The following is a 56483-nucleotide window of genomic DNA, read 5'->3' on the forward strand; positions in this document are numbered from 1 at the left end:
CTCTCGCAATTGCGCGGGATGGCGCCGCGCCCGTCGAGCGATTCCACATAGATGTCCATGGCGGCGATCCCTTCAGGCGGAGACGAGGCCGAGGCCCTGCATGGCCTCGGTGGAAACGAGGGCGGCGAGCTTTTCCTCGGGCCAGCCCTCGGTGCCGGCGGGCCGCTCAGGGATCACGAAGTAGCGCACCTGCGCGCTCGAATCCCAGATGTCGATCCTTTTGTCCTCGGGCAGGCTCACGCCGAAATCGGCGAGCACGCCGCGCGGCTCGCGCACGATGCGGGCGCGGAAGACCGGGTCCTTGAACCAGTAGGGCGGCAGGCCGAGCAGCGGCCAGGGCCAGCAGGAGCACAGGGTGCAGCAGACCACGTTGTGCGCGGCCGAGGTGTTCTCCACCACGCGCAGGTTCTCGCCCTCGATACCGTCCTTGAGGCCGAGTTCGGCGATGGCCTTGTTGGCGTCGGCGAGCAGGCGCGCCTTGAAGGCCGGATCGGTCCAGGCCTTGGCCACCACTTTGGCGCCGTTGAACGGCCCCATCTCGTGCTCGAAGAAGCGGATGACGCGATCGACCGTGTCGATGCCGATCATGCCCTTCTCGCGGAACAGGGATTCGAGGGCCTTGGTGCGGGCGGCGTAGTAGCTCTCGCTCTCCCGCAGGTGGTGATGATGTTCGTGATCGTGATCGTCGCTCATGATTTTCCGCTCTGGCTATTGGGCGCGAGGCCGGTTGTTGTGATGAAGAATGAGATCAGGCGGCTTCGAGATAGACTTCGAAGCAGTCGTTGTAGAGAACGTCGCCCTTGTCCGGGATGTCGGACCACAGGTCCCGCGTCTTGAACTTGACGAGATAGACCGGCTGGGTTGTGGAGATGCCGTCGGTGGGCACGTTGTCGGCGTAGAGATAGGCGCCCTTGTAGACGGTATCGATCACGCCGACCTTGTTGCGCAGATAGCCAGGCAACCGGGTGTGGACCGCGGGCGGCATGTCCTTCACGCGCACCTTGTCGCCGACCTTGAACAAGGGATCGACCGCCACGTCCCGATAGGGGTTGGCACCGGTGTAGAAATACTCGATCACCCGCTCGGTGACGGCATTGTCCCCGGAATTGGGGAGCGGCGCGTCGGGGTGTTCCAGAAAGTGCTTGGTGCGTTCCTCAAGCTCTTTTTCGGAAATATAGTTTTTCGCCACAAGGAAATGGCACATGCCGCCGAGCCATTTGATGTAGTAGCGATACTTGAAGTAATCGAGCGGGCTCATGCCTTCGGCGAGCACCCGAAGATCCGGCCAGGCCCAGATGCCGGTGCCCATCATGGTGGTGTGGACCGCGAAGAGCTGGGCCTCCCACGGCTCCACGAACACGCGCTTCTCGACGGCCACGGGGCCGAGATTCTCGATGCCCCCGAGGAAATGCTGAACTTTCATGCCGACGCCTCTCTTTGCCATGCCTGCGATCCCAGGCGGATCGCCAGCCTCGGTTGATCCGCCCCTGCCGCCGCGACGGGCGGCCCGCGGAGCGGCGGAACACGAGGAGCCAGGCTTTCAAGGCCGACGAAGATGATCGCCAACGCAAAAAAGCCCGTCAGCACCTCGCTGCGGGCGGCTTTGCCACTGATCCATAAATCATGCTGGCGGCGTCTTGATGAGCGTCCTTGCTCGACGACCGTGAAAACAGTGCGACGCAACAAAAGAACTGTCAAGCGCGAATTTTCAGGTGCCGGCTTTAGCGCGGAAGCCACGATTTCAATCGGAGATACAGGCACTGACGCACCGCGCCCCGCTGCTCCCGCCATTTATTCCCCGCTTGAATGCGGGCCAGCCACATTTGCGCTTGACACATCGCCGGCGCACAGTCAGGCTAATTCGTAGGCGATAGGCAAGGATGCCTATTAAGTCGCCATTTGCGAACAGACATTCGGGACAGACCCCGTGGCGATGCAGCCCTCAGGCCGAACGGCCCGAGGGCGTTTTTGTTTGCGGCAAGGCCAGTTCAAACAAGGCCACTTGCGGCGGGCGGGCATCGACCGGGGCAACCGGCAACGGACACCTGCGGTGAGGGAAATGGCGAGACCCAGCTATCGGATCGGCCTGATGTTCTCCACCACGGGGCCCTACAGCACGGTTGCCAGCGCCATGCTCAACGGCGCGCTGCTCGCCGTGTCGGAGATCGGTGAGGCGGGACCGGTCGAGCTGGTGCCCATCGTCGTCGATCCGGGCGGCGACCTCGCGCGCTATACGGCGCTGAGCGGCCAGCTTCTCGCCGAAGGGGTGCGCCATGTGGTGGGCTGCTACACCTCGTCGAGCCGCAAGGAGGTTATCCCCTGCTTTGAAAAACATGACGGGATGCTCTGGTATCCGTCCCACTACGAGGGCTTCGAGAGCGCCGACAATGTCGTCTACACCGGCGCGGCGCCGAACCAGCACATCCTGCCGCTGATCGACTACCTCATGTCCACCTTCGGCGACCGCGCCTTCTGCGTCGGCTCGAACTATATCTGGGCGTGGGAGAACAGCCGCATCCTGCGCGAGACGGTGACGGCGCGCGGCGGCACGGTGGTGGCGGAGCGCTATCTCCCGGTGGGCGAGACGGACCTGCGCAAGCTCGTGGATGCGGTGATCGAGGCGCGGCCCAGCTTCGTCTTTTCGTCGCTCATCGGGGTCAGCGGCCTCGCCTTCCTCAGCGCGCTCCGCCACGCCTGCCTTGCGCGCGGCATCGACCAGCCGGGGACGATGCCGGTGGCGAGCTGCAACCTGTCCGAGCCCGATCTGGACGAGCTGGAGCCGGAGGCCCGCGACGGCCACATCTCCTCCAGCGTCTATTTCTCGGCCCTGCGCAACCCGGTGAACGATGCCTTCGTCTCCCGCCACGCCGCAGCCTATCCCTCCGCGCCTTTGACCTCGGCGGATGCGGAAGCTTCTTACATCGCGGTGAAGCTGCTGGCCGGCGCGCTGGCCGAAGCCGGCACCGATGAAATCCTCGCGGTGAAGGCGGCGGTGGCGCGCCAGCGTCTCGCCGCGCCCCAGGGCGATGTGTGGGTGGATGCGGAGACTATGCATCTCCATCTCACGCCGCGCATCGGCCGCTCGCGCGGGACGGAATTCGATATCATCCGCGAGGAACCGGCGCCCATCCGGCCGGATCCCTATCTGGTGCGGTCCTCGCCCACCGACAGCTGGTTCGCATCCGCGCCGCGGCTGCGGGTCGCCAAGTAAGGAGCGGGCGAGCCATGTCCCGCAACCTCCTCCAGAACTTCCGCGGCGCCCGCGCGCTCATCATCGCCTCCGGCGAAGGCGGCATCGACACGCTGGAGAGCGTGCTCGGCAAGCTCGGCCTCTTGGTCGCCCGCTCGGAGGCGCCGGAGGCGGGCCGCCATCTCGACCTCGCCTCGGTGGAGGAGCGCGCGGACCTGCTCTTCATCGACGGCGACCTCGACAGCGTGCTGCCCTGCGACCTCGGCGCGGCCCGCACCCCGCCGGTGCCGGTGATCGGGCTGGTCGGCATCGAGGCGCCGGGCCGGCTGAAGGCGTTGATGAACCAGGGGGCCACGGCCTTCCTGCGCAAGCCGGTCTATGCCGGCGCCGTCTACACCACGCTGTTCCTCGGCGTGAATCAGTATCTGCTGCGCAAGGAGATGGCGAGCGAGCTGAACGCCCAGCAGGATCGCCGCCGCCGCCGCAAGGCGGTCATCAAGACCATCCTGCTGCTGATGGAAGAGCACCAGGTGGATGACGACGAGGCCTATGTCATGCTCCGCCGCGACAGCATGCGCCGGCGCCAGAGCCTTGAGGATTATTGCGAGGACTACATCTCCGGCCGGTCGAAGCTGACCGCGTCCTCGCCCGAAGCCGAGCCGCGCACCGCGGCCCGGCGCTGACCTTACAGACCCACATCACGACGGAGCCGCACGGCTCCGCGCACGTGGCAGCTGCCAGCGACGCCAGCCCGCCCGCAAGGAGAAGGCCCATGTCCCGGCATCCCATGTCCCGGCAGCACGCATCACGGCCCCTGACGCCGCCCCCCTATTCCCCTCCCGATCCGGCCTGGCTCGAAGGCTCCATCATGGCCGCACGCGGCGAAGCCAAAGGGCGCGCCGGCGAACGCTACGAGATCACCGAGGCGAGCCAGGGCAAGTATCACTACGTCTACGGCCCGTATGCCACGCCCGTGCTGCGCGTGGATCCGGGCGCGGTGGTGAGCGCCGAGACCCACGACGCCATGGAAGGGCAGATCAAAAGCGAGAGCGACAAGCCGTCGGAAATCCTCAACTTTCCCTTCCTCAACCCGCAGAATGGGCCGATCTTCGTCAACGGCGCGGAGAAGGGCGACTGCCTCGCCGTCTATATCCACGACATCGTGCCGCGCGGGCCGCAGCCCATCGGCACCACCTGCATCATGCCGGAGTTCGGCGGCCTCGTCGGCACAGGCGACACCGCGATCCTCAACGCGCCTTTGCCGGAGATCGTGAAGAAGCTGCACGTGGATCCGGCGACTGGCGTGCGCTGGAACGAGCGAATCAGCCTGCCCTACCAGCCCTTCATCGGCACCATCGGCACCGCGCCGGAGATCGAGGCCATTTCCTCCCTCGTCCCCGACTATTACGGCGGCAACATGGACCTGCCGGACGTGGCTCCCGGCGCCGTCATCTACCTGCCGGTGCATGCGCCCGGCGCCCTGCTCTATCTCGGCGATTGCCACGCCGCGCAGGGCGATGGGGAGCTGTGTGGATTCGCCATCGAGCATCCCACCGTGACCACGGTGCAGATCGACCTCATCAAGGGGTGGAACTTCCGCTGGCCGCGGCTGGAGACCCACGACCGCATCATGACCATCGGCTCCGGCCGCCCCATGGAGGACGCCGCCCGCATCGCCTATCGAGAACTGGTGCGCTGGATGGCCGCCGACTACGGGTATGACGAGCTGGAAGCCTACATGCTGCTGACGCAGGCCGGGCACCTCAGGGTCGGCAACATGGTGGACCCGAAGTACACGCTCGGCGCCTCCGTCGACAAGACGCTTCTCGGCGCGGCCTGAGCTACGCACGCCTGGCAATGGCTCCGGCGATCGCACGATCGCCGGCAGCCTCCGGTCGAGCCACCTACGCCCGCAGATCCTGCCACTCGGGATGGCGGCGGAACTGCGTGGCAACGTATGAACACAGCGGGGTGATCTTGAAGCCCTCCGCGCGGGCATCGGCGATGAGGGCATCCACCAGACGCGCAGCGATGCCGCGCCCTTCGAAGGCCGGCGGCACGCCCGTATGGGTGACGACGAACGGGCCGTCGCCGCGGCGCTGGTAGCTCAGTTCCGCTTCCGCACCCCCGCCGAGGCGAATGACATAACGGCCTCCGCCCGGCCCCTCCTCGCGCTGAATCTCTTGGCGAGCATCTTGGCTGGCGTCGTTCATCATGCCTCCGTCGGTGGTGGTGCCCCCACCATAACGGCGATGCTATCCCATCAGTTCATTTCGCGCGCCTCAAGCCCGCGAGCGTGCGGAAGGCATCTGCGAGCCCCTCCTTGGACAGCGGCTGCACGAAGTTGCGAATATAGGGCGCTGTCTCCCAGGACACGGAAACGATGCCGTCCACCACGGCCTCGGTCTCGACGCCGAAATCCTCCAGCGCGCGCGGCAGGCCGAGGCGGGCGTAGAAGGCCAGCATGTCCGCCATGAAATCGGCGTCCCGGCCTTCCGCCAGCAATTGCACCAGAAGCCCGAGGGCCACCTGTTCGCCATGCAGCGCCCGCGCCACCTCCGGCACCGTGGAGAAGCCGCGCGTGAGAGAATGGGCGATGGACAGGCCCCCGCTTTCGAAGGCGAGGCCGGAGAGGAGGATGGTCGCCTCCACCACGCGCTCCACCGCCTCGTCCGCCGTCTTGCGGGCGACGGCGGCCACCGCCGCCTCGCCATCCGCGCGGATGGCACGGTAGCAGGCATCGGCGATAGTGACGGCGAGCGTGGTGGGGCGACCCTTGAAGAAATTCAGCCCGCCGGCGGCGGCGCACTGCTCTACTTCAAACTTCTTGGACAGCGCATCGCCGATGCCCGCCACGAAGAAGCGCGCCGGCGCCTGGACGATGACGGATGTATCCACCAGCACCGCATCGGGGTTGGCATCCATCAGCCGCACTTCGCTCAGCACGTGCTCGGCGGTGTAGACCACCACGAGGCGGGAGGTGGGGCTGTCGTTGGAGGCGATGGTCGGCACGATCACGAGCGGCGTGCGCAGCGCGATGCGCACGCCCTTGGCGGTGTCGATGGCCTTGCCGCCGCCGACACCGATCACCACGTCAGCGCCCGCCGCCCGCGCCGCCGCGGCCAGCTTGTCCATCTCCGCCGCCGTGCATTCCCCGCCGAAGGTGGCGAAGGTGACCGCCTCGGCCTCCGCCAGCTCAGCCTTCAGGCGCGCCCCGAGCAGATCCATCACGATGGCGTCGGCCACCACGAAGGGCCGGCGGCCGTGCAGGCGCACGAGCGCGCCCAGCTCACCAAGTGCCTCGGGGCCCTGGATGTAGCGGGCCGGAGACCCGAACGCGCGCACGCTCATGCGTCACCCCAGTGGAAATCGCGCTTGCCGCCATCCATGCAGATCAAGGCGCCGTTGATGAAAGCCGCCTGCGTGGAGCAGAGGAAGGCGACGAGCGCCCCCACCTCCTCCGGCTGGCAGAAGCGGCCGACGGGATTCTGTCCGGTGATCACCGCCCGCTTCTCCGGCGAGAAGGTGGCGATGAAATCGGTGGCCACATAGCCGGGCGCGATGGCGTTCACGGTGATGCCGTCCGCCCCCACCTCCTTCGCCACCGTGCGGGTGAAGCCGAGCACGCCGGCCTTGGCCGCCGAATAATTCGCGACGCCTGGCCGGCCGCCGCCGGTGACGTTCATGGACGAGGTGTTGACGATGCGGCCGAAGCCATTTGCGCGCATCAGTGGAATGGCGTGCTTGCTGCACAGGAAGGTGCTGCGCAGGTGGGTGGAGACGATGATGTCGAAGTCGTCGATCTCCATCTCCGCCACACGCCGCCCGAGATGGCGCCCACCCGCCCCGGCATTGTTCACGAGAATGTCGAGGCGCCCGAAGGCGTCCGCAGCAGCACTCACGACGCCAGCCGCGCCCGCCTCGTCGGCCACGTCGCCCGGCGCTGCCGCCGCCTCGTACCCAGCCTGCCGCAGCTCCTTGGCGCAGTGGGCGGCGCCCTCCGCGTCGATGTCGTTGATGACGATGCGCGCGCCCTCGGCGGCGAGCCCCAACGCCTCCGCCCGGCCGATGCCGCGCGCCGCGCCGGTGACAAGGGCGACCCGCCCTTTCAATCCCAGATCCATCTTGGTCTCCGATCAGCCCTTCACCGCGCCCGCGCCGAGCCCCTGAATGAAGTATTGGCTCAGCAAGGCGAAGGCGCCGAACAGCGGCAAAGCGATGAGGGTGGAGCCGGCCATGATCTCCCCCCAGCGCAGATCGAACGAACCGACCATGGAGGCCAGCCCCACCGGCACGGTCTTGTTGGCATCGGAGCCGATCATGATCAGCGCATAGGTGTAGTCCGTCCACGACAGGAGGAAGGAGAAGATGGCCACCGTGATGAGCCCCGGCAGCGACAGCGGCAGCACCACGCGCAGGAAGGCGCCGAGCCGCGTGCAGCCATCCACCATGGCGGCCTCCTCCAGCTCGAACGGCATGCTCTTGAAGAAGCCCCACAGGAACCACACGCCGAGCGGCAGCGTGAGGGTGAGGTGGGAGACGATGACGCTCGCCAGCGTGTCGCCCAACCCCAGCTTGGCGAAGATGGAGAACATGGGAATGGCGATGAGCAGCGGCGGGAACATGTAGGCGTAGAGCATCGCCCCCACGATGAGCCCCTTGCCGCGGATGCGGTGACGCGTGACCGCATAGGCGATCATGATCGAGAACACCATGGTCACCGCCACCGTCACCGCCGCGACGATCAGCGAGTTCAGGAACTGGGTGGGATAATCCGTCAGCTCCAGAAGGTTGGTATAGTATTCCCAGGTGAACGGACCCGGCAGCAGCGACGTGGAATTGATCAGCGCCTGCGGCGCGCGGGTGGAGGACACCACCATCCAGTAGATGGGGAAGGCCGAATAGACCGCGATGAGCGTCGCGGCGACATAGAGCGCCACGCGGCCGGCGAGCGAGCGGGGGGAGGAGCGAGACATTCCGGCATCACTCCGTGTCGAGCGGGAACAGGCGGAAATAGATGAACACCACCAGCGACAGGATGGCGAAGGAGATGGTCGCCACCGCCGCGCCGCCGCCGATGTCGAACTGCCCGAAGGCCTGGCGATAGGAGAGGATGGCGAGGTGCTCCGTAGCGCCCACAGGGCCGCCCTGTGTGAGCAGCCAGATGACGTCGAACTTGTTGAACATCCACACCGCGCGCAGCAGCACGATCACGGTCAGGATCGGCTTCAGCATGGGCAGGGTGATGTGGAAGAAGCGCTGCACGGCGTTCGTGCCGTCCACCTTCGCCGCCTCGTAGAGCGAGGACGGCACCGTCTGCAGCGCGGCAAGGAAGGTGGTGGTGACGAAGGGCGTCCACATCCACACGCTCACCAGGATCACCGACGCCATGGCCGCGCCCGGGCTCTCGAACCACTGCACCTGCGGCAGGCCGACGGCGGACATCATGGTGGTGAGGACGCCGATGGAGCCGTCCACCATCCATTTGAAGGTCAGCACCACCACCACGGTCGGCAGCAGATAGGGCAGGATGGAGAGGCCGCGCACGATATTGCGGCCGGGGAAGACCTGGTTGAGCACCAGCGCGAAGCCGATGCCCAGCACCACCTGGAAGATGATGGTGCCGAACGAATAGATGAATCCGTTGATGAGCGCGCGCCAGAACACCCACTGCGACAGCATGCGCGTGTAATTGTCGAGCCCGGCCCATTTGGGCGCGCCGACGAAGGAATCCATCTGGTAGAAGCTCAGCGACACCGCATAGACCACCGGCGCCACGATGAGCAGCGCGGTCACGGCGAGGCCCAGGATGAGGAAGGAATAAATCGTCGCTTTGGAGCTCACCTGCGGCGCCTCGCTGGAGCGGCTTGTGACCCGTCAGGGCCAGCACGGAAACGCCCGGCCTGAGGGCCGGAACGGTGTGGAAGGAATGGCCGGCAGGCCACGATCAGGGCAGAGCCTGCCGGCCTTGCGTCTTCGGACGAAACCCTCAGGACGCAATCATGTGGCGATGACCGCTCACGAAGCGATGACCTGCCGCATGCGGTCGGCCGCGGTCTTCACGCACTCGGCGGAGGACATGCCCTTCAGCACCTTGTTCTGGAGCATCTCCGGGAACACGAAGGCCTCGAAGATCTTGCCGGGCTTCAGGCTCGGCGACGGGCCCTGCGTGTCGATGGAGGTGAGGATCATGTTCTTGTCGGTGAGGAACGACTTCATCATCTCCACCGCCGCATTGTGCTTCTCGATGAGCGGATGGGCCCGCCAGCGCGCATCGTCATAGACGTCGAGGCGCGGCGGCTGGAAGTGCAGCGGGGCGGTGTGCAGGAAGTTGATGTACTGGTTCTCCGTGAACCACTTCATGAACTTCATGGCCTCGTCGGACTGGGGCGTCTTCAGCACCACCCAGCCGTCATAGCCGTGGTTCACCGCCTGGTGCTTCCCGGCGGAATCCATGTAGGGCATGATGCCGTACTTGTCAGCGAGGGCGGGATTGTTGCGCTCCAGCACCTCGATGATGCGGCCCGCATAGGCGGTGTGCGCCACCTTGCCCGAAGTGAAGTTCGACAAGACCTCGCCGAAGCTCGCCTGGCTGGTGCCGGACGGCATGGTCTTGTAGAGATCGCCGAAGAAATCGAGATAGCGGCTCGCGCGCGGCGCCATGTCCGCATTGTCGAAGATGATGTTCCACTTGTCGTCGAACAGCTGGACACCCTCGGCCCACATGAAGCCGGGGGAGAGCCAGTTGGTGGCGCCGTTCGAGCCGATGGGGAACAGGGAGCCGGATGTGCCGTCGCCGTTGAGCGCCTGGCTGTTTTTCAGGAAGCCGTCCCACGTCTTCGGCACGTCGAGCTTGTTCTTCTCGTAGAGATCCTTGCGATAATAGATCCAGGCAAGGTTGTAGTCGTAGGGATACCAGTAGACCTTCCCGTCCACCGGGAACAGGATGTTCGGCCCCCACTTGTACTTGTCCGTCAGCTCGTTGAGCGGCATCAGCTGCCCCTCGGAGGCGAGGATCAGCACATGGCCGACGAAGGCGAAGGTGGCGATGTCATAGGGCGTGCCGCCGCGCAGCGATGTGGTCACCTTGGTGAAGATGCCGTCCAGCGGCACGGAATCCACCACCACCTTGGTGCCGAACTGCTTCTCGTATTCGGCCGCAGCCACCTTCAGCGCGCGGATGCTGTCGATGGAGGTCTCGGCATTGAGGAAGCGGATGGTCTTGGTGCCCTGCGCGCGCACCACGGCGGGGGCCGCGAGCCCACCCGCGGCGATGCCGGCACCGAGGGCTCCAACGCTCAAGGCTCCGGCACCCTTCAAAAGGGTCCGGCGCGACAGCCCGTCCTTCTTGATCTCGTCCATGGCGTTCTCCCGATCGTCTTGTTCTGCGTTCTTGTTTTCACTCGGCAAATTCAGGCGGCGGGGCGCCGCCCCACGTCCGCATCGGCGCGGTTGATCCGCGCTCCGGTTTCCTTGGAGAAGACATGCAGCCGGCCGGGCCGGAACTGGATGGGCAGGGTCGTGCCGTTGCGCACGGCGTCGGTGCGGTCCATGAGCACGCGCAGGCGCACGCCCGCGACTTCGCCGATGCACAGCGTCTGCGCGCCGAGCTGCTCGATCACCGCCACCTGGAAGGCATGCGCGCCCGGCGCCTCGCCGACCCCGATGTGCTCGGGACGCACGCCCAGAACCAGCGGCGTCCCCTCTGCGGCGGCGATGCCCGGCGGCAGCTCGATGGAGAGGCCGCCGGCCTTGAGCGCGCCGCGCTCCAGATGCCCCTCGATGAGGTTCATTTCGGGCGAGCCAATGAACCCCGCGACGAACAAATTGGCTGGCCGGTCATAGACTTCCAGCGGCGCCCCCACCTGCTGCACGTGGCCATCGCGCATGATGAGGATGCGGTTGGCGAGCGTCATCGCCTCCACCTGGTCGTGGGTGACGTAGACCATGGAGGTGCCCACCTCCTGATGCAGGCGGGCGATCTCCTCCCGCATCCGCACGCGCAGTTTCGCATCGAGATTGGAGAGCGGCTCGTCGAGCAGGAACACGTCGGGGTCCCGCACCAGCGCCCGGCCCAGCGCCACGCGCTGCATCTGCCCGCCGGACAGCTGCTTGGGCTTGCGCTCCAGATAGGGATCGAGCCCCAGCATGGCGGAGGCGGACTTCACCCGCCGGTCGATCTCCGCCTTGTCCATCTTGCGCATGCGCAGGCCGAAGGCGAGGTTCTCGTAGATGGTCTTGTGCGGGTAGAGCGCATAGTTCTGGAACACCATGGCGATGTTCCGGTCCTTGGGCTCAAGGCGGGTCACGTCGCGCCCGCCGATCTCGATGGTGCCGGTGGTGATCTCCTCCAGCCCCGCGATCATCCGCAGCGTCGTGGACTTGCCGCAGCCGGAAGGGCCGAGGAACACCACGAACTCGCCGTCGCGGATGTGGAGGTCCACCCCATGCACGGCCACCTGGCCACCATAGGCCTTGCGGACGGTGTTGAGCCTGACTTCAGCCATGGGTGACCTCATCCCGGCGGGCCGTGGCATTGGCCCGCTCGTCCTCGACGAAGGCGTGAATGCGATGGTTGATCGGGGCGAGCGCCGCCTGGATCTCGCAATAGAGCCCGTGTCCCCGCGCATAGAGCGCCGCGCGCTCGGGATCGGGCGTGGCAGTGGAGACGATGGCGACGCGACGCGCCGCATCCGCTTCGTCGGCATACGCCCCGACGCCCACGCCAGCCAGCAAGGCCGCGCCGAAGGAGGCTTCCGCCACCGCGGGCAGCTCCACCTTCACATCAAGCACGTCGGCCACGATCTGCCGCCACAAGGCGCTCTTCGCCCCGCCGCCGGTGAGGCGCGCGGTGGAGAAGTCGAGCCCCTTCGCGCGCAGGGCGACGAGGCAATCCTTCAGCGAATAGGCGATACCTTCATACAGCGCCCGCACGAAGTGGCCCGGCCCGTGGTTGAAGCCAATGCCCACGAAATCCGCGCGCAGCAGCGGATCCCAATGGGGGCTGCGCTCGCCGTTGAGATAGGGATGGAAGAACAGGCCCTCCGCCCCCGGCCGCACAGCGGCGGCAAGGCGGTCCATTTCGGTGAACACCGTGCCCCCATCCTCGCCCGCCCGCTTGAAGAAGGTGTCGCGCAGCCATTTGTGGGCCGAGGCGCAGGAATTGGTCGCCGCGATCACATACCAGTGGTCCGGCATGATGTGGGGGTAGTTGATGACGGTGAAGTCCGGCCGGGGATGGCGCGAGAGCACGCTGACCGTCGCGGCGGTGGCGAGCTTCACCACGCCGAGCCCCTCGCCGGTCATGCCCGCGCCATAGGTCTCGGCCGCGGTGTCGGAGGTGCCGCACACCACGGGCGTACCCTCGGCAAGGCCGGTCTGGCGCGCGGCCTCCGCCGTCACGGTGCCCACCACCGTCTTCGGCGCCACGATGGGCGGCAGCGTCTCCAAGGGCCAGCCGATCATGGCGCACAATTCGGGCGACCAGCCGCCGGTTGTGGCATCGGCCATCAGCGTGCCGACGGCGTCGATGGTGTCCGTCTCCCAGGTGCCGGTGAGGCGGGAGCGCAGCCAGTCCTTGGCCACGTAGAGCCGGCGCACGCGGCCGAAGGCGGCCGGCTCATGCCGGCGCAGCCACAGCATCTGCGGCAGGGTCCAGGTGGGATTGGCGCGGTTGGCGCCGATCTCCAGGATGCGCGCATCCCATTGCCGGCGCAGGTCCGCCGTCTCGGGGCCGGAACGCTGGTCGTTCCACAGGATGGCGGGGCGGATCACCGCGCCGTCCGTATCTTCCAGCACCTGGGTATGGGCGCCGGCGGAGAAGGAGATGCCGAGCACATCCTGCGGCCGCGCACCGGCGGCAGCGAGTGCGCGCGGCACGGTCTCGCACACCGCGCGCCACCAGTCATGCGGGTCCTGCTCGCTCCAGCCGGGATAGGGCGCGGAGGTGGCGATGGGCGCGGACGCCTCGCCCGCCAGCGTGCCGTCGATGCGGATCACGCTGGTCTTCAGCGCCCCCGCGCCGAGATCGATACCGATGAGGAGATCAGCCGCCACGGCGCACGTCCACCGCTCCGGCGGCCGGGCGCAGGCCCAGCTTGCCGGGGTTCATGAGGTTGCCCGGATCCAGCGTGTCCTTGATGGCCTGCAGGATGTCGAGGCCGACGCCCAGCTCCCGCGCCAGCCACGGGTTGCGGAACACGCCGACGCCGTGATGGTGGGCGATGGAGCCGCCATGGTCCAGCGTCAGGGACTGGATGGTCTCCCACAGGCGCGCATGGAGCGGCAGCGCTTCGGCTTCCGGCATGGGCGGCAGGCGGATGGTCATGTACTGGCAGGCGCCCTCGGGATAGATGTGCGACCAGTGCGCGCCGAAATGGATGTTCGGGTAGATGGCCCGCACCGCCGCTTCCATGGCGGCATACATGCCGGGAAGCGCGGACCAGTTGCCCGTCACCTCGATGGTGTCATTGTAATAGCCCGCCGCTTGCCATTTCTGCGAATAGGCGACGTAGCGGTTTTCTTTCCAGTGGTGGTACGGCCCCTCCGACGCGATCACCGCGCCCTGCCCCATGGCGATGGCGAGGCTCATCTCCTGTTCCGCGCTCACCATCGGCTCGGTACCGGAGAAGGCGAAGATGCCGAGGATGGGCCGCGTGGCGAATGCCTCCAGCCCCTGCGTGCGCTCCGCGCTCTCCGCCGCGTCGTAGAGGCGGGCGATGGTCGGGCGCAGTTCGGCCTGCATGATCTGTCGGGCGGTTTCCCATGCCGCTTCCAGCGAGGGGAAGGCCAGCACCACGCCGCGCTCTATCTCGGGCTTCTTCCAGATGCGCAGCGTGACCTCGGTGATGATGCCGAACGCACCCTCCCCGCCCACCATCAGGTCGCGGATGGACGGCCCCACCGAACGGCGGGCGAGCGGGCGCACCTCCAGCAGGCGGCCGTCCGGCAGCACGGCCTTGAGGCCGAGCACGATGTCCTCGATCTTGCCATAGCGGCTGGAGGCCTGACCGCCGCCCCGGCAGGCGACCCAGCCGCCCACCGTCGAAATCTCGATGGACTGGGGAAGATGGCCGCAGGTGAAGCCCTCGGCATTCAGCGCCGCCTCGAACTCCGCGCCGTTCATGCCGGCCTCGACGGTGACCATGGCGTTCTGCGGATCGACCGAGATGATCTTGTCCAGCCGGCGCAGGTCCACCATCACCTCGCGGGCGAGCGGGATGGCACCGCCCAGCACGCCGGAGCCGTTCCCGAACGGGATGAGCTGGATGCCGTTCTGCCGGGCGTGGCGCACGATGGCGGCCACCTCGTGCGCCGAGCCCGGCCGCACCGCGAGCCTCGGCATGACGCCGGCGAGCTTGCCGGTGCGGGCGCGGAAATTGGCGAAGGGCAGGCGGTCATGGGCATAGGCGCGCCGGTCTTCGTCGCCGGTCAGCACGTTGTCGCGGCCGACCAGCGCGGCGAAGGCGTCCACCAGCGCCGCATCGGCGGACGCTTCGGATCGCGCGGCTTCGTTGATGTTGGTTTGGACTGCGGCCGGACCGGTCATAGGCACCTCTTTGCGCGAGAGGCACGGCGATGCGATCCCTTGCGGGCTCCCATGCTGACGTCCTCCCATCGTCGTTTTCGATCTTGAACAATCGTTTGTTCAAAGCTGTCAGAGAAAGCCGGAGGCGTCAAGCGGGGATATTCAGATGGGGGCGGGACCGGTGGAGCCGCGGACCACGAGGGTGCCGGGCGGCAGCGGCGCGACCGGGGTCGGGTCTTCCCCGCCGAGCGCCCGGATGAGCAAGTCGGCGGCGACGCGGCCCATCTCCTCGGTGGGCATGGCCACGCTGGTGAGGGCGGGATAGAGCATGCGCGCCACCGGCGCGTCGTGCAGGCCGATGACGGAGATATCCTCGGGAATGCGCAGGCCCGCTTCGTGCAGCGTCGCCATGGCGCCGGCGGCGGAAACAAGCGTCGCCGCCAGTACCGCTGTGGGGTGTTGCGGCAGCAGCGCCCGCATGGCCTGCGTGCCGCCTTCGGCCGTGTAGCCCGCCACGCCTACGAGCGCTTCATCGAAGGCGATGCCGGCTGCCGCGAGCCCGTCGCGATAGCCCTGCAGGCGCTCGCGGGCATTGAAGCCGCCCTCGCGACCGGCGAGGTGGGCGATGCGGCGGTGCCCCAGCGCGGTGAGATGCTCCACGCCCTTGCGCGCGGCGGCGCGGCTGTCCAGCACCACGGAGAGCGGCGCGCCGGGCAGGATGCGGTTCATGAGCACGAAGGGCACCCGCGCGGCGGCGAGATCCGTGCGCAGCACCTCGTCATCGTCGAGGCTCGCGACCAGAAGGCCGTCCACGCGGTTGGTGCGGGAAATCTTGGCGATCGTGGTGGCCGTCTCCCCCGGCTCGCGATGGGAGATGAGCAGCGAATAGCCGCGCTCGGCCGCCTCCAGCTCGGCCCCGCGGATGGCCGAGGCGAAGACCGGGTTGTCGAGCTGGGGCACCACGATGCCGAGCGTATCCGTGCGCTGGGTCCTGAGCCCACGCGCCAGCGGATTGGCGAGGTACTGCATCTCCTCGGCGATCTTCAGGATGCGGACGCGCGTCTCTTCGCGCACCCGCTGGCTCGCCTCCCCCCTGAGGACGCGTGAGGCCGTCGACATGTCGACGCCCGCCGCCCGCGCCACATCCGCCAATGTCACCCGCGCCATTCCGCCGGAGCCCCCTGCCAGCTCTCCCGCGCCCACCATCCTCCAGGCACGGGCGTCTTTGCAAGGCGGACGAAAAGCCCCGCCGACCGGGCCGGCGGGGCGGAGCGGCTCAGTGGCCGAGAGACCAGCGCCGCTCGATGGGAGCGGGCTGCTTCTTGCGGGTGGCGCAGAGCGAGCAGCCGCAGCCGGCCAGATGCTCGCGCTTGACCACCTTGGGCTCGGCGGAGGTCTTCTCAGAGCGGTCGATGGCCCGGCGCAGCTTGCCGTTCATGGTGCTGAGGCGGGGCATCGCCATCTCGCGCGGCGCCTCGCCGCTGCAATTGGGGCAGCAGGCGGGCTGTTCGGCCGCGCTCATGGAGCCCCAGTCGTCGAAGGGGCCGCAGGCCTCGCAGGAGTAGGTATAGAGGGGCATCGTCTGTCTCCCGGGGGAAAACGGGCGGCCCACCGGCCGCCCGGATGGAGTGTCAGGGGTTGAGCCAGCCCTGCAGCAGCGAGAGGCCGGGCACCCAGCCGGTGAGAATGCCGATGAGTACGGTGAAGGCGCCGGTGAACTTCAGGATCGGCTGCTTCATGGTCAGCAGCAGGAAGTAGCAGAACCAGAGCAGGCCCCAGCCCACCCAGTTCCACCCCATCCAGAGCCCGATGGGGCTGTCCGCCCCACGCAGCGACTGGATCGCCACCGGCGCCACGGTGATGGCCACGAACAGGCTGAACCAGCCGAGCCCCCGCCCGTCCACCTTGGTCACGCGGTTGTAGGCCACCCAGAAATAGGTGGCGGTGAACAAGAGCGTCAGCGCGGCGCCCTTGATGGAGGCCGCATCCGCTGCCGGGTTGAAGGCCCAGAACAGCGAGATGGCGAGCGTCACCACGCCCGACACCACGTTCACCACGATGATCTCGCGGTCCTCGATCTTGCCCAGCAGCCAGAGGCCGTTGAGCACGAGCACGGCGCCCACATAGAGCAGGCCAAGTCCAAGCAGCATGATGGATCTCCTCAGCCCCGGCCGATGGCTCGGCCGGAGCGACAGGGGTTGTTCCGAAGGTGCCTGGACTTCAGCTCGCGCGGGCGACGTCGACGCCCGAGACCTGCCGGGTGGGCCCGGTGGAGTTCGGGTTGATGTCGAAGTCGAAGATCTTGGTGGGGATCGCCACCGTCGCGCACACGTTCGGGATGTCCACGATGCCGGCGATGCGCCCCTCCACCGGCGCGGTGCCGAGGATGGTGTAGGCCTGCTCGCCGGAATAGCCGAACTTCTTCAGGTATTCGATGGCGTTGAGGCAGGCCCGGCGATAAGCGACATGGGCATCGAGATAGTATTGCTCGCCGGTGTGCTCATCCACCGAGATGCCTTCGAAGATGAGGTAGTCGTCGAAGTGCGGGTCGATGGGGCTCGGCTTGAAGATGGGGTTGATGACCCCGTATTTGGCCATGCCGCCCTTGATGAGGCCCACGCCGATGTCGATCCACCCGGCCATCTCGATGGCGCCGCAGAAGGTGATCTCGCCGTCGCCCTGGGAGAAGTGGATGTCGCCCATGGAGAGGCCGCCGCCCTTCACATAGACCGGGAAGTAGCAACGCGAGCCACGCGACAGGTTCTTGATGTCGCAATTGCCACCGTGCTCGCGCGGCGGCACGGTGCGCCAGCCTTCCGCCGCCGCCTTGTCGCGCATCGCTCCGGTCATCTGGCCCATCAGGGCGGTGTCGGCATAGGGCAGCGCCGCAAGCGGCGGCACCCGCTGCGGATCGGTGGCGACGAGGGCGGCCTCGCGGCGGTTCGCCTCGGCCATCAGCTTGTGGTCGGGCAGGCAGCCGATCAGGCCGGGATGGATGAGGCCGGGATAGCGCACCCGCGGCACGTGGCGGGAGGTGGTGTAGATGCCGTGGAAGTCCCAGCAGGACTTCACCGCCTCGGGATAGTGCTCGGTGAGGAAGCCGCCACCGTTCTGCTTGTCGAACAGGCCGTTGAAGCCCCATTCGGAGCCTTCGATGGGGCCGATGTCGAGGATGTCCACCACCATCAGGTCGCCCGGCTCGGCGCCTTCCACGCCGAACGGACCGCTCAGATAGTGCACCTTGGTGAGGTCCACGTCGCGCACGTCGTTGGCGCTGTCGTTGTTGCCGATCTGCCCGCCGGTCCAGTCGTAGCATTCGACCCGGAACTCGTCGCCCGGCTTGAACATCTCGACCATGGGCAGGTCCGGATGCCAGCGATTGTGCGTCTTGATGGTCTGCTGCTCGGGCTTCTTGTTGAGGTCGATCTTGAAGACGGTCTTTGCCATGGGGCTTCCTCCTTGGAGGGTGCCGCGGCTTTCGCGCCGCTCTACGGGCAGCCTTGAAGCCGCCACGCCCGCACCCTGCCCAGGAAAGCTAGGAAGCCCATGTAAGCGGCTTAGGCGCTTCGCGGGCCGCGCATGTAAAATTTTGTAAGCGGCCGTGGCTCGGGCGCGCATCGCCTGCCGGTCGCGCTATGATCGCGAGGCGAAGCAATCTTGGGACGAAGCAGAAGCTCAGCGCGAGGGTGCACGGCGGGATGATGAACGAGGCTGCGCGCAGTCCGAAAATCCTGATGGTGGACGACGACCGCCGGATGTGCGGATTCGTCACCAAATTCCTGGCGCGGGAAGGTTTCTGCGCCGATTTCGCGCTGGACGGCAGCGCCATGCGCGACGCGCTGGCGGCGACGCGCTTCGACCTCATCATCCTCGACCTCACCTTTCCCCGCGGCGAAGACGGGCTCTCCCTCGCCCGCGCGGTGCGCGCCGGCTGGGACATGCCGCTGCTCGTTCTCTCGGCCAAGTGCGAGACCGTGGACAAGATCGTGTGCCTGGAACTCGGCGCGGACGATTACGTGACCAAGCCGTTCGAGCCGCGCGAGCTGCTTGCACGTGTGCGGGCGCTGTTGCGACGCGCCAATGGCGCCATCCGCACCACGCCCCTCTCCCCTGCCCCGGCCGTGTCCGCCGGCCATCATCTGGCGTTCGGCGTCTTTCGGCTCGACCTCGACCGCCGCGAGCTGACCCGGCAGGACGGCACCCGCGTGGCGCTGACCAGCCACGAATTCCGCCTGCTCGCCGCCCTCGCCGAGCGGCCGGGCCGGGTGCTCACCCGCGACCAGATGCTGGACCTCGTGGCCAACCGGCAATGGGCGCCATTCGACCGTAGCATCGACGTGCTGGTCGGCAAGCTCCGGCGCAAACTGGAGGATGGTGGCGGCGGGGAGATCATCAAGACCGTGCGCGGGGAAGGCTATGTCTTCACCCCGCCGGCGCCCCACTGAGGCGTCGTCTCAATCATCGCGCGGGGCGGCCGGCAGCAGCAGCGTGACGCGGGTGCCCGCGCCCGGCTCGCTCTCGATGATCAGGTTGCCGCCGGACTGCCGCGCGAAGCCGTAGACCGTCGCGAGGCCGAGGCCGCTGCCGCTCTCCGCCGGCTTGGTGGAGAAGAAGGGATGGAACGCCCGCTCCACCACGTCCGGCGCCATGCCGCAGCCGGCATCCTCCACCACCAGCGCCACGTAGGCGCCGGGCGGCATGTCATCCAGAAGCACGGGCGCGCCGGGGGCAAGGTCACGCAGTTCGGCGCCGAGGCGGATGGTGCCGCGCCCGTCGAGGGCATCGCGCGCGTTGAGCATCAGGTTGAGCAGGCTCGCCTCCAGCTGGCGCGCGTCAACAATGGCGGCACACGGCTCACGCGCAACCAGCCGATCCAGTGCGATGCCGGCACCCAGCGCGGCGTTCGCCTGGTGGATCACCTGGTCGAGCACATGGTCGAGGTCCGTGAGGCGCGGCAGCAGCGGCTGCGCCCGGCCCACGGCGAGCAACTGGCGGCTGGCGGCGATGCCTTCCTCCACCGCGCTGAGCGCATCCGCCACCAGCTCGCGCATCACCGCGCGATCGCCCGGCGGATCGCGCAGCACCTCCTCCTGCAACAGCTTGAGATTACCGCCGACCACCGCGAGGAGGTTGTTGAAATCGTGGGCGATGCCCGCCGAGAGCCGGCCGATGGCCTCCAGCCGCCGGCTGCGGCGCAGCAGTTCCTCCGCCTGCGCCCGCTCGTGGGCCAGCGCGTGGCGATCGAAGCAGCGGCCGAGGGTGGCGAGAAGATCGTCGGGATCAAACGGCTTGCAGACATAGTCATAGGCGCCGGCCTGCAACGCCCGGATGGCAGTGGGCACGGAGGCATAGGCCGTCACCATCACCACCAGAAGGTCCGGCCGGATGCGGCCGAGTTCCGTGGCGAGGGCCACGCCGTCCTCCCGTCCGAGGCGAATGTCCACCAGCGCGACGCCCGGCGCCTCCGCCGCCATGGCTTCCACCCGCGCTCTGGCACCGGCGCCGTCATGGGCGACTGCTATCACATAGCCTTCCATCTCCAGCAGCGCGGCAAGGCTGCCGGCGAAGTCCTGGTCGTCGTCCACGATCAGGACGCGTCGTTCCGCCCTACGCGGCATCGGCATGCTCCCCGGCAGCCGGCAGCGTGATGTCGACGCGCGTGCCCCGGCCCGGCTCGGAGCTGATGGAGACGCTGCCGCCGTGGCGCTCGGTGATGCGCTTGACCAGCGCGAGCCCGAGGCCAAGCCCGAACGGCTTGGTGCTGAACAGCGGCTCGAACAGGCGCCGGCGCACCTCATCATCCATGCCCACGCCATTGTCGGTGACGGTGATGCGCACCCGCTCGCCCTCCGCCGCGGTGACGATGGCGACCCGGCCCGGCGGCGACCCGGCGGGCCGCTCCAGCACCGCCTGCATGGCGTTCTGCACCAGATTGACGAGCACCTGCCGCAGCCGCTCGCCGTCCGCCTCGATGATCCGGTCGCAGTCGAGGTCCAGCGCCAGCTCGACACTGGACAGGGCACGCAGATCCGAAGCCTGCTCGGTGATCCAGGCATCAAGCGCCAGCGGCACCATGCTGACGTCTGGCCGGCGGGAAAACTCCAGCAGATCCTCGATGATGCGCACGCAGCGCCGCACGTTTCGCTGGATGCGGTCCAGTTCCCCCCGCTCGCGCTCGCCGGCGAGGGTGCCCGCCCGCTGCAGCACCGCCACTGAGGTCGTGAGCGTTCCCAGCGGGTTGCGCAGCTCGTGGCTCACCGTCGCGGTCAACTGGCCGATGGCGGCGAGACGCTCGCTGCGCGTCAGCTCCTCCCGCGTCTCGTTCAGCTTCTCCAGCGAGCCGACGAGGTTGCGCTCGGCGAGTTCCCGGCTCTCGTTGGCGAGCACGATCCACCACGCGCTGATGGCGAGCAGCGGCAGCATGGCGAGGAACACGCGCAGCAGCAGCCCGCCATTGTCCAGATGGGGCGTCTCCGCCCCCGGATCGATCAGCCGGTAGGTGAGCAGGAACAGCGCCGCGGTGACCACCGTGAGGGCGACGAGCACGCCGCCGACCTTGAGGAGGCGCTGCGGCATGTGCGGCGCGATGCGCCGCCGGAACCCCTCGCCGAAATAGCGCGAGCGCGAGCTTTCGAGATCCTGATGCGACTTCTTGCAGGCATCGTGGCAGTGCGCGTCGAGGCTGCAGCAGAGCGAGCAGATGGGGCGCTCGTAGAAGCTGCAATAGGCCATGTCGTCCCGCTCATAGCCGTGATCGCAAATCTCGCAGCGCAGGACGGGTCCGGTGCCCTGCGCCAGCGAGGCGTCGACGGGTGGCCGGGCGAGGTAGTAGCGCCCGCGCGTGGCGAAGCCGATCGCGATGGCGGTGAGGAAGGCGACGAGGAAGGAGAGCGGCGCCGCATAGGCCTCGACGGCCGGACCGAAGACCCCGGTGAAGGCGAGGAGGGAGACGAGAGAGCCCGCCGCCATGCCGCCGCAACCCACCGGGTTGAAATGGTGCAGGTGGGCGCGCTTGAACTCGATGAAGCCGGGGCTGACCTTCAGCGGCTTGAGCACCAGAAGATCGGCGATGATGGCGCCGACCCAGGCCATGGCGATGTTGGAATAGACCGCCAGCACCACGTCCAGCGTCTCGAAGATGCCGAGCAGCATCAGCAGCAGCGAGATGAGGATGTTGAACACCAGCCACACCACCCGCCCGGGATGGTAGTGGGTGACGCGGGAGAAGAAGTTCGACCACGCCAGCGAGCCGGCATAGGCGTTGGTCACGTTGATCTTCACCTGCGACACCAGCACGAACAGCGTGGCGCAGAACAGGGCCAGCGCCGGGTTGTCGAAGACGTGCTGGTAGGCGACGAGGTACATGTAGATGGGCTCGAGCGCCGTCTGGTGCGGCAGGCCGGCGCCGAGGACGAGCACCGCGAGCAGGCCGCCGGCGAGGATCTTCAGCCCGCCAATGACGATCCAGCCCGGCCCCGCCATCACCACTGCGCCCCACCAGGCGAGCCGGTTCGACGCCTTCTTCTCGGGCAGGAAGCGCAGATAGTCCGCCTGCTCGCCGATCTGCACCACCAGCGAGCACATGACGCTCACCGCCGCGCCGAAGGCCAGCGCATCGAACCCGGATGATCCGGTGTCGCGGCCGACGAAGCGGGTCCACGCCGCGACCTCGTCCGGTGCCTTCAGCCAGATCATCACGAAGGGCAGCACCATCATCGCGAGCCAGAGCGGCTGCGTCACCATCTGCAGCCGCGAGATCATGGTGATGCCCATGAGCGTGACGGGGATGATGACGACGGACGACAGGATATAGCCGAGCACCAGCGGCAGGTCGAAGTAGAGCTTCAAGGCCTGCGCCATGATGGCGCCTTCCAGGGCGAAGAAGATGAAGGTGAAGCTCGCATAGATCAGCGACGTGACCGTCGAGCCGATATAGCCGAACCCCGCCCCGCGAGTGAGCAGATCGAGGTCGATGCCGTATTTGCTGGAGTAATAGGCGATGGGCAGGCTGGTGACGAAGATGAACACGGACACCGCGAGGATGGCGAGGCTCGCATTGGTGAAGCCGTAGTTCAGCGTGATCGAGCCGCCGATGGTCTCCAGCGCCAGAAAGGAGATGCCGCCGAGCGCGGTGTTGGCGATGACGAAGGGCGACCAGCGACGGAAGGACCGCGCCGTGTAGCGCAGCGAATAGTCCTCCAGTGTCTCGTTGGCGATCCAGGAGTGATAGGACCGCAAAGCGGGCAGTTCGGGCGTTTCCAACGCGTTCTCACCTTGTTATTGCCTCCAAGGCTAGAGGTTCGCGCACGCAGAGGCCAGCCCCGCCGTCCGCGTGTCGCGCCGGTGCCCTCAGCCGCCGCCGGCGACGGCGGTCCAGACGGCCTCGGCGCGGACGGCGGTCACGCCGCCCCGCCGCAGATGACACCCGCTTTTTTCAGATCCTGATACTCTCCGGGGCTCATCCCGATCTCATCAAGCAGCTCGCGATTGTGCTGTCCCAGCTGGGGCGCCGCCAGCCGGATCGACCCGGGCGTCTGGTCGAGCCGCGGCACCACATGGTGCATTGGCAGGAGGCCCATCTCGGCGTCGGGATAGTCGGTAAGCAGTTCGCGTTCGGTGACGTGGGGATCAGCCATGATCTGCGGCGTGTCGTAGATCGGCCCGATGGTGACCTCGGCCTGCTCGAAGAAGGCGACGTTTTCCGCCTGCGTGCGGGCCCCGATGAAGGCCCCGATGATGCGGTCCAGCTCATCGGCATGCTGCAGCCTGTCTGCATTGGTGCGAAAGCGGGGATCGCCGACGAGTTCAGGACGCCCGATGGCCCGGAACAGCCGCTCGGTCATCTTCTGGGTGGAGCCGGACAGGCTGACATAGCCCCCGTCGCTGCACCGATAGGCGTTGCGGGGCGCGGAATTCGTCGATCGGCTGCCGGTGCGCGGCTTCACCTTGCCCGTCAGGCGGTAGTTTGCCGCCTGCGGGCCGAGGATGGCGAACAAAGGGTCCAACAGCGGCAGGTCGATCACCTGGCCCCGGCCGGCCTTCATCTCCACCTCACGCAGGGCGATCATTGCGGCGGAGGCGCCATAGATCCCGGCAACGCCGTCGGCGAGATACATGGGCGGCAGGACCGGCTCGCGATCGGCAAAGCCGTTGATGGCGGCAAAGCCGGACAGGCCTTCGATAACGGTGCCGAAGCCCGGCCGCTGCGCGTAGGGTCCGTCCTGTCCCCATCCCGAGATGCGGATGATGACCAGCGCGGGATTGATCGCGTGCAGCTCAAGCGGCGACAGTCCCATCTGCTCCAGCACGCCGGGGCGAAAGCTCTCCACGAAGATCTGCGCCGACGGCACCAGCTTGCGGATGATCTCGATGGCGCGCGGGTCGCGCAGGCAAAGCGCCAGGCTCTTCTTGTTGCGCCCGTAGATCTTCCAGTGCGTCTCGATCCCTTCCGCCTTCCAGGCCCGCAACGTGTCGCCTTCGGGCGGCTCGATCTTGATGACCTCGGCGCCGAAGTCGCCCAGAATCTGCGTCAGCACGTTTCCCGCAAACAGGCGCGACATGTCGAGGACACGAATGCCGTCCAGCGTTCCGCGTGCCTCTGGCTGATAGTCGAGGGTCCGAAGCGTGCTCATAGGGTCCTTTCGAGCGGATCACTGTCCGCCATGCGCATGACCGCGCGGGCGCGCTCGACGAAGGGCTTGTCGATCATGTGACCGTCGACCAGATAGGCGCCGATGCCGCGCGCCTCGGCATCGGAGGCGGCGGCAACCACCTTTCGCGCCCAGGCGATCTCGTCGGCGTCCGGCGCGAAGATTTCGTTGGCCGTGGCGATCTGGCTGGGATGGATGCAGCTCTTGCCGGAAAAGCCGTGATGCCTGGCGGCGATGCATTCGGTACGGTAGCCGTCGCGGTCGCTGACGGCGGCGAAGGCGCCATCATAGGCGGCGATGCCGGCTTCCGCCGCGGCAAGCCGGACCGCGAGCCGCACATGCGCGAGCGCAGCCCCGTCACGACGTGGGATGCCGCAGGGTTCGAGCAGATCCGCGTAGCCGACCTGCAAGCCTATCACCCACGGATGCGCCGCGGCGAGTTCGGCCGCCTTGCGCAGCCCCCTGGGCGTCTCGATGTTGAGCAGGATCTTCAGGCTGCGGTCCGGCGCGGCGCGTGACCGGCAACCTGCGATCCGGGCGATGGCCTCACCCACGGCGCCCGCCTCCTCCGCCATGGGCAGGTTGACCACGTCGACGTGGAGACCGCCCAGAACCGCCATGTCCGCGTCGAACGCCTCGGTGCCAAAGGCATTGACCCGCATCACGATGGTCTTGGCCGTGGCCGGCCGGCGTTGAAGGAAAGCGGCGAGATTGGCGCGGGCCTGCGGTTTCTGGTCCTGGGCCACCGCATCCTCGATGTCGAACGCCACGGCGTCGGCCTCTGACGCGAATGCCTTCTCGAACAGTTCGGGGCGGGAGGCGGGGACAAACAGCTTGCTTCGCATCAACACGGCCCTCGTCCTCCCCGTGCCGCTGGGCGTTCCGGATGCGGCCGATCTTGCGGGTCGGTCGATGCCGCGTAAAATGCATTAATCGCAATTTTTCATGAGTTTTTTGCATGAAAATCCCCATCGACGGCGTTCAGGCTTTCGTGCATGTCGCCGAGCTCGGGAGCTTCCATCGCGCCGCAGAGCATCTCTTCATCACCCAGACCGCGCTCACCCGCCGTATCCAGCGCCTCGAGGCTTTTGTCGGATTGCGGCTGCTGGACCGGACGACGCGCTCGACCACCTTGAGTCCCATGGGAAAGGAGTTCCTGCCCATGGCGCGCCGCATCATCGATGATCTCGTCGATGGTCTTGACCGGCTGCGCACCTCGTCCCGGCTCGGGGTGGGGGATGTCACCGTGGCGACCCTGCAGTCCGTTGCCTTTCGACACCTGCCGTCGGCGCTGCGCACCTATGCCCGCGCGCACCCGGACAATCGCGTCCAGGTGCTGGAGCGTTCGGGGGCTCTCGTCACCGAGGCGGTGCTGCAGGGGCATGCGGATTTCGGCATTCACATTCAGCAGGATCCTCACCCGGACCTGACCGAAGACATGCTGATGCGCGACCCGTTCGTGCTCGTGTGCAGCCGGTCACATCCCGTGGCCAAGGCAAAGGGCATGGCCTGGTCGGATCTGAAGGGCATCGACCTCATCACGCTCGGCGGCGCGAGCGGCAATCGTCGCAGCGTCGAAGCCCAGTTGGCCAAGGCCGGTCTGAACACCCGTGGCCGGTTCGTGGTGGAGAGCACGCCCAGCGCCATCGCGCTGGCCCGGGAGAATGTCGGCGCGGCGATCCTTCCGGCCGCCATGACCAAGACGCTGGCGGCCGGCCTCGTGGAGGTGCCGCTGGTCGAGCCGGTCGTGTTCCGTCTGATCGCCTTGGTGAAACGGAAGAACGAGACGCTTTCCCCTGCCGCCAGCGCGCTCTACGCGGTGATCAGGAACGAACTCTCGCACGCCCGCACAAAGACGCCGGCAGGACGCGCATAGCGACCCGACGCCGCGTCACAGCGCCCGGGCGACCTCCCGCACGGCATTGAAGAACAGCTCCACCTCCGGCGTGGGTCCATGCCCGGCCCGGGTCGTGAGGCCGACCGGACCGCCGGAAATGGAGGTGGACAGAGGCAGCCGCACGAGGGTGCCGTCTTCCAGATCGCTCGCCACCACGCCTTGGGAGATGACCCAGACAGCATCGCTGGCCAGAACGTGGGCGCGTGAAAAGCTCGGGTCGGTGGTCTCGATCCGTTCGGCCGGGGTCCTGATGCCTTCCAGCAGAAACAGGCGATCGATCTCCGGGCGGATGATGGAACCCGTCCCCGGCAGGATGAGGGGGTGGCGGATGATCTCGGCGAGAGCCACCGGATGGCCGGTTTGCGCCGGGTGGTGCGGCCGGGCGACGAAGACGATGGGCTCCGAATAGAGGTGCTCGAACGCCAGCCCCATCATCACCGTAGGGCCGGCAAGGCGGCCGACCACCAGGTCCAGCCGCCCCTGCTTGAGTTCCTCCAGCAGCCATCCGTTGGGGCCGGCTTCGATGGCGATGGCACCGGCAAGGCCCGCCGCCCTCGCCCGTTGCACCGCGCGGGGCATGATGCGCGCCGCCACCGTGGGCAGGGCGCCGACGCTGAGGGTGGCCACCATGCCGGACTGGGGATGACGCAGGGTGTCGATGCCGCGGTTGAGCTCCACGAAGGCCGCGCCGGCGTGGATCCGGAAGGCCCGGCCCTCGGCCGTGAGCGAGGCCCCGCTGCGGCCGCGATCGAACAGCGCCGCGCCGAGGATGTCCTCCAGCTCCGCGATTGCCCGCGAGACGGCCGGCTGCGTGAGGTTCAGCGCCTCGGCCGCACGCCCGAAGCCGGCGCGGGCCGCCACCTCAAGGAAGCAGGAAATGTGGCGAAGCTTGATTCGGCCGTCGATCATGGCGCGTTACATATCAAAAACGCATGGGAGGATACGAAACTATCATTTTCCATATCGAAATGAACATGAGAGCGTGACCTAGGGTGTACCGCAGCGACCGTTGCGGCACGCCGCTCCGAAGCCATGCAGAGGCATGGCGCATCCTGGTTTCCGCCCACTCACCCGCAAGAGGCGCCATGTCATCCCCCGCCGGCCGATCGCAACGTTGGACCACAGGCATGGCGACCCGTCGCGCGGTGCTCGGGGACGCCCATGTGGAAGCGGCAACGGCCCGCGCCACCCCGCTGGACGAGGCGTTCCAGACCTTCATCACCGAAGGGGCCTGGGGGTCCGTATGGTCGCGTCCCGGCCTAAGCCGGCGCGAGCGCTCGATCATCACCATCGCGCTGCTCGCCGCCCTCGGCCACGACGAGGAACTGGAGATGCACGTCCGGGCGACGCGCAATACCGGGGCCAGCGCCGAAGATGTGTCCGAGGCCCTGATGCATGTGGCGGTCTATGCCGGCGTGCCGGCGGCCAACCGCGCCTACAAGATCGCCAAGGGGGTCTACGCCGAAGCCAGCTCACATGGAGACCAGGGCTGAGACAGGCGGAATAGAAGGCGGGACATACGTCTCCGCCCGGTGAGAAGACCCGCGCGCTGCGTCGGCCGTGACGGGGCGCTGACCGCTCGACAGCGGCGTCGCCGACTGCGTGTGTGCCCTCCAAGAATTCGAGAAACCAGGGAAGAAACGTATGACCACCCAAGACGCCGCCGCTCCCCCGCGCCCTCGCCGAAGCTTTGTGGCCGGATCGGTCTATCTGTTCGAGCGCCTCCTCCCCGATCCCTTCGTCATCGCCATCGGCCTGACGTTCGCGGTGGCGGGGGCGGCGCTGCTATTCGCCCCGAAAGGCGACCTCGTAACGGTGGTGACGTCCTGGTACACGGGCGTCTTCGGCATTGTCGGCTTCGCGTTCCAGATGGTCATGATCCTCGTGACGGGCCATGCCGTCGCGCACGCCCCCGTCGTCCAGCGCGGCCTCAAGACGCTGGTGGCGACGGTTTCCACGCCCAATCAGGCCGTCGTCCTGACATTCCTGGTCGCGGCCGCGGCATCCTGGCTCAACTGGGGATTTGGCCTGGTCGTCGGCGCGATCCTGGCGCGGGAGGTTGCCAAGCGCATCCATCTCGATTTCGGATGGCTTGTCGCGGCCGCCTATTCGGGATGGGTCATCTGGGCCAGCGGCCCGTCGAGCTCCATCGCTCTGTCGCAGGCCACGCATGGCAACGCCCTGAATATCGTCGAAAAGCTCACGGGCAAGTTGCTTCCGTTCGGTGACACCGTCTTCACGACCTTCAATCTGGTCCCGACCGTTCTGGTGGTCATCCTGGTGCCCATCGCCTTCATTCTTCTCAAGCCCCGCGAGGATGAGATCGTCGCTTTCGTTCCCGGGCCCGACGAGCAGGCGGCGCCCGCTTCGGCGAAATCGGCCGGCACCTTTGCCGACAAGGCCAACCGCTCGCGGATGGTCAGCCTCTTCCTGGTTCTGCTCGGCGTGGCCTATCTCGGCGTGTCCTGGACGACGAAGGGCGCCAAGTTTGACGTCAATACCGTCATCCTCATCTTCCTGATCCTGGGTGTCGCCCTCCACGGCACCCCGGTTGCTTATTCCGACGCCATGAAGAACGCGGCGAAGCAGACCGGATCGATGATCCTGCAGTATCCCATCTATGGCGGCATCATGGGCATGATCGACGCCACCGGGCTTGCCGCGATGATCTCGAAGTTCTTCGTCGTGGTGTCGACCGCCCACACCTTGCCGTTCTGGACCTACATCGCCTCGCTGTTCATCACGTTTCTCGTCCCCAGCGGCGGCGGACACTGGGCCGTGCAGGGACCTTTCGCCATACCGGCGGCGGTTGAACTTCACGCCTCCATTCCGGCGGTGACCATGTCTGTCGCCATGGGCGAGCAGGTGTCCAACATGATGCAGCCGTTCTGGGCCCTGCCCGTCGTGGCGATGGCCGGCATCGGCATTCAGCGGGTGCTCGGCTTCACGGTGGTGACGTTCTTCCTCGCGGGCATCATCTACGGTGCCGCGCTGCTGCTGCTCCCGTGACGGGCGTGCCGCATTCCGCCGGAACCGCGCGGCCGTCCACGGCCGCCCCGGCGGGCGCCTGCGATGCCCATTGCCATATCGTCGACCCCCGCTTTTCCCCGTCCGGGACCGGCGGGCCGGCCGGCATGGCGATCGAGGATTATCAGCAGCTCCAAAGGCGGATCGGCACCACACGCGCGGTGTTCGTGCAGGCGAAGTCCCACGGGACCGACCATGCCTGTCTGCTTGATGCCATCAGGCGCCTCGATGGCAACGCCCGGGGCATCGGCGTGCTCCATCCCTCTATCACCGACAGCGAGCTGAAACGGCTCGACGCCGGCGGCATTCGCGGGCTTCGCTTCAGCCTCTGGAAGCCCGCCGATGCGATCGTCACGGTGGACATGATTGAGCCATTGGCGAAGCGGATCGCCGACCTCGGCTGGCACGTCCAACTCCACCTGTCAGGGGATCAGATCGTCGAGGCGGCGGCACTGCTCGCCCGGCTGCCCTGCCCGATCGTGTTCGACCATATGGGACGGCTGCCGCCGGACCGCGGGCCGGATCACCCGGCGTTTGCCGTGATCGTCGACCTCGTGCGCAAGGGGCGGGCGTGGGTGAAGCTCGCGGGCGCCTATCTCAACACCGGGCAGGGACCGCCCTATGGCGATGCCACCCGTATCGCCCGGGCCTATGTGGCGCAGGTGCCCGAGAGGCTCGTGTGGGGCAGTGACTGGCCCCATGTCACCGAGACGCACAAGCCGGACGATGCGGAGCTTTTCGATCTGCTTGCGGTCTGGGCCGGCAGCGATCGCGTGCGCGATCTTATCCTGATCGAAAACCCCGCAGAGCTTTACGGCTTCCGGTAACAGCCGAAACCAGCAGGCCGGACGGACGCCAAAGGCGCCCGTCCGGCTATCGCCTTCGCCGCGAAACCTGAGGCGGGTGCCGTTATTTCGCGGCCGGATGGGCGATGGGATCAAGGCCCGTCTTGCTGATGACGGGAGCGGCCTGCGGGGAGGCGAGGAAGGCGATGAGCTCCGCGCCGGCCTTGGGCGATCCGGCCTTCGAGGAGATGCCGGCAGAGAAGATCGTGATTTTCTGCACGCTCTCGGGAATGGGGCCGACCACGTCCACGCCCGCCACGGGCAGAAGCTCGCTGATCTGCTGGAAGCCCAGCTCGGCTTCGCCGCGCGCCACCACTGCCGCCACGGGCTCAGCCGGGATCATCCGCGCCTTGCCCTTCATCTGCTCCTCGATGCCGAGGCGCTTGAACAATTCATTCTCCACATAGACGCCGCTCGCGCTGTCCGAATAGGCGACGGACTTGGCGTTGAGCAGCGCGGTGCGCAGGGCATCCACGGTGGAGATCTCGGGCTTCGGCGCGCCCGCGCGGACGGCGACGCCGATGGGCGAGCGGGCGAGATCGACGCGCGAGGCCTTGTCCGCTTTCCCCTGCTCGGTCAGTCCGGTGAGAGCCTCGCCCACCATGATGAGCACATCCACCGGCTCACCCCGGTTGAGGCGCACCGGAATGGCGTTCTCCGTGGTGCCCATGGACGGCCCGTAGGCGGTCGACACCTTGTGCCCGGTCGCGCGTTCGAACTGCGGCACCAGCTGCTTGTAGGCAGCCGAAAAGCCGCCCGAAATCATGACACGCACCTCGTCGGCGCGCGCCGAGGCCGGCAGCGCCAGAGCGGCGCCGATCAGCAAGGCGGAAACCCAGCGTCGTGAGATCGTCATTGTCTTTCCTCCCGATATCGATGTCTTGATTTTTTCGGTGCTGCCGGCCGCATGAGCGACGGCCGCGCCCACCGGATCGCGTCGCCCCAGGTCGCGTCCTTTGGCGTCAGGCGCAGCCCGAGCGCTCCTCGACGGAGCGAACAACCATTTTTCTGGTTCAGCGGATTCAGGGGCCGCCACCCGATATGCGGACGCGGCGCCCGGAGGGGCGCCGCGTCCTTGCCTTCAACCTCGGGAGAGGGAGGCGTTGCGACCGCGATAGATGAGGATGGTCGCGATGAGGCCCGAGGCGGCCGCCGCCATGAGCCAGAAGCCGGGAGCCGCGCGGTTGCCCGTCATGTCGATCAGCCAGGTGGAGACCAGGGGCGTGAACGTGCCGAACAGGGCGGCGGCGAGAGCGAAGGCGAGCGAGAAGCAGGTGGTCCGCACATGCGCCGGCACTTCCTCCGACAAGGCGGCCACCATGGCGCCGTTGTAGACGCCGAAGCACATGGAGAACCACAGCTCCACCATCAGCATCTTGTTGAAGGTCGGCTCCACCACCAGCCACGCAAGGGCGGGATAGGCCGTCGCCAGCGCCAGGATGGCGATGGTCAGCAGCACCGGACGGCGCCCCACGCGGTCGGAGATGGCGCCGCCGATGGGCAGCCAGATGAAGTTGGTGGTCGCCACCAGCAGGGTGACGAGGAGGCTGTCGGTAATGGACAGCTTCAGCACGTTCCGGCCGAAGGTCGGCGTATAGACGGTGATGAAATAGAAGGTCACCGTGGTCATGGCCGTCAGCATCATGCCGAGCACCACGATCCGCCAATTCGCCAGCATCGCGGCGAAGACCTCGCTCTGGGTCGGGTGCTTCTTCTGCTTGAGGAACTCGGGGGTTTCCTCCAGCGTACGGCGGATGAAGAAGATGAAGGGGATGATCGCGCAGCCGATGAAGAAGGGAATGCGCCAGCCCCAGGCGGTGATGGTCTCGGCCGGCATCAGCTGGCTCAGCGAGAAGCCGATGATCGCCGCGAAGAAGATGGCAACCTGCTGGCTGGCGGACTGGAACGAGGTGTAGAAGCCCTTGTTGCCGGGCGTCGCGATCTCGAACAGATAGATGGAGACGCCGCCCAGCTCCACGCCCGCCGAGAAGCCCTGCAACAGGCGCCCGAACAGCACGATGAGCGGCGCGGCGATGCCGATCTGCGCATAGGTCGGGCACACGGCGATCAGCACGGTGCCGGCGGCCATGATGCCCAGCGTCACGATCAGGCCCTTGCGGCGGCCGATGCGGTCGAGATAGGAGCCGAGCACGATGGCGCCGACCGGCCGCATCAAGGCGCCGAGCCAGAAGGTGGTGAAGGTGAGGAGCAGTTCCGTGACTTCATTTCCGGTAGGGAAGAACGCCTTGGAAATGGACGTCGCGTAGAAGCCGAACAGGAAGAAATCGAACTGCTCGAGGAAGTTGCCGCTGGTCGAGCGCAGGATGGCTGCGGTTCTCGATTTGATGGCAGGCACCTGTGTGCCCGCAGCGGATGGAACGGCGGCTGCCGAAGGCCCGACCATGCGTTGTCTCCCATGCCGACGCAGCCGCTCGCGGCGTCTCTGCGCTGCTTCTTGTTGCTTCGTCCGGCCGCCTGCAGCCGGCCAGTCCCTTGGCGGGAATCTGGCGCAGCCCATCGCATGACGGCATCGGCGGGAGCCTAGGGGGGAGAACCTGTCAAGAACCTGTCACGTCTTCCGCGACATTGGTCTGATGCGCTCAGGCGATCATTCGCCTTCCAGCGCCTTCCGCCATGCGCGGAAGAAGATGCGGCGCCGGGACTGGTCCTGATAGGCCAGAAGCTCGGGGCCCACATGGATCGGGCGCAACCTGGCGGGATCGGCTCCGGCCTCCGCCGGCGGCGGCATGTCGAGCCGGACGGTACCGAAGGCCCGGCGTGCGAGGTCCTCCTGGCCTTCGCGGGACAGGAGGAAATCCAGGAAAAGATGGGCCTGCTCGGGATGCGGCGCCTGTTTGGGAATGAGGGCGATGCGCGTCATCACCAGCGTGTAGTCCTCAAAGGCCACGACGCCGATGGCCGGCTCCTCCCGCGCCCGCGCCCGGGCATAGGAGGAGATGGTGTTGTAGGCGAACAGCTGGTCGCCATCGGACACGCGGTCGAGCATGGTGTGGGCGAAGGAATAGAGCTTCGGTCCCGTCCGCCCCATGGCCCGGACCAGTTGCCAGGTGTCCGCGGTGATGCGCACATCGCTGTTCCAGAACAGAAAGCCGGTCCCGCTGCGCTCCGGGTCGTAGGCCGCGACCTTGCCCCGGTAGGCTGCGCCCTTCTCGCGCAGGAGGCGGATGAAATCGGCATGGGTGCGCGGCACGTCTTCCGGCGGCACCCGCATCTTGTTGTAGACGAGGACGATGGGTTCCGCCGTGACCCCGAAGGCCTCGTTGCGCCACACCGCCCAGGGCGGCAGCATGGCCGTGGCGGGGGATTCGTGGCGCGCGGCATAGCCGTCGTTCACCAGCTTGATCTGGAGATCCATGGCCGAACTCCAGGCGATATCGGGACAGGGGCGGGTGTCGTTGCACTCCACCACGTCGGAATAGACGTACAGCGAATTCTTGTGCCGGTAGGTCAGCTTGATGTCGGGATAGCGGGCTCGCCAGTGCTCCAGCAGCTCGCCCATCTCCACGAGATCGATGGAAGACACGACGGTGAGTGAGCCGGCGGTGCCGGTGCCGACCGAGATTTCGTCCGAGCGGGACTGCGCTCCAGCCGGGCGTCCCGCGGCCGCGAGGGCCCCTGCGATGACGAGCGCCACTGCCAAGGCGATCCCGCTCATGCGCCCTGCGACCGCCCGAAAGCGCCGCCCCGCGGACGGCACGGCGATCCGCCCCCAGTCGCTGCCCGTCGGGGCCATCCACCCGCCTCCCGCACGCACGTCCGCACCGTCTCTTGCACTTGCTACCGTTAGCCGGTCTACATTATGCGATGCGACAGGTGTGGTCACGTATGGGGCATCCTTCCAGCTCCGAACCCGGGGCTTTCATGCCTTGCGGCCGGTTGCAGCCCGGCCGGGAGCCGGCTTGATGCGTATCCTCATCGTGGAAGACGACCGGGCGCTGGCGAGCGGACTGAAGCGTTCGCTTGCCTCGCTTGGCTACGCGGTCGATCACGAGGCCGATGCGGCGGATGCGGTCGGGCTGGCAACCCGCGAGGCGTACAATCTGGTCGTGCTCGATCTCGGCCTGCCCAACGGCAGCGGATATGACGTGCTCAGGGCGATCCGCCGCGCGGGCCTCAAGACGCCCGTGATGATCCTCACCGCGCGCGACCATGTGAGCGAGAAGGTGAAGGCGCTGGACCTCGGCGCCGATGATTATGTGAACAAGCCGTTTGCCCTCGCCGAGTTCGAGGCGCGGGTGCGGGCGCTGGTGCGCCGGGGCTTCGGCGTCAGCGACGCCTTGATCGAATTCGGGCCGCTGCAGTTCGATACCGTGCAGCACGTGGCGCGCCTGGAGGGCACGCCTCTCGATCTTAGGCGGCGGGAGCTTGCGGTTCTGCACCTCCTTCTGGTCCAGGCGGGCAAGCTCGTGCCCAAGGCACGCCTCATCTCGGAAGTGTTCGGACTGGACGATGCGGTGGGGCCCAACGCCCTGGAACTGTACATCGCCCGCCTGCGCAAGAAGCTCGGGGCCGGCGGGTTGCGCATCCGCACCGTGCGCGGGCTCGGCTACATGCTGGAGAAGGACTGATGCGCCCCGCCCGCCGCTCGCTGAAGCGCGCGGTTCTCCTCAATCTGCTCGCGCCGGTGCTGCTGCTGGCCGTCGCCATCGGAGCCGGCGGCTATCTCACCATCACGTCGGTGGTGGAGAGTTCCCACGACCGCCTCCTCGACGGCTCCCTGATGGCCATCGCCGAGCGATTGGCGGTGGAGAGCGGCGAGGTGGTGGTGGACATGCCGCAGGTTGCCCTCGGCATGCTCGAAACCAAGACGCAGGACAATGTCTATTATCTCGTCACCTCGGACGCCGGGCCGGTGACGGGCTATCCCGACCTGCCGCTCGGCCGGATGGCGGCGGCTTTGCCGGGCCTGCCGGCCCACTGGAACGCCACCTACCGCGGCAATGCCGTGCGCCTCGCCGCAGTGGCGCGCCGCGTCTATGGCGTCGAGCGTCCGGTGATCGTCGCCGTCGCCGAGACCCGGCTCGCCCGCAACCAGCTGCGCAACGAGATGCTGCGCAACCTGGGACTGGCGGAGGCCGCCCTGATACTGGCCATCGGGGTTCTGGCATGGGTTTCCGTCGAGCGCGGGTTGATGCCGCTCGCCGACCTCAGCCGGCAGATCGACACCCGCGCCGTCAGCGACTGGCGCGATCTGCGGCCGCTCGATCTGTCCGAGGTGCCGCAGGAGGCGATGGCTCCCGCCACCGCTATCAACGCCATGTTCGAGCGCCTGCGCTCGGCCACCGAGCTGCTGCGGCGCTTCACTGCCGACGCCTCCCACCAGATGCGCACGCCGCTGGCCATCGTCAGGATGCATGTGGACCTGCTGCGGCGGGAAAGTGCGGATCCCGAGCTGAGGGGCAGCGCGCTGGCCGAGCTGGACCAGGGTGCCGAGCGGCTGGAGCGGCTCATCACCCAGCTTCTCACCCTGGCCCGCGCCGACGAAAGCGCGGTTTCGGCCGCAGGCGGCACGCCCTGCGATCTGGGCGACGTGATCGAGCACGTCATCGCCGAGCGCATCGCCGGCATCCCGCCCGACACCCAGCTCTCCTGCCTCATCCGGCAGCGCCCGTTGCCGCTTGTGTCCGATACCGTGCTGCTGTCCGAACTGCTGGGCAATCTTCTCGACAATGCGGTGAAATATTCCGGCGCCGGTGGCCAGGTGGTGCTGTGCGCCGACCGCAGCGGCGATGCAGCCGTCGTGACCGTCGAGGACAGCGGCCCCGGCATTCCCGAGGCCGAGCGCGAGCGCGTATTCCAGCGCTTCTACCGTGCGCCCAACCGGGCAGACGTCCCGGGCAGCGGCCTCGGCCTGTCGATCGTGAAGGTGATCGCGGACCTGCTGCACATCACGATCACCCTCGACCGCAGCCCCGATCTGGGCGGCCTGCGGGCCACGCTCCGCATGCCGCTGTCGAGCCGGACACCGCCCGACGCCTGAGCCCTTCAGGTCGGCGGGATGGCCTGAAAGGAGATGATCGAGGCGCGGCACGAACATGGAACGTCAGCACCAAACCATGCCGCCCTACGACCCCGCCCGAGCGATTTCGGCCCGGTCGATCTCACGCACGGCGTGCTCCGGCCCTCATGTGGCGCGCCAGCCTAACCGGCGAAATGGTGCAGGAGCCGGAGCAGGACCGAAGTCGCGTGGAGCAGCGCCACCGCGAGAACGACCATGCCGGTGATAGCGGCAAGCCGGCGACTTGGCTCGGCGACGACCTCGTCCGTGCCGTCTTCGTAGCGGGATCGCTGGTGGCCGCGATACAGCAACAGGCCGGACGTGCCGCTCAGCAAGAGCGCCGCCAAGAGCTGGCTGAAGGAATAATGGGAGAGGCCGCCGCGCACGGACAGCAGGGCGACGAGCATCATCACGAAGCCCGTCCGCGACCAGGCCAGCCCCGTCCGCTCGCGCTGGAGGCCTGGGTCTTTCATGCCGCGGGTCCGGTCAGATCAAGACCATGAGGCAGGCGAGCCCCACGGCAAGGGTGGCAGTGAAGGCTGCCAGAAGGGGAAGCAGGGCGCTGACGGGCAGATCGGCGTTGTGACGCATGGCTTGCTCGGCCCGCACCCAGCGGGGATAGGCCATTCCACCGAGCACGCCTCCCGCCACGAACAGGATCAGCGCAAGACCAAGCCGCAGGGGCAGCGGCCCGAGATGCGAGGCGAACTGGTCGATGCCGACCGCTCCGGCAATCAGCGCCAGAGCCGTCCGGATCCAGGCGAGAAACGTTCTCTCGTTGGCGAGCGAGAAGCGATAATCCGGCCGCGCCCCGCGCTGCCACCATTTCAGAGACGGTCCATGCTCTGACCGGTCAGCGGATGTATCGAGAGACAGATTGGACATTGTTGCACGCTGTGCTGTGTATCAGGTCGCCATGAAGGTCAGATCGACCCGTGACGAACTCATCGTCCGGGCGGTCTACGCGAATTGGGCCGCGCCTGCATCCAGCGCGGCGACGCGAAAGCCGATATTTCCGCTGCTGCTGTTCGGCGTATTGGAGTTCCGGGCCGCGACCCGGTAGCGGTTGCAATAGGAGCTGTGGCACAGATACGAGCCGCCACGCATCGAGCGGCTCGCGCCCGGCCCGTCATGGACGGGGTCGCGATCGCCTGTGACCCGGTGATATTCGGGGCTGAAGACATCCCGAACCCATTCCCAGACATTGCCCGCCACGTTGAAAAGGCCATAGCCGTTCGGCTCAAAGGCATGCACCGGGGCGGTGCCGATGTAGCCGTCCTCCGCCGTGTTGAGATCCGGGAAGGTGCCCTGCCAGATGTTGCAGCGATGCCGGCCGCCAGGGGTCAGCTCGTCTCCCCAGGGATAGAGCTTTCCGTCCAGTCCGCCGCGCGCGGCATATTCCCATTCCGCTTCGGTCAGGAGGCGCGTGCCCGACCACGCGCAGAAGGCCACCGCGTCGTTCCAGGACACATGCACCACCGGGTGATCCAGGCGATCGAGAACGGTGGTGCCGGGGCCTTCCGGCTGGGCCCAGTAAGCGAACGGCACGGGCAGCCACCAGGGCGCCTCTACCGGCACCCGCTCGATGCGGGCAGCGGTCTCCGGCGGCACCAGCGCGTGGAAGACGTAGGACCAGTTGAAGCGTTCGGCCTCCGTGACATGACCGGTCGCCCGGACGAAATCGGCGAACTGCGCGTTCGTCACCGCATAGGCCGACACCCGGAACGGGCTCAGCGTGACCGGCCGCGCCGGCCCCTCGCCATCGCCCGCGAAGCCTTCGGCGCCGGATGTGCCCATCAGGAAGCGTCCACCCGGCAGCGCAATCCAGCGAAAGGCCGTGCCCTTCCCGCCGGTGGAGGCCGGCGGAGGTGGCGGCGGCGCTTCGCCTGCCGTCTCGGGGCGGCGCGCGCAGCAGCAGGTCGGCGACTTGCCGGCCTCCTCCGCCCCGCCGCTCTCCCGCCCCTGCGTCACTCCTCTTCCTCCCAGAAGGCGGCGGCGCCCTGGGCCTTCATCAGCTCGAGGATCTTCTCGCGCGGGATCACGCCGCAGCGTTCGGCCCACGCCTGATAGAGGCCGATCATCTCCTGGACGCGCTCGGGGTGGCCCGCCGAGAGATCGTGTAGCTCGGTGCGGTCGGCCTCCATGTCGTAGAGCTCCCAGGGGCCGGGGTATTTGCGGACCAGCTTCCACTGGCCGACACGCACCGCGGCATTGCCCTCGTGCTCCCAGAACATCGGCTCCGTGCGTTCGCCGTCCTCCGGGAAGGAGGGCGCGAGGCTGACGCCTTCGCAGGGCAGGATGGCATTGCCGTCGTGGGTCTGGGGATATGCGGCGCCGGTCACGTCGAGAATGGTTGCCATGATGTCCGGCAGCTGGCCCGGCACATGGCGCAGCTCGCCGCCTGCCGTGATCTGGGCCGGCCAGTGGAGAATGAGGGGCGTGGCGATGCCGCCTTCGTGGACCCAGTGCTTGTAGAGCCGGAAGGGCGTGTTGGAGAGGTTGGCCCAGGCGACGCCGTAGCTCTGATAAGTGTCCTCCGCGCCGGGCATGATCTCGGGAATGTTGCCGAAGCGCACGGGACGGCCGTCGCGGGTCTGCGCCCGGGCGATCATCAGGTCCTCGACGAGGGCCTGGGGCGAGACATCCTCGGGAATGTCCTCGGCGCAGGCGCCGTTGTCGGAGAGGAAGATGACCAGCGTGTCGTCCATCTGCCCGGTGTCCTCGAGCGCCTTCAGCACGCGGCCGATGCCCTGGTCCATCCGGTCGATCTGGGCGGCATAGACCTCCATGCAACGGGCCAGCCACGCGCGCTCCTCCGCCTCGGTCCACGGCGGCTGGGTGGGATCGCGGTCGGTCAGCTTCCAGTCGGGATGGATCAGCCCCGACTTGATCATGCGGGACAGGCGCTCCTCGCGCAGTTCGTCCCAGCCGGCGTCGAAGCGGCCCTTGTACTTGGCGATGTCTTCGGGGTGCGCATGGAGCGGCCAGTGCGGGGCCGTATAGGCCACGTACTGGAAGAAGGGCTCGCCGGCATGCTCCTTCGCGTGACGATGGATGAAGTCGGCGGCTTCGGTGGTGATGGCGTCCGTATAGAAGAAGTTCGGATCTTCCTTGGCCTCATGCTCGGCATTCTCGTTGCCGCGCGTCAGCGTATTGGGCCAATAGAAGCTGCCGGCGCCGATGATGGTGCCGTAGAATTCATCGAAGCCGCGCTGCAGCGGCCAGGTATCGGTGGGCTCTGTGAGGTTCGCCGCCACATGCCACTTGCCGGTGAGGCGGGTCCGATATCCGGCCTTGCGCAGCACCTCGGCGATGGTCACGCAGTTCTTGTTCAGATTGCCCACATAGCCTTCCGGCCCGGTGCTGTAGGTGAGGATGCCGATGCCGGTCTGGTGCGGATGAAGGCCGGTGAGCAGCGACGCGCGGGACGGGCTGCAGCGTGCGGTGTTGTAGAACTGCGAATAACGCAGGCCGTTCGCCGCCAGCCGGTCGAGATTGGGCGTCTCGATCTCGCCGCCGTAGCAGCCGATATCGGAAAAGCCCATGTCGTCATTCAGGATGAGGACGATATTCGGGCGCTTGGTCGCGGGCGTATCGGACATGGATGGCTCCAGGGGCGCGGCGTGACCTCGTCACGCCCGTCGCGTCAGATTGATGGTGAAGCGGAAATAATCGGGCAGGTAGACCGAGCGCAGCAGCTCCAGCGGCCGTCCGTCCGTGGAGATGGTCAGGCGTTCCATGGCGAGAAGCGGGTCGCCGGGCGCGATCCCGAGCAGGCCGGCAGTCGCCTCGTCGGCGAGCGTGGCGGAGATGCTCTGGCTCGCCTCCTTGATGTTGAGCCCGAGCTCCTCCTCGAACACCCGGTACATCAGGATGGAAACGAGGTCCCGCTTCTCCAGCTCAAGGCCGATATCGGGCGGGTAGAAGGCATGCTCGATGGCGATGGGGATCGCGTCCGCGAGCCGCACGCGCTTCAGTTCCCAAACCGCGCGCTCGCGCAGGGTCTCGCGTGCGGCGGTGTCGTGGGCGTTGGTCATTCCCTGGTGGAGAATGCGCGCGCCGGGCTCGAAGCCGGCGTCGCGGATGGTCTCGGAAAAGCCCATCAGCCGTCCGAGCCAGTTCTCCGGCTCGTTCGACTTGAGGAACGTGCCGCGGCCGCGTTCGCGGGCGAACATGCCCTCTTCCACCAAGGGCTGGATGGCGTGGCGGATGGTGATGCGGCTCACGCCGAAATGCTTGACCAGCTCGGCCTCGGGCATCAGGCGGCCGTCCGCGTCGATGAGCTTGCCCTCGCGCACCTGACTGCGGATGGCTTCGCGCACCTGGATGTGAAGCGGCGGCGCTCCGGCCCCGCCGGATTTGGTCCCGTTCGCTTCGCGCGCGGACTTGCCTTTCATGGGCGCGAGTTTGATGGGCGCGAGCATGTCAGATCCGCCGGCCGGTGGTTGGGTCGAACAGATGGATGTCTTCCGGAGCGAACGACACGGCCATCGTCTCCCCTTCGCGCGGCAGCGGGAAGCGGTCGTATCGGGCCCTGAGCGGGGTGCCATCGAGGGTGAGGTCGAGGATGGCGGCGTCGCCGAGGTTCTCCACGACCTCCACCGTCACGGGAATGCCGGCCGGATCGAACCGGACGGCGCTGGGCCGCACACCCACCACCACCGCGCGACCCGCCTCGAGAGAGGCGGCCACCGGAACATGACGGCCGCCGATCAGGACGCCTCCGGCCGTGGTCCGGGTGGTGATGAGGTTCATGGGCGGGCTGCCGATGAAGGCGGCAACCTCGATGCAGTTCGGCGCGGCGAACACATCCGCCGGCCGGCCGATCTGGCAGATCTCGCCTTCCCGGAACACCGCCATGCGATCGGCGAGGGTCATCGCCTCTTCCTGGTCGTGGGTGACATACACGGCCGTCACGCCGAGCGACCTCTGCAGCTTCTTCAGCTCCACGCGGGTGGCGAGGCGCAGCATGGCATCGAGATTGGAGAGCGGTTCATCCAGCAGGAACAGCCGCGCCTTGCGCACGATCGCCCGGGCGAGCGCGCAGCGCTGCTGCTGGCCGCCGGAAAGCTGCCCCGGCTTGCGGTCCAGAAGATGATCGATCTTCACCTTGGCGGCCGCCTCCCGAACCGCGGGCGCGATCTCCGCCTTCGGTGTCTTCGCCATCTCCAGGGGAAACGCGATGTTCTCGGCCACCGTCATGTGCGGGTAGAGCGCATAGCTCTGGAACACCATGGCGATGTCACGGGCGCGCGCATCGGCGCCGGTCACGTCCTTCCCATCCAGCAGAATGCGGCCGGAGGTGGGGGCATCGAGGCCGGCGAGAATGCGCAGCGTCGTGCTCTTGCCGGAGCCCGACGGCCCGAGCAGGGCGAAGAATTCGCCTGGGCGGATCTCGATGTCGATGCCCTTCAGGGCTTCGAACGACCCATGCTTCTTGACGATCTTTTCGAGCTGAACCAGTCCGCGCGCGGTCATCGGCGTCCCCCTCCCTTGACGGCGCCGACCGTCAGGCCTTTCACGATGTGTTTTTGGGCGATGATGCCGAGGATGATGACAGGCAGCATCGCGAGCGCGGACACCGCCGCCAGCTTCGACCAGAGCGTCTGTTCCACCGACACGAAGTTGAACATGGAGATGGTGACCGGCCTCACCACGTTTCCGGACAGCACCACGGCGAACAGGAACTCGTTCCAGGCATTCAGGAATACGAAGACCACGGTTACCGCCACGCCGCCGCGCACCTGGGGCAGGATGATGCGCCACAGGGTCATCAGCCGGCTCGCGCCGTCGATGAAGGCCGCCTCTTCCATCTCGAACGGCAGGTCCTCGAAATAGGACACCAGCAGCCAGATCGCGAACGGCAGCGAGAAGGAGAGATAGATCAGGATGATGCCCTGATAGGTATCGATCCAGCCGATATCCCGCAGGATCAGGAAGTAGGGAATGATGATGCCCACCGGGGGCAGCATCTGGGTGGCGAGCACGTAGAAGCCCGACCACTTCTTGCCCGGCACCCGCAGGCGGGCGAGCGCGTAGGCGGCGGGGATCGCGAGCACCATGGTCACGATGGTCGTGCCGATGGAGATGATGAAGCTGCTGACGAGGTTCGGCACGATGGACGTGGGGCCGAACAGCACGTCCCTGAACGCCGCGAGCGTCGGCGAGAAGATCAGCTTCGGGGGATAGGCGAGCACATCCTGCTCGCTCTTGAAGGCGTTGAGAAGGCTCCAGAAGATCGGGAAAATCCAGGCGAGCAGAAACAGGCCGGATACGCTCAGGAGCAGGGCAAGGCGCAGCTTGTGACCCTTCATTTCGCCCTCCGGAGTGCGAACAGGACGCCGGTGATGACGAGGGTGAAGATCAACAGGGCCACCGCGAGCGCCGAGCCGTAGCCGATGGACAGCTCGGTGAAGGACTTGCGGTAGGCGTAGAGATTGAGGATCTCGGTGGCCGTTCCCGGACCGCCGCCAGTGACGGTGAAGATGGCCGCGAACGCCGTGAGCGCCACCATGGTGCGCATGATGATCACCATGACGATGGCCGGACGCAGCAACGGCAGGGTGATGCGCACGAAGCAGCGCCACGGGCTCGCCCGGTCGATGCGCGCCGCCTCGTAGATGTCCTCGGGCAGGGCCGCGAGACTGGCCAGCAGCACCATGAAAGCGAACGGCGTCCACTGCCAGGTGTGGATCACCACGACGGAAAACAGGGCGAGGGAGGGATCGCCGAGCCAGTTGTGGCTGCCGAGGCCGGCCGTCATGCTCAGATAGTCCACCACGCCGAATTCGGGGGTGAGCATGAAGGTGCGCCATACCATGCCGACAACGGCGGGCGAGAGCACCACGGGCAGGATCGCCACGATGCGGAACAGCGCCTGTCCGCGCTTCATGCCGTTGACGAGCAGCGCGAGCGCGAGGCCCAGGACGACCTGCAGGATCACCGTGGAAAACGTATAGACGAGGCTGACCCCGAGCGCGGACCAGAAACGCGGATCGCCGAGCAGTTCCCGGTAATTGTCGAGCCCGACGAAGCCGTCCATGAACGGCATCGCGAGGTCCATCCGGTGCAGGCTGGTCCATCCCAGATGCAGCAGCGGAAACGTGGTGGTCGCCATCAGGGCGATGAAGGCGGGGGCGAGCAGCGCCGCCGCAAAGCGGCGCTCCCGTCCCTCCATCATCCGCGCGGGATCTGCGCGACCGCCGACCGGAACGTCGAGGGTAGTGGCTTTCGTCACGACATCAGCCTCGCATCATCGGCTCTAGGCGGCGCTGTGCCTCGTCCAGGGCGGCCTTGGTGGTGGCCTGCCCCACCAAGGCCTGCTGGATCGCGGTGGCGAGCGTGTCGCCAATGGCCGGCCACTGGGGCACGCGCGGACGCCAGTTCACGTCCGTATCCTGTTCCAGCGCGCCCAGGGTGGTGGCGACGAAATTGTCGCCGAAGCTGTTCATCAGCTTCACAAAGTCCGGGTTCTTCCAAAGGCTCAGGCGGTTCACGCCGGAGCGCTTTGCCGGGCCGGAGAACTGGTAGGAGGTGAGCGCCTGGGTCTGGAGCGATGCCGCCCACTGGATGAACAGCCAGGTGGCCTTCTTCCGCTTCTCCGGCAGCGAGGCATTGATGGGGAAGCCCCAGTTCCAGATGGACGACACGCGCTTGCCGGTCGGCCCCTTGGGCCAGCGCGCGAAGCCGATCTTGCCGACGACCTTGGACTTCTCGGGATTGGTGATGACAGAGGCGGACGTGTTCGCGTCGATGTAGCTGGCGATGGTGCCCTGCGAGAAGGCGTCGGCGATGTCGGGCCAGTTCCAGTTCTGCGCAGCGGTGGGCGCGTATTTGCGCATCACGTCCACATACCAGTTGAGCGCCGCTTCGGCCTCCGGCCCGTTGACGCGGAACTTGCCGCCCGGAAACCAGTCTCCGCCGAATTCCTTGAACAGCGAAGAATAGATGTAGACGTTCTGCCCGGCACCGGCGACGCCGCGCAGGGCGGCGCCCCAAAGGCGGTTTCCGGGATCGTTCAGCGCCGCGGCATTGGCAACGTAGTCTTCCAGCGTATCCGCCGCCTTGAGGCCCTTCGCGTCGTACAGATCCTTGCGATAGACTTGGACGGTGACCTCGCCGTCATACGGCACGCCATACAGCTTGCCGTCGATGGTGTTGGCGTTGCGCCACGCGGGAATGATGTCGTCCGGCTGGAACCAGGCGGGGTCGGTGAGGGTCGCGTCCTTGAGATAGGGATCGAGCGACTCCACCCATTTGTTCGCGGCGTAGAGCGCGTAATACATGGGGTCGGCCGCATGGGTCGAATATCCGCCGGCCTTGGACGTGAGGTCGATCACGGCCTTCTGGCGGATCTGCGCGGGCGGGATTTTCTCGAACCGAACACTGATGCCGGTCAGCGCCTCGAACTGGGGCGCGAGCGCGATGAGCGCGTCGAAGTAGCTCGCCGGGATCACCGCGACGGTGATCTGCTCGCCGGATGCCTGGCGCCAGTCGATCTTGGCCGCCTTGTAGGCCGAAAGGTCCGCATCCTGCGCGCCGGCGGAACGGATGAGAGCGGGGAAAGCGACGGCGGCAAGGCCAGCCTGCAGCACGTGACGCCGCGTGGGCTTCACAGAAGTCATTGGCGTTTCCTCCTGGCCGATATGGGTCCGGCCTATTGTCATAACAATCTATAAGACATCATAACCTGTCAACCGGCGCACCTGTCTTCTGCGCGGGTCGAAAGTCAGTCCTGCGCGTGCAGCGCCTGCGCGACCGCGTGGCGCCAACCCTTGATTTTGCTGGACCTCCGGTCGTCCGCCATCTCAGGCGAGAAGCGCCGGTCGAGGTGCCAGTTGCGGGCAAATTCCTCTGGCCCGCCGTAAAGGCCCGCGCGCCATCCGGCGAGGAAGGCCGCCCCGAGCGCCGTGGTCTCCCGCACGACCGGGCGGTCCACGGGATTGCCGAGAACGTCGGCGATGAATTGCATCGTCCAATCGCTGTCGGACATCCCGCCATCCACCCGGATGACCGCCTCGGCGCCCTCAAGACCGGCGTCGAGCATGTCCGCCCGCATGGCCTCCAGAAGATCGAGGGTCTGATAGCCGACGCTTTCCAGCGCCGCGCGGGCGATCTCGCGGCGGGTGGTGCCGCGGGTGAGGCCGCTCAGCGTGGCGCGCGCATCGCTGCGCCAGTGGGGTGCGCCAAGGCCGGCGAAGGCCGGGACGAGATAGACTGGCTGATCATCGGCCGCCTCGGCCGCCAGCCGCGTGCTCTCGGCCGCCGTGGTGATGATGCCCAAGCTGTCCCGCAGCCATTGCACCGTGGAGCCGGCGGAAAAGATCGAACCCTCCAGCGCGTAGGTCCGCTTGCCATCCCATTGATAGGCAATGGTTGTCAGGAGGCGGTGGCGCGAGCGCGGCCGGGCATCGCCCGTGTTGAGCAGCATGAAGGCGCCGGTGCCATAGGTCGCCTTCGCCAGCCCCGGCGAGAAACAGGCCTGCCCCACGAGGCTCGCCTGCTGGTCGCCGACCATGGCCAGCACCGGCACCTCGCGTCCCAGCCAGGTGGCGGCGGCGGTGCCGAACGCGCCGGCGGTGTCGCGGACCTCGGGCAGGATGGTGGCGGGGATCTGGAACAGGCGCAGCAGGTCCTCGTCCCAGACGCCGGAGTGAATGTCGAACAGCATCGTCCGGGCGGCGTTGGTCGCATCCGTGGCATGCACGGCACCGCCGGTGAGCTGCCAGAGCAGGAAGGTATCCACCGTGCCGAAAGCGAGCGCCCCGCGCTCAGCCCGGCTCCGCGCGCCGGGGACGTTATCCAGCAGCCAGCCGATCTTGGTGGCCGAGAAATAGGGATCGATCAGCAAGCCGCTGCGTTCGGCGACGAGGCCCTCGCAGCCCTCCGCCGTGAGACGGTTGCACAGGTCCGCCGTGCGCCGGTCCTGCCAGACGATGGCGGGCGCGATGGGCTCTCCGGTCTCGCGGTCCCACAGGACGGTCGTCTCACGCTGGTTGGCGATGCCGATGGCGGCGATGTCAGCCGCCGTCAGCCCCGAGCGCGCGAGTGCATCGCGCATGGTGGCAAGGCTGGTCTCCCACAGATCGCGCGGATCATGTTCGACCCAGCCGGGATGCGGGAACGACTGCGGGAATTCGCGTTGAGCCGAGGCCACGGGCGTGAAGTTGCGATCGAACACGATGGATCGCGTCGAAGTCGTGCCCTGGTCGATAACAAGTATATGCGTCTCCACCCGCCTCCTCCCCCTTCTTGTTCTTTGTCATTCTTGTTCTGGGTCATGCCCCGCGTCAGGCCGCGGCGCCGTTGCGCTCCAACGCCATGAAGTCTTCCAGCGCCGAAACTTCCGCCGGCGTCAGGCGAAGGCCGAGCTTGGTCCGGCGCCAGAGCACGTCGGCGGCCGTGCGTGCAAACTCCTCGCGCATCAGATGGCGCACCTCCGCGACCGTCAGGCCCGCCCCGAAGGTGGTCCGCGCGGCGGGATCGGCGTCCGCCGCCGCGAGAAACGTCTCGGCCCTGGTGCCGTAGGTGCGCGCCAGCCGGGCGGCATCCGGAGGCGCCAGCCAGGGCCGGTTCTGCCGAAGGGACTGCGCCAGCTGCGCCGTCGCGCCGCGGGGGAAATCGCCGCCGGGCAGTGGTGCGCTCCCTGTCCAGTCCCCACGGCGCGCGGCCGCTGCGCCAAGATGCTGACTGAGCTTGTCCAGCGCGTCGAGGGCGAGATGGCGATAGGTGGTGATCTTGCCGCCGAGCACGGAGAGGAGCGGCGCGCCTCCCGCATCGTTCAATTCCAGTACATAGTCCCGCGTCGCCGCCTGAGCGGCGCTCGCCCCGTCGTCATACAGCGCGCGCACGCCCGAATAGCTCCACACCACGTCGGCAGGTGAGACGGGGCGCGAGAAATATTCGCTGGCGGCGGCGCAGAGATAGCCCGTCTCGTCGGCGGTGATCGCAACCGCGGCCGGGTCCCCCTCGAAATCATGGTCGGTGGTGCCGATGAGGGTGAAGTCCCCCTCATACGGAATCGCGAAGACGATCCGGCCGTCGGGGTTCTGGAAGATGTAGCAGCGGTCGTGATCGAACAGGCGCGGCACGATGATGTGCGAACCCTGCACCAGCCGCAGCCGGCCGGCGAGGGGCGGAAGCGTTTGGCCCGCGAGACAGTCCGCCCAGGGGCCTGCGGCGTTGATGAGCACGCGGGCGCGCACATCCTTGCGCTGGTGTGTCTCGGCATTCTCGACCTGAAGTGTCCAGCCGTCCGAGGCGCGCGCGGCATCCACCGCCCGCGCCCATGTCTCGATCACGGCGCCCCGGTCCCGGGCGTCGCAGGCGTTGAGCACCACGAGCCGGGCATCGTCCACCCAGCAGTCGGAATACTCGAAGCCGCGCGTGCGCAGATCGGGCTTGAGGGGCGCACCGGCCTGGTCCCGGCCGAGGTCGAGGGAACGGGTGGCGGGCAGCAGCTTGCGCCCGCCGATGTGGTCGTAAAGGAACAGGCCGAGGCGCAGCATCCACCACGGGCGCATACCCCGGCGATAGGGCAGCACGAAGCGCAGCGGGTGCACGATGTGGGGCGCGATCCCCCAAACCACTTCCCGTTCGGTCAACGCTTCGCGCACCAGCCGGAACTCGTAATATTCGAGATAGCGCAGGCCGCCGTGCAGCAATTTGGTGGAGGCGGAGGAGGTGGCGCCGGCGAGGTCGCCCTGCTCGCACAGATAGACTGAATAGCCCCGTCCGGCCGCGTCGCGGGCGATGCCGCAGCCGTTCACGCCGCCGCCGATGATGGCGATATCGAACGGATCGTCCGCGGCCGGACGGCCCGCCGACACCTGCGCGGACGTGCGCACTCGTTCCATCGACCCAGCCTCCGCACCCCATTGCAGCGCGTGTCTCGCGGCGATGCGGCGCCGGGCCTATGCGGCCAAGGAGCGATCCGGATCACGGGTCAAACCTAAAACGAACAAATCTATGTTCGCAATCGAAAACAACGAACATTTTATGATCGATATAACAATATAAATCAATAAGTTATCTGTTTTCGTTTTCTGGAGGCGCTTCCACCACACGCACGCCATGCGTGGCGCACACGGCGCGCAGGCGATCCGAAGACAGGTGGTCGGTGACGAAGGCCGACACTTGGGAGAGGTGTCCGAGACGGACCGGCGCGACGCGGCCCACCTTGCTGCGATCGCACACAAGGATCACCCGGCGCGCATTGTCCATGATGGCCCGCGCGACCGTCACCTCGAGGGGATCGAAGTCGAGCAGCGATCCGTCCTCGTCGATGGCCGAGGCGCCGATGACTGCGGTGTCGACCTTGAACTGGCGGATCATGTCGACCGCCGCCGGCCCCACGACCGCCCCGTCCGAATGCCGCACTTGTCCGCCCGCGACCATCACGCGGATCGCGGGGAAAGGATAAAGCCTCAGCGCCACATTGATGTTGTTGGTGATGACCAGAAGGTCGCGATGGGCGGTGATGGCCCGGGCCACTTCCTCCGTGGTGGTGCCGATGGTGATGAAGAGCGAGGAATTGTCCGAGATAAGCGCCGCCGCGGCGGCGCCGATGGCGCGCTTGGCAGGTGCCGCGATCTGCCGCCGCGCCTCGTAGGACAGGTTTTCCACGGATGACGAGATGACGGCACCGCCATGGGTGCGGGCCAGAAGATTGCCGCTGCACAAGGCGTTAAGGTCGCGGCGGATGGTCTGTGGCGTCACGTTGAAGCGCAGCGCAAGGTCCTCGACGTCCACGTGGCCACTCGCCCGGGCAAGGGACAGGATGGTGTTCTGGCGATCGTTCAACACAGGCACGTCGGCCAACCCCGGTACGAAATTCCGACGTGCACGATGTCAACCCGCGCCCATCCGATCAATGGGAACGTGTCGGAAGACTGCTCCTGGGCTCTGATCACGCCGGTCCAATATGCGGCCATGGTGGCGATCGAGGAGCGGGCCGGCGTCGATGCCACCGTGAACTTGACGGCACGATGTGAGATGCGAGCACGCGCCTGCCGTTCAGTTTCCGCCGCCGCGGCCCTCGCTGCGGAGCCAACGGCCGGAAAAGGTCCCGGCAGCCACCACCGCGTCGGGATTGCCCGGATCGAGGGTGAGCACGACGGTAAAGATCCCGCTCAGCCCCCGGCGGCTGATCTGAGCCGCGGACGCATGGATCGTCGCGCCGCCGGGAACAGGACGGATGAAGGTGAGATCGCTGCCCGTGGTCAGGATGGTGCCGTCGTAGTAGCCGGCCGCGCCAAAGACCATGTCGGCCAGCGTCCACAGGGCGCCGCCATGACACGTGCCATGGCCGTTCATCTGCGCCGGGCCGACCTCCATGGTGATCACCGCGCGCCCCACCTCGGCCTCGACGAGGCATAGCGGCATCGTCCCCGAGAAGGCATTGCGCGAGAACATCCGCAGGATGCGCGCCCTCAGGCTCTCGGACGATACATCCGCGTGAGACATGGTTGCGTCCGTCATCGCTTGGCCTGGATTGGAGCGGCAATGGATGCGCGAATGCGTCCGGCAGTGTCGATGGCCGGCTTGCCGAAACCCTTCCGGGAGGCACTGTCTGCGTTCGCCGTCGGCATGATGGGAGAACCCTCCAGCTCTTTGATGGGGCGCGTCTGCTTCACGCGAGGCGATCTCCGCCTCGCGTGAAGACGCTCCAGGTCTACCCTACTTCACCAGCGGGCAACCGCCTTCATTGAGCGGGCGGAACGCCTGCGCTGCCGGGATGGTGGCGAGGGTCTCGTAGACGTCCCATTCGCCCTTGGACTGGGCCGGGGCCTTCACCTTGAACAGGAACATGTCGTGCACCGCGCGGCCGTCGATGCGCACCTCGCCCTTGCCGAACAGGGGATCGTCGATGGGCATCTCGCGCATCTTGGCCAGCACGGTGTTCGTATCCTTGGTGCCGGCGGCCTCCACGGCCTTCAAATAGTGCATGATGGAGGAATAGACGCCGGCATGAACCTGGGTCGGCATCTTGCCCTTGTGGAGCGCGGCAAAGCGCTTGGCGAAGGCCCGGCTCGCATCGTCTCGGTCCCAGTAGAACGCCTCCGTCAGCACCAGACCCTGCGCGAGTTTGAGCCCCAGCGCATGGATGTCGGTGATGAAGGTGAACAGGCCGGCGATGGACTGCCCGCCCTGCACGATGCCGAACTCGGAGGCCTGCTTGATGGCGTTGATCATGTCCTCGCCGCCACTGGCGAGGCCCACCACCTTGGCGCCGGAGGATTGCGCCCGGATCAGGAAGGATGAGAAGTCGCTGGTGCCGAGCGGGTGCTTGACCGATCCCAGCACCTGCCCTCCGGCGGCCTTCACCACCGCCACGGTGTCGCGCTCCATGGCATGGCCGGAGGCCTGGTCCACCGCGATGAAGAACCAGCTGTTGCCGCCCTGGCGCACCATGGCGCTCCCGGTGCCGTTGGCGTTGGCCCAGGTGTCGTATGTCCAGTGGATGGTGTTGGGCGTGCATTTGGACCCGGTGAGATCGGCGGTCGCCGCGCCGGCATTCAGCTGGATCCTGTCCTTGTCCTTGACGATCTGGCTGACCGCCAGCGCGACCGGCGAGCCGGTGACGTCGCCGATGACGTCGACACCCTCCTGGTCGATCCACGAGCGGGCAATGACGGAGCCGATGTCCGCCTTGTTCTGATGGTTGCCGGAGACGATCTCCACCTGGATGCCCTTGTCTGCACCCTTGAAGTCCTCCACCGCGAGGCGGGCGGCCGCCACCGAGCCAGGACCTGCAAGATCCGAGTATGGTCCGCTCATGTCACTCAGGATACCGATCTTGATCCTGGTCTCGGACGCGGCGGGCCCCGCCCACACGGCGATTCCCACCAAAACCCCTAAAATGCTCATATAATGACGCATGGCGTATCCTCCCCTTGCGGTGACTGAAGCTGTTTTTATTGGCGCCATTTACGTCAATCACATTCCATATATTATGTAAATATATTTGCCAATTTTTTTGGACGAGGCTACGTTGGGCGCTCCGCCGGAGCGCGGAGAATGATCCTCGGCCGGCCGCATGCCGATCCGGGTTGGAAAGGAGAGGACGATGCAGGACTTCCACGTGAAGCCGGGCGATTCCGCCGTCTTCACGAAAACGGTTGGCGAGACCGACGTGTACCTGTTCGCCGGCATCACTGGCGACTTCGCCCCGAACCACGTCAACCGCCCCTTCATGGAGCGCTCGCGCTTCGGCCGGCTACAGGCGCACGGCGCGCTGCTGGTCGGCTTCATGTCCACCGTCGCCGGGATGATCGCGGCCCGGACACCGCCAGAGGCGAACGAGATCGCCGTGGCGCTCGGCTACGATCGCATCCGCTTCGTCAAGCCGGTCTTTCTGGGCGATACGGTGACCACCCATTATCGCGTCAGCACGGTGGATGCCGCACGCAGGCGCGCCAGTGCCGAGATCGAGGTCACGAACCAGGACGGCACGCTGGTGGCCGTCGCCTCCCACACGCTCGCCTGGGTGCCTAACACCCCGGCGGCCGGATAGGCGAGGCCGCCCGCTGCGTCCAGACGGAGCCGCCATCGCCCATCGTATCCTCACATGTTCGGATAGTTCGGCCCGTCGCCGCCCTGCGGGGTCGTCCAGGTGATGTTCTGCGCCGGATCCTTGATGTCGCAGGTCTTGCAGTGGACGCAATTCTGGAAGTTGATCACGAAACGCGGCTCCGCCTGATCTTCAACCACTTCATAGACCCCCGCCGGACAGTAACGCTGGGCCGGCTCGGCATATGTCGGCAGGTTGACGGCGACGGGAATGGAGGGATCGGCCAGCTTCAGATGGGGCGGCTGGCTCTCCTCGTGGTTGGTGAAGCTGAAGGCCACGTTGGTGAGGCGATCGAAGGAGAGCACGCCATCGGGCTTGGGATAGTCGATGGGGGTGAAATCCTTCGCCTCTCCCGTCGAGGCGGCATCGCTCTTGCCGTGCTTCAAGGTGCCCAACAGGCTGCGTCCGAAAAGCTGGTTGGTCCACATGTCGAAGCCGCCCAGCGTCAGCGAGGCCATAAGCCCGTAGCGCGACCAGAGCGGCTTCACGTTGCGCACCTTGTTCAGGTCCTGCCCCACCGCTCCCGTACGGATCTCGCTCTCGTAGGACGCCAGTTCGTCACCGGAGCGGCCGGAGGCCAGAGCCGCATGGACCGCCTCCGCGGCTGCCTTGCCCGAGAGCATGGCGTTGTGGTTGCCCTTGATGCGCGGCACGTTCACCAGCCCCGCCGAACAGCCGATCAACGCCACCCCTGGCGCCACCAGCTTCGGCAGCGACTGAAGACCGCCCTCCGAGATGGCCCGCGCCCCGTAGGCCACGCGCTTGCCGCCCTTCAGCAGCTCCGCCACCAAAGGGTGATGCTTGAAGCGCTGGAACTCCATGTAGGGGGAAAGATAAGGGTTCGCATAGTTCAGATGAACCACGAAGCCCACATAGACCTGATTGTTGTCGAGATGGTAGATGAAAGCGCCGCCGCCCGCATTGGCGCCCAGCGGCCAGCCCATGGTGTGGGTGACCGTGCCTTCCCGGTGCTTGGCGGGATCGACCTCCCATATCTCCTTCATGCCGATGCCGAACTTCTGCGGGCAATGACCGGCGGAAAGGTCGTATCTGGCGATGACCTCCTTCGCCAGCGAGCCGCGCACCCCCTCGCCCAGCAGCACGTACTTGCCATGCAGCTCCATGCCCGGCTCGTAAGCCGGGCCGGGTGAGCCATCGGCGGCGCGGCCGAACTCGCCGGCCACCACGCCCATCACCTCGCCGGACGCGCCATAGACGAGGGCGGAAGCCGCCATGCCGGGGAAGATCTCCACGCCCAGCGCCTCCGCCTGCGCGGCGAGCCAGCGGCACACATTGCCCATGGAGACGATGAAGTTGCCGTGGTTCGACATCAACGGCGGCATGGGCCAGTTGGGAATGCGCACGCCGCCGGTTTTGGTGAGGAAATGGAAATTGTCCTCGCGCACCGGCACGGTGATGGGCGCATCGCGCTCGCGCCAGTCGGGCAGCAGCGCGTCGAGCCCCGAGGGATCGAGCACAGCGCCGGACAGGATATGGGCGCCCACCTCCGAGCCCTTCTCCAGCACCACCACGGCGAGGTCGGGATCAAGCTGCTTCAGCCGGATGGCGGCGGATAGGCCGGCCGGGCCCGCGCCGACGATCACGACGTCATAGGCCATCGCCTCCCTTTGGATTTCGGACATGACGTCCCCTTATCTGGTCTCTCAATGCCGAGAGAGGCGCAGACGCGCCTCCCCTATGCGTCAGACTCGTTCGAGCAGCAGCGCCGCGCCCTGGCCGACGCCGACGCACATGGTGGCCAAGGCGTGGCGCCCCCCGCCGCGGGACAGTTGCAGCGCCGCCGAGCCGGCGATGCGCGCGCCGCTCATGCCGAGCGGATGGCCCAGCGCGATGGCGCCCCCGTTGGGGTTAACCCGCGGATCGTCGGCAGCGATGCCGAGCTGTCGCATCACCGCGAGCGTCTGGGCGGCGAATGCCTCGTTGAGCTCGATCAGGTCGATGCCATCCAGCCGCACGCCGGTGCGCGCGCACAGCCGTTCCACCGCAGGCACCGGGCCGATGCCCATGATGCGCGGTGCCACGCCCGCCGAGGCCCCGGCCACCACGCGGGCGAGAGGGGTGAGGCCGAAGCGCCGCGCCGCCGCTTCCGAAGCCACGATCAGCGCCGCGGCTCCGTCATTGACGCCGCTGGCATTGCCTGCCGTCACCGAGCCGTCCGGGCGGGTGATGGGCTTCAGCCGGGCAAGATCGGACAGGGTCGTGGCACGCGGGTGCTCGTCCTTCATCACCTCTTCCGTCTTGCCACGGCCGACCGGCACGCTGACGGGGAGGATCTCCATGGCGAGCCGCCCGTTGACCTGGGCAGCCGCTGCCTTCTCCTGGGAGCGCAGGGCAAAGGCGTCCTGGTCCTCGCGGCTGATGCCATGCTCGTCGGCCAGATTTTGCGCCGTCTCAGGCATGGACTCGGTGCCGTAGTCCTGCGCCATCCGCGGATTGACGAAACGCCAGCCGATGGTGGTGTCGTGGATTTCCATGGCGCGCGACCACGGCCCGGCGCCCTTGGGGATCACGAAGGGGGCACGGGTCATGCTCTCCACCCCGCCGGCGATGGCGAGTTCCATATCCCCGGAGCGGATGGCGCGCGCGGCGGCAACCACCGCTTCGAGCCCGGAGCCGCACAGGCGGTTCACCGTCACGCCCGGCACCGTTTTCGGCAGGCCCGCGAGCAGCAGGGCCATGCGCGCCACGTTGCGGTTGTCCTCCCCGGCCTGGTTGGCGCAGCCCATCCACACCTCTTCCACCGCGGCGGGATCGAGGCCGGGATTGCGGGCCAGGATGGCGCGAAGCGGCAGCGCGGCAAGGTCGTCGGCACGAACCTGCGCGAGCGCGCCACCGTAACGGCCAATGGGGGTGCGGATGAAATCGCAGATGAAGGCTTGGGTCATGGGGCAGCTCCCAGGTCGTCGGGGTTCAGAGCCTCGCGCGCCGCCTCGCGCAGGAGGGCGGGAACACCCCAGGACAGCGGATCTTCGGCGGCGAAGGCCTCGATGCGACGCGCGATCTCCGCACATCCGATGCGTCCGGCGTTGTGCATGGGGCCGCCGCGCCAGCGCGGGAAGGCATAGCCATGCACCATCACCAGATCGATGTCGGAGGCCCGCGCGGCGATGCCCTCCTCGAGGATGCGAAAGCCTTCCTCGATCATGGAACTGATGGCGCGGGTAACGATCTCCTCGTCGGAGAAGGTGCGGCGCGCGATGCCGGCGCGGGCGGATTCCTCGGCCACGATCCGGTCGATCAACGGGGAGGGAGAGGCCGTCCCGCCGTCGTAGTCGTACCAGCCGGCCCCCGTCTTGCGGCCGAGACGGCCGGTCTCCTCGACGATCCGGTCGGCGATGGGAATGTAGCGGAAGCCGTCCTTCGTGCGCCAGCCGAGTCTCTTGCGGTTGGCATAGGCGATGTCGAGGCCGGAGAGGTCCTGCACCTCGTAGGGACCCATGGCCATGCCGAAGCCGCGCAGCGCCTGGTCCACCTGGGCCGGCAACGTGCCTTCCATCAGCATGATGTCGCAGGTCTGGCGATAGCGGGTCAGGATGCGGTTGCCGATGAAGCCGTCGCACACGCCGGCGAGGACCGGGATCTTCTTCAGCCGCGCGGCGAGGCGCAAGGCGGTGGCGAGCGTCTGTGGCGATGTGGTCCGCGCCCGGATCACCTCCAGCAGCTTCATCACATGGGCCGGACTGAAGAAATGCAGCCCGAGGAACCGCTCCGGATGGCTTAGCCCTTCGCCGACCCGGTTCACGTCGAGATAGGAGGTGTTGGTGGCAAGGATGGTGCGCTCCGGCAGCGCCGCGTCGAGGGCGGCAAAAACCTGCCGCTTGACCTCCATGTCCTCGAACACCGCCTCGATGGCGATATCCGCCGGCGGCAGGGCGCCATAGCCCTCGTGGAAGCCGAAGCGCGCGGCCTGCTCCGCCTCGGCGGCCTCGGCCGTGGTCTTGCCCCGCTTCACCGCGTCGGCATAGAGGCGCGCCACATTGGCCCGCGCCCGCCCGACGCCAGCGGCGTCGCTTTCCACCAGCGCCACGGAAATCCCGAGTCCGGCGAGGGCGTAGGCGATGCCGGCGCCCATGGTGCCGCCGCCCACCACCACGGCGGAGCCGATGTCCGCCCCGCCGCCTTTCCCCTGTGCCATGGCGGCGCGCTCGGCGAAGAAGACGTGCCGCAGGGCCGCCGCCTGATCCGAGGCCTTCAGGGCGAGGAAGGTCTCCCGCTCCAGCGCCAAACCCTCGTCGAACGGAAGGCGGGTCGCGGCGTCAACGAGATCGATTGCCTTCAAGCGCGCGATCTGGCCGGCACTGCGTCTTGCCGCCTGCTCGCGCGCGGCCTTCACCGCATCTGGATCCGGAGGCGGGGCGGGCAAGGCGCCGGTGGCAGGTCGGTTCGGGACAGGACAGCTCATGGCGGCGGCGGCCGGATCGTCCGCGACCGCATCCACCAACCCCAGGTCCTGCGCCTCACGCGCGCCGATCACCCGACCCTCGCAGATCAGCGACAAGGCCGGCCCGAGGCCGATGAGACGCGGCAGCCGCTGCGTTCCGCCGGCACCGGGTACGATGCCCAGCGTCACTTCCGGCAGGCCCAGAGTTGCGCCCGGCGCGGCGATCCGCGCCCGGCACGCGAGCGCCACTTCCAGCCCGCCGCCGAGGGCCGTGCCGTTGAGGGCCGCGACCACCGGAACCGGAAAGTCCTCGATCCGGCGGATGATGTCCGGCAGGTGAGGCTCCTGGGGGGCG

General features: G+C 67.2%; 54 protein-coding genes (2 of these 54 running past the window's edge). 11 read left to right on the forward strand and 43 right to left on the reverse strand.

What is annotated here, in order from left to right; translation table 11 throughout:
• The 4 genes in view from V5F74_RS08555 to V5F74_RS08570 are tightly spaced (at most 55 nt apart) and all read right to left on the reverse strand, a layout consistent with a single transcriptional unit that may run on beyond the window.
• Positions 1-59 carry the beginning of a nitrile hydratase accessory protein gene (locus tag V5F74_RS08555; RefSeq protein WP_051678805.1) on the reverse strand. The gene continues 280 nt to the left of window position 1, outside the view, so only the first 59 of its 339 coding nucleotides appear in the window; its start codon is at positions 57-59; its stop codon lies off the left edge, out of view.
• A 13-nt stretch (positions 60-72) separates the two neighbouring features.
• The gene (gene nthA / locus V5F74_RS08560) at positions 73-693 is read right to left on the reverse strand and encodes a nitrile hydratase subunit alpha (protein ID WP_029555656.1); all 621 of its coding nucleotides are present in this window, start codon (positions 691-693) and stop codon (positions 73-75) included.
• Positions 694-748: 55 nt separating this feature from the next.
• Positions 749-1423: a nitrile hydratase subunit beta gene (gene nthB / locus V5F74_RS08565; protein WP_029555657.1), complete on the reverse strand. Its 675-nt coding sequence runs from the start codon at positions 1421-1423 to the stop codon at positions 749-751.
• Positions 1420-1698 (reverse strand): hypothetical protein, encoded by a 279-nt coding sequence (locus V5F74_RS08570; protein ID WP_156026243.1) that lies wholly within the window; start codon positions 1696-1698, stop codon positions 1420-1422. Before V5F74_RS08570 ends, nthB begins: the two co-directional genes overlap by 4 nt.
• A gap of 361 nt (positions 1699-2059) precedes the next feature.
• On the opposite strand from V5F74_RS08570, the gene V5F74_RS08575 reads away from it, so the two are divergent.
• The 3 genes from V5F74_RS08575 (at position 2060) to V5F74_RS08585 (ending at position 5030) form a co-directional block, all read left to right on the forward strand.
• The gene (locus V5F74_RS08575; protein ID WP_394007364.1) at positions 2060-3211 is read left to right on the forward strand and encodes a transporter substrate-binding domain-containing protein; all 1152 of its coding nucleotides are present in this window, start codon (positions 2060-2062) and stop codon (positions 3209-3211) included.
• A 14-nt stretch (positions 3212-3225) separates the two neighbouring features.
• Positions 3226-3873: an ANTAR domain-containing response regulator gene (locus tag V5F74_RS08580; RefSeq protein ID WP_029555659.1), complete on the forward strand. Its 648-nt coding sequence runs from the start codon at positions 3226-3228 to the stop codon at positions 3871-3873.
• 185 nt (positions 3874-4058) lie between these two features.
• Positions 4059-5030, forward strand: a complete 972-nt coding sequence (locus tag V5F74_RS08585) for an acetamidase/formamidase family protein (protein WP_029555660.1) — start codon at positions 4059-4061, stop codon at positions 5028-5030.
• A gap of 64 nt (positions 5031-5094) precedes the next feature.
• On the opposite strand, the gene V5F74_RS08590 is transcribed toward V5F74_RS08585, so the two are convergent.
• The 13 genes from V5F74_RS08590 to fmdA form a co-directional block, all read right to left on the reverse strand.
• Positions 5095-5403, reverse strand: a complete 309-nt coding sequence (locus tag V5F74_RS08590; RefSeq protein WP_029555661.1) for a GNAT family N-acetyltransferase — start codon at positions 5401-5403, stop codon at positions 5095-5097.
• A 55-nt stretch (positions 5404-5458) separates the two neighbouring features.
• Positions 5459-6541, reverse strand: a complete 1083-nt coding sequence (locus V5F74_RS08595) for a glycerol dehydrogenase (protein ID WP_029555662.1) — start codon at positions 6539-6541, stop codon at positions 5459-5461.
• Complete coding sequence (locus V5F74_RS08600) at positions 6538-7314, reverse strand: SDR family NAD(P)-dependent oxidoreductase (RefSeq protein WP_029555663.1); 777 nt, start codon at positions 7312-7314, stop codon at positions 6538-6540. Before V5F74_RS08600 ends, V5F74_RS08595 begins: the two co-directional genes overlap by 4 nt.
• A gap of 12 nt (positions 7315-7326) precedes the next feature.
• Positions 7327-8166 (reverse strand): carbohydrate ABC transporter permease, encoded by an 840-nt coding sequence (locus V5F74_RS08605; protein WP_029555664.1) that lies wholly within the window; start codon positions 8164-8166, stop codon positions 7327-7329.
• Between the two features lie 7 nt (positions 8167-8173).
• A complete protein-coding gene (locus V5F74_RS08610) occupies positions 8174-9034 on the reverse strand; it encodes a carbohydrate ABC transporter permease (protein ID WP_029555665.1) in 861 nt (286 codons plus the stop codon).
• Between the two features lie 174 nt (positions 9035-9208).
• Positions 9209-10552, reverse strand: coding sequence for an ABC transporter substrate-binding protein (locus V5F74_RS08615; protein WP_394007368.1), 1344 nt, complete (start codon positions 10550-10552; stop codon positions 9209-9211).
• A 50-nt stretch (positions 10553-10602) separates the two neighbouring features.
• A complete protein-coding gene (locus V5F74_RS08620) occupies positions 10603-11697 on the reverse strand; it encodes an ABC transporter ATP-binding protein (protein WP_394007370.1) in 1095 nt (364 codons plus the stop codon).
• Positions 11690-13246 (reverse strand): xylulokinase, encoded by a 1557-nt coding sequence (gene xylB, locus V5F74_RS08625; RefSeq protein WP_394007372.1) that lies wholly within the window; start codon positions 13244-13246, stop codon positions 11690-11692. Before xylB ends, V5F74_RS08620 begins: the two co-directional genes overlap by 8 nt.
• Complete coding sequence (locus V5F74_RS08630) at positions 13236-14738, reverse strand: FAD-binding oxidoreductase (RefSeq protein WP_081837464.1); 1503 nt, start codon at positions 14736-14738, stop codon at positions 13236-13238. Before V5F74_RS08630 ends, xylB begins: the two co-directional genes overlap by 11 nt.
• 141 nt (positions 14739-14879) lie before the next feature.
• Positions 14880-15923 (reverse strand): LacI family DNA-binding transcriptional regulator, encoded by a 1044-nt coding sequence (locus tag V5F74_RS08635; RefSeq protein ID WP_348550875.1) that lies wholly within the window; start codon positions 15921-15923, stop codon positions 14880-14882.
• A gap of 70 nt (positions 15924-15993) precedes the next feature.
• Entirely contained in the window at positions 15994-16296 is a 303-nt protein-coding gene (locus tag V5F74_RS08640; RefSeq protein ID WP_024280764.1) for an FmdB family zinc ribbon protein, read from the reverse strand.
• 52 nt (positions 16297-16348) lie between these two features.
• Positions 16349-16867 (reverse strand): AmiS/UreI family transporter, encoded by a 519-nt coding sequence (locus V5F74_RS08645; protein WP_029555671.1) that lies wholly within the window; start codon positions 16865-16867, stop codon positions 16349-16351.
• Positions 16868-16937: 70 nt separating this feature from the next.
• A complete protein-coding gene (gene fmdA, locus V5F74_RS08650) occupies positions 16938-18164 on the reverse strand; it encodes a formamidase (RefSeq protein WP_024280766.1) in 1227 nt (408 codons plus the stop codon).
• Between the two features lie 251 nt (positions 18165-18415).
• Between fmdA and V5F74_RS08655 the strand changes: the two genes are divergently transcribed.
• Positions 18416-19162, forward strand: a complete 747-nt coding sequence (locus tag V5F74_RS08655; RefSeq protein WP_197022934.1) for a winged helix-turn-helix domain-containing protein — start codon at positions 18416-18418, stop codon at positions 19160-19162.
• Positions 19163-19171: 9 nt separating this feature from the next.
• Here the strand turns inward: V5F74_RS08655 and V5F74_RS08660 are convergent, their stop codons facing one another.
• The 4 genes from V5F74_RS08660 to V5F74_RS08675 form a co-directional block, all read right to left on the reverse strand.
• Positions 19172-20335: a response regulator gene (locus V5F74_RS08660; protein WP_394007375.1), complete on the reverse strand. Its 1164-nt coding sequence runs from the start codon at positions 20333-20335 to the stop codon at positions 19172-19174.
• A complete protein-coding gene (locus V5F74_RS08665; protein WP_029555674.1) occupies positions 20325-22979 on the reverse strand; it encodes an ATP-binding protein in 2655 nt (884 codons plus the stop codon). Before V5F74_RS08665 ends, V5F74_RS08660 begins: the two co-directional genes overlap by 11 nt.
• Before the next feature lie 137 nt (positions 22980-23116).
• Positions 23117-24349 carry a CaiB/BaiF CoA transferase family protein gene (locus V5F74_RS08670; RefSeq protein ID WP_029555675.1) on the reverse strand — a complete coding sequence of 411 codons (1233 nt, stop codon included), beginning with the start codon at positions 24347-24349 and terminating at the stop codon, positions 23117-23119.
• Positions 24346-25212 carry an HpcH/HpaI aldolase/citrate lyase family protein gene (locus V5F74_RS08675; RefSeq protein WP_394007497.1) on the reverse strand — a complete coding sequence of 289 codons (867 nt, stop codon included), beginning with the start codon at positions 25210-25212 and terminating at the stop codon, positions 24346-24348. Before V5F74_RS08675 ends, V5F74_RS08670 begins: the two co-directional genes overlap by 4 nt.
• 113 nt (positions 25213-25325) lie before the next feature.
• Between V5F74_RS08675 and V5F74_RS08680 the strand changes: the two genes are divergently transcribed.
• Positions 25326-26243 (forward strand): LysR family transcriptional regulator, encoded by a 918-nt coding sequence (locus tag V5F74_RS08680; protein ID WP_029555677.1) that lies wholly within the window; start codon positions 25326-25328, stop codon positions 26241-26243.
• A gap of 15 nt (positions 26244-26258) precedes the next feature.
• Here V5F74_RS08680 and pcaQ read toward each other — a convergent pair whose 3' ends face one another.
• The gene (gene pcaQ, locus V5F74_RS08685) at positions 26259-27173 is read right to left on the reverse strand and encodes a pca operon transcription factor PcaQ (RefSeq protein WP_029555678.1); all 915 of its coding nucleotides are present in this window, start codon (positions 27171-27173) and stop codon (positions 26259-26261) included.
• Positions 27174-27349: 176 nt separating this feature from the next.
• Between pcaQ and pcaC the strand changes: the two genes are divergently transcribed.
• The 3 genes from pcaC to V5F74_RS08700 all read left to right on the forward strand — a co-directional run bounded on the left by pcaC (position 27350) and on the right by V5F74_RS08700 (position 30118).
• Positions 27350-27757, forward strand: a complete 408-nt coding sequence (gene pcaC / locus V5F74_RS08690; RefSeq protein WP_029555679.1) for a 4-carboxymuconolactone decarboxylase — start codon at positions 27350-27352, stop codon at positions 27755-27757.
• A gap of 151 nt (positions 27758-27908) precedes the next feature.
• Positions 27909-29273 (forward strand): short-chain fatty acid transporter, encoded by a 1365-nt coding sequence (locus V5F74_RS08695; protein WP_029555680.1) that lies wholly within the window; start codon positions 27909-27911, stop codon positions 29271-29273.
• 5 nt (positions 29274-29278) lie between these two features.
• Positions 29279-30118, forward strand: coding sequence for an amidohydrolase family protein (locus tag V5F74_RS08700; RefSeq protein ID WP_394007379.1), 840 nt, complete (start codon positions 29279-29281; stop codon positions 30116-30118).
• Positions 30119-30200: 82 nt separating this feature from the next.
• Here the strand turns inward: V5F74_RS08700 and V5F74_RS08705 are convergent, their stop codons facing one another.
• The 3 genes from V5F74_RS08705 to V5F74_RS08715 form a co-directional block, all read right to left on the reverse strand.
• The gene (locus tag V5F74_RS08705; protein WP_394007381.1) at positions 30201-30992 is read right to left on the reverse strand and encodes a substrate-binding domain-containing protein; all 792 of its coding nucleotides are present in this window, start codon (positions 30990-30992) and stop codon (positions 30201-30203) included.
• Positions 30993-31217: 225 nt separating this feature from the next.
• The gene (gene tcuC / locus V5F74_RS08710; RefSeq protein WP_029555683.1) at positions 31218-32540 is read right to left on the reverse strand and encodes an MFS transporter; all 1323 of its coding nucleotides are present in this window, start codon (positions 32538-32540) and stop codon (positions 31218-31220) included.
• A 204-nt stretch (positions 32541-32744) separates the two neighbouring features.
• Positions 32745-33890, reverse strand: coding sequence for an ABC transporter substrate-binding protein (locus V5F74_RS08715; protein WP_394007383.1), 1146 nt, complete (start codon positions 33888-33890; stop codon positions 32745-32747).
• Between the two features lie 169 nt (positions 33891-34059).
• Between V5F74_RS08715 and V5F74_RS08720 the strand changes: the two genes are divergently transcribed.
• On the forward strand, positions 34060-34725 hold the full coding sequence (locus tag V5F74_RS08720; RefSeq protein ID WP_024280779.1) for a response regulator: 666 nt from the start codon (positions 34060-34062) through the stop codon (positions 34723-34725).
• On the forward strand, positions 34725-36137 hold the full coding sequence (locus V5F74_RS08725; RefSeq protein ID WP_394007385.1) for a sensor histidine kinase N-terminal domain-containing protein: 1413 nt from the start codon (positions 34725-34727) through the stop codon (positions 36135-36137). Before V5F74_RS08720 ends, V5F74_RS08725 begins: the two co-directional genes overlap by 1 nt.
• Positions 36138-36298: 161 nt before the next feature.
• On the opposite strand, the gene V5F74_RS08730 is transcribed toward V5F74_RS08725, so the two are convergent.
• From V5F74_RS08730 to V5F74_RS08800, 15 genes are all read right to left on the reverse strand, one after another.
• Positions 36299-36628 carry a DUF202 domain-containing protein gene (locus V5F74_RS08730; protein WP_394007387.1) on the reverse strand — a complete coding sequence of 110 codons (330 nt, stop codon included), beginning with the start codon at positions 36626-36628 and terminating at the stop codon, positions 36299-36301.
• Positions 36629-36641: 13 nt separating this feature from the next.
• A complete protein-coding gene (locus tag V5F74_RS08735; protein ID WP_024280782.1) occupies positions 36642-37040 on the reverse strand; it encodes a YidH family protein in 399 nt (132 codons plus the stop codon).
• A gap of 75 nt (positions 37041-37115) precedes the next feature.
• Complete coding sequence (locus V5F74_RS08740; protein WP_081837465.1) at positions 37116-38126, reverse strand: formylglycine-generating enzyme family protein; 1011 nt, start codon at positions 38124-38126, stop codon at positions 37116-37118.
• Positions 38123-39757, reverse strand: a complete 1635-nt coding sequence (locus V5F74_RS08745) for an arylsulfatase (protein WP_081837466.1) — start codon at positions 39755-39757, stop codon at positions 38123-38125. The genes V5F74_RS08740 and V5F74_RS08745 overlap by 4 nt, the downstream gene beginning before the upstream one ends.
• A gap of 30 nt (positions 39758-39787) precedes the next feature.
• Positions 39788-40579, reverse strand: a complete 792-nt coding sequence (locus tag V5F74_RS08750; protein WP_024280785.1) for a GntR family transcriptional regulator — start codon at positions 40577-40579, stop codon at positions 39788-39790.
• Between the two features lies 1 nt (position 40580).
• The gene (locus V5F74_RS08755; RefSeq protein WP_029555690.1) at positions 40581-41633 is read right to left on the reverse strand and encodes an ABC transporter ATP-binding protein; all 1053 of its coding nucleotides are present in this window, start codon (positions 41631-41633) and stop codon (positions 40581-40583) included.
• Entirely contained in the window at positions 41630-42469 is an 840-nt protein-coding gene (locus V5F74_RS08760; RefSeq protein ID WP_029555691.1) for a carbohydrate ABC transporter permease, read from the reverse strand. Before V5F74_RS08760 ends, V5F74_RS08755 begins: the two co-directional genes overlap by 4 nt.
• A complete protein-coding gene (locus V5F74_RS08765) occupies positions 42466-43392 on the reverse strand; it encodes a carbohydrate ABC transporter permease (protein WP_156026244.1) in 927 nt (308 codons plus the stop codon). Before V5F74_RS08765 ends, V5F74_RS08760 begins: the two co-directional genes overlap by 4 nt.
• A 4-nt stretch (positions 43393-43396) precedes the next feature.
• Positions 43397-44779: an ABC transporter substrate-binding protein gene (locus V5F74_RS08770; protein ID WP_394007391.1), complete on the reverse strand. Its 1383-nt coding sequence runs from the start codon at positions 44777-44779 to the stop codon at positions 43397-43399.
• Between the two features lie 104 nt (positions 44780-44883).
• Positions 44884-46389, reverse strand: coding sequence for a glycerol kinase GlpK (gene glpK, locus V5F74_RS08775; RefSeq protein ID WP_394007392.1), 1506 nt, complete (start codon positions 46387-46389; stop codon positions 44884-44886).
• A 55-nt stretch (positions 46390-46444) separates the two neighbouring features.
• Positions 46445-48010, reverse strand: coding sequence for a glycerol-3-phosphate dehydrogenase (glpD, locus tag V5F74_RS08780; RefSeq protein WP_394007394.1), 1566 nt, complete (start codon positions 48008-48010; stop codon positions 46445-46447).
• A gap of 172 nt (positions 48011-48182) precedes the next feature.
• Positions 48183-48965 carry a DeoR/GlpR family DNA-binding transcription regulator gene (locus V5F74_RS08785; RefSeq protein ID WP_029555696.1) on the reverse strand — a complete coding sequence of 261 codons (783 nt, stop codon included), beginning with the start codon at positions 48963-48965 and terminating at the stop codon, positions 48183-48185.
• A gap of 204 nt (positions 48966-49169) precedes the next feature.
• Positions 49170-49568 carry a PaaI family thioesterase gene (locus V5F74_RS08790; protein ID WP_051678810.1) on the reverse strand — a complete coding sequence of 133 codons (399 nt, stop codon included), beginning with the start codon at positions 49566-49568 and terminating at the stop codon, positions 49170-49172.
• Between the two features lie 62 nt (positions 49569-49630).
• A complete protein-coding gene (locus tag V5F74_RS08795; RefSeq protein ID WP_156026246.1) occupies positions 49631-49789 on the reverse strand; it encodes a hypothetical protein in 159 nt (52 codons plus the stop codon).
• Between the two features lie 43 nt (positions 49790-49832).
• A complete protein-coding gene (locus V5F74_RS08800) occupies positions 49833-51035 on the reverse strand; it encodes an ABC transporter substrate-binding protein (protein ID WP_051678811.1) in 1203 nt (400 codons plus the stop codon).
• A gap of 187 nt (positions 51036-51222) precedes the next feature.
• On the opposite strand from V5F74_RS08800, the gene V5F74_RS08805 reads away from it, so the two are divergent.
• Complete coding sequence (locus V5F74_RS08805; protein ID WP_024280795.1) at positions 51223-51669, forward strand: MaoC/PaaZ C-terminal domain-containing protein; 447 nt, start codon at positions 51223-51225, stop codon at positions 51667-51669.
• A gap of 50 nt (positions 51670-51719) precedes the next feature.
• Here V5F74_RS08805 and V5F74_RS08810 read toward each other — a convergent pair whose 3' ends face one another.
• The 3 genes in view from V5F74_RS08810 to V5F74_RS08820 are tightly spaced (at most 60 nt apart) and all read right to left on the reverse strand, a layout consistent with a single transcriptional unit that may run on beyond the window.
• Positions 51720-53369, reverse strand: coding sequence for an electron transfer flavoprotein-ubiquinone oxidoreductase (locus V5F74_RS08810; RefSeq protein WP_394007397.1), 1650 nt, complete (start codon positions 53367-53369; stop codon positions 51720-51722).
• 60 nt (positions 53370-53429) lie between these two features.
• A complete protein-coding gene (gene pcaF, locus V5F74_RS08815) occupies positions 53430-54632 on the reverse strand; it encodes a 3-oxoadipyl-CoA thiolase (RefSeq protein WP_394007399.1) in 1203 nt (400 codons plus the stop codon).
• Positions 54629-56483: the 3' portion of an FAD-dependent oxidoreductase gene (locus V5F74_RS08820; protein ID WP_394007401.1), read on the reverse strand. 206 nt of this gene lie beyond the right edge of the window; 1855 of the gene's 2061 nt are visible here — the last part of the coding sequence; the start codon falls outside the window, past its right edge; it ends in the stop codon at positions 54629-54631. The genes pcaF and V5F74_RS08820 overlap by 4 nt, the downstream gene beginning before the upstream one ends.

The organism is Xanthobacter aminoxidans, assembly GCF_043193615.1.
Lineage (GTDB): Bacteria > Pseudomonadota > Alphaproteobacteria > Rhizobiales > Xanthobacteraceae > Xanthobacter > Xanthobacter aminoxidans.

Excerpts from the sequence above, each read along its gene's own strand:
- V5F74_RS08755 (WP_029555690.1), bottom strand. The coding sequence starts at position 41,633 with ATGACCGCGCGCGGACTGGTTCAGCTCGAAAAGATCGTCAAGAAGCAT.
- V5F74_RS08675 (WP_394007497.1), bottom strand. The coding sequence starts at position 25,212 with ATGCGAAGCAAGCTGTTTGTCCCCGCCTCCCGCCCCGAACTGTTCGAG.
- tcuC (WP_029555683.1), bottom strand. The coding sequence starts at position 32,540 with ATGGTCGGGCCTTCGGCAGCCGCCGTTCCATCCGCTGCGGGCACACAG.
- V5F74_RS08660 (WP_394007375.1), bottom strand. The coding sequence starts at position 20,335 with ATGCCGCGTAGGGCGGAACGACGCGTCCTGATCGTGGACGACGACCAG.
- glpD (WP_394007394.1), bottom strand. The coding sequence starts at position 48,010 with ATGGAACGAGTGCGCACGTCCGCGCAGGTGTCGGCGGGCCGTCCGGCC.
- V5F74_RS08705 (WP_394007381.1), bottom strand. The coding sequence starts at position 30,992 with ATGACGATCTCACGACGCTGGGTTTCCGCCTTGCTGATCGGCGCCGCT.
- V5F74_RS08695 (WP_029555680.1), top strand. The coding sequence starts at position 27,909 with ATGACCACCCAAGACGCCGCCGCTCCCCCGCGCCCTCGCCGAAGCTTT.
- V5F74_RS08720 (WP_024280779.1), top strand. The coding sequence starts at position 34,060 with ATGCGTATCCTCATCGTGGAAGACGACCGGGCGCTGGCGAGCGGACTG.
- V5F74_RS08715 (WP_394007383.1), bottom strand. The coding sequence starts at position 33,890 with ATGGCCCCGACGGGCAGCGACTGGGGGCGGATCGCCGTGCCGTCCGCG.
- V5F74_RS08585 (WP_029555660.1), top strand. The coding sequence starts at position 4,059 with ATGGCCGCACGCGGCGAAGCCAAAGGGCGCGCCGGCGAACGCTACGAG.
- V5F74_RS08670 (WP_029555675.1), bottom strand. The coding sequence starts at position 24,349 with ATGAGCACGCTTCGGACCCTCGACTATCAGCCAGAGGCACGCGGAACG.
- V5F74_RS08790 (WP_051678810.1), bottom strand. The coding sequence starts at position 49,568 with ATGTTCTCGCGCAATGCCTTCTCGGGGACGATGCCGCTATGCCTCGTC.
- V5F74_RS08620 (WP_394007370.1), bottom strand. The coding sequence starts at position 11,697 with ATGGCTGAAGTCAGGCTCAACACCGTCCGCAAGGCCTATGGTGGCCAG.
- V5F74_RS08735 (WP_024280782.1), bottom strand. The coding sequence starts at position 37,040 with ATGTCCAATCTGTCTCTCGATACATCCGCTGACCGGTCAGAGCATGGA.
- V5F74_RS08605 (WP_029555664.1), bottom strand. The coding sequence starts at position 8,166 with ATGTCTCGCTCCTCCCCCCGCTCGCTCGCCGGCCGCGTGGCGCTCTAT.
- V5F74_RS08615 (WP_394007368.1), bottom strand. The coding sequence starts at position 10,552 with ATGGACGAGATCAAGAAGGACGGGCTGTCGCGCCGGACCCTTTTGAAG.
- V5F74_RS08630 (WP_081837464.1), bottom strand. The coding sequence starts at position 14,738 with ATGACCGGTCCGGCCGCAGTCCAAACCAACATCAACGAAGCCGCGCGA.
- V5F74_RS08600 (WP_029555663.1), bottom strand. The coding sequence starts at position 7,314 with ATGGATCTGGGATTGAAAGGGCGGGTCGCCCTTGTCACCGGCGCGGCG.
- V5F74_RS08580 (WP_029555659.1), top strand. The coding sequence starts at position 3,226 with ATGTCCCGCAACCTCCTCCAGAACTTCCGCGGCGCCCGCGCGCTCATC.
- V5F74_RS08640 (WP_024280764.1), bottom strand. The coding sequence starts at position 16,296 with ATGCCCCTCTATACCTACTCCTGCGAGGCCTGCGGCCCCTTCGACGAC.
- fmdA (WP_024280766.1), bottom strand. The coding sequence starts at position 18,164 with ATGGCAAAGACCGTCTTCAAGATCGACCTCAACAAGAAGCCCGAGCAG.
- V5F74_RS08655 (WP_197022934.1), top strand. The coding sequence starts at position 18,416 with ATGATGAACGAGGCTGCGCGCAGTCCGAAAATCCTGATGGTGGACGAC.
- V5F74_RS08635 (WP_348550875.1), bottom strand. The coding sequence starts at position 15,923 with ATGGTGGGCGCGGGAGAGCTGGCAGGGGGCTCCGGCGGAATGGCGCGG.
- V5F74_RS08810 (WP_394007397.1), bottom strand. The coding sequence starts at position 53,369 with ATGTCCGAAATCCAAAGGGAGGCGATGGCCTATGACGTCGTGATCGTC.
- V5F74_RS08745 (WP_081837466.1), bottom strand. The coding sequence starts at position 39,757 with ATGTCCGATACGCCCGCGACCAAGCGCCCGAATATCGTCCTCATCCTG.
- nthA (WP_029555656.1), bottom strand. The coding sequence starts at position 693 with ATGAGCGACGATCACGATCACGAACATCATCACCACCTGCGGGAGAGC.
- pcaQ (WP_029555678.1), bottom strand. The coding sequence starts at position 27,173 with ATGATCGACGGCCGAATCAAGCTTCGCCACATTTCCTGCTTCCTTGAG.
- V5F74_RS08750 (WP_024280785.1), bottom strand. The coding sequence starts at position 40,579 with ATGCTCGCGCCCATCAAACTCGCGCCCATGAAAGGCAAGTCCGCGCGC.
- V5F74_RS08770 (WP_394007391.1), bottom strand. The coding sequence starts at position 44,779 with ATGACTTCTGTGAAGCCCACGCGGCGTCACGTGCTGCAGGCTGGCCTT.
- V5F74_RS08805 (WP_024280795.1), top strand. The coding sequence starts at position 51,223 with ATGCAGGACTTCCACGTGAAGCCGGGCGATTCCGCCGTCTTCACGAAA.
- V5F74_RS08800 (WP_051678811.1), bottom strand. The coding sequence starts at position 51,035 with ATGCGTCATTATATGAGCATTTTAGGGGTTTTGGTGGGAATCGCCGTG.
- nthB (WP_029555657.1), bottom strand. The coding sequence starts at position 1,423 with ATGAAAGTTCAGCATTTCCTCGGGGGCATCGAGAATCTCGGCCCCGTG.
- pcaF (WP_394007399.1), bottom strand. The coding sequence starts at position 54,632 with ATGACCCAAGCCTTCATCTGCGATTTCATCCGCACCCCCATTGGCCGT.
- V5F74_RS08590 (WP_029555661.1), bottom strand. The coding sequence starts at position 5,403 with ATGAACGACGCCAGCCAAGATGCTCGCCAAGAGATTCAGCGCGAGGAG.
- pcaC (WP_029555679.1), top strand. The coding sequence starts at position 27,350 with ATGTCATCCCCCGCCGGCCGATCGCAACGTTGGACCACAGGCATGGCG.
- V5F74_RS08645 (WP_029555671.1), bottom strand. The coding sequence starts at position 16,867 with ATGCTGCTTGGACTTGGCCTGCTCTATGTGGGCGCCGTGCTCGTGCTC.
- V5F74_RS08595 (WP_029555662.1), bottom strand. The coding sequence starts at position 6,541 with ATGAGCGTGCGCGCGTTCGGGTCTCCGGCCCGCTACATCCAGGGCCCC.
- V5F74_RS08730 (WP_394007387.1), bottom strand. The coding sequence starts at position 36,628 with ATGAAAGACCCAGGCCTCCAGCGCGAGCGGACGGGGCTGGCCTGGTCG.
- V5F74_RS08760 (WP_029555691.1), bottom strand. The coding sequence starts at position 42,469 with ATGAAGGGTCACAAGCTGCGCCTTGCCCTGCTCCTGAGCGTATCCGGC.
- V5F74_RS08725 (WP_394007385.1), top strand. The coding sequence starts at position 34,725 with ATGCGCCCCGCCCGCCGCTCGCTGAAGCGCGCGGTTCTCCTCAATCTG.
- V5F74_RS08575 (WP_394007364.1), top strand. The coding sequence starts at position 2,060 with ATGGCGAGACCCAGCTATCGGATCGGCCTGATGTTCTCCACCACGGGG.
- V5F74_RS08680 (WP_029555677.1), top strand. The coding sequence starts at position 25,326 with ATGAAAATCCCCATCGACGGCGTTCAGGCTTTCGTGCATGTCGCCGAG.